Origin of the sequence: Dehalococcoides sp., assembly GCF_041654235.1 — a bacterium.
GTDB classification, from domain to species: domain Bacteria; phylum Chloroflexota; class Dehalococcoidia; order Dehalococcoidales; family Dehalococcoidaceae; genus Dehalococcoides; species Dehalococcoides mccartyi_B.
The window spans coordinates 1-42,162 of the sequence record NZ_JBAZDW010000006.1 but is presented as its reverse complement, the minus strand read 5'-3'; the positions used below and the strand labels follow the sequence as shown (position 1 = coordinate 42,162).

Sequence of the window (42,162 nt, the reverse complement as noted above, 5' to 3'; positions counted from 1 at the left end):
AAAAAGCAGGTGCAACCAATGCTTTGTCAGGGCCTATTGCCAGAGGGGATTGCGGGACGGTTTCAAAACATCTGGCAGCACTTGAAAATATTGCCCCTGAACTGATACCTGCCTATAAAGAATTAGGCAGGCAAACCGTCAAAATAGCACTTGAAAAAGAAAAACCCAATATCACCGGTATAGAAAAGTTATCTCGGATACTGGCAAATTAAGGAGACATATACAGTGAGAATTATGCTGAAAAGCAAAATCCACCGGGCTACCATCACGGATGCCTGCATAGACTATGAAGGCAGTATTACCATTGATAAAAACCTTATGCAGGCAGCCAACTTGCTGCCTTACGAACAGGTACATGTGGTAAATGTAAATAACGGGACACGGTTGGAAACCTATGTTATTGAGGGTTCAGCCGGCAGTGGCCAGATATGCCTAAACGGGGCGGCCGCCCGCATGGGCATGAAGGGTGACAAGATAATCATACTGGGCTATAGCCTGATAACCGAAGAAGATACTCTTATTCACCAGCCAAATCTGGTGTATGTAGATGCGCTTAACCGTATAACCAAAGTAAAAAACGGGGTTGCCAATCAGGGTTTAGAGGTATAAACATGCGTACCACTATCAGCCAACTTAAAGAAATGAAACAAAACAAACAGAAGATAGCCATTTTGACTGCTTATGACTATCCCACTGCCCAAATACTGGATAAAGCCGGTATCCCGGCCATACTGGTAGGAGACAGTCTGGGTATGGTAGTGCTGGGGTATGATTCTACCGTAAGCGTTACTATGGAAGATATGCTGCACCATCTGAAAGCCGTAGTCAGGGGCAGTCAAAAGGCCCTGATTATAGCAGATATGCCATTTATGACCTACCATCTGAGTCCGGAACAGGCGCTGTTAAATGCCGGTCGTTTTATTCAGGAGGGCGGTGCTCAGGCAGTCAAGCTGGAGGGTGGAGTAAATGTGGCTGACAAGGTTAAAAGAATAGTAGACTGCGGTATACCTGTTATGGGGCATATCGGGCTTACCCCCCAATCTGTAAACCAGTTAAGCGGATTTAAGGTGCAGGGGAAAACTCTGGCAACCGCCCTATCCCTTATAGAAGATGCCAAGGCTCTGGAAAAAGCCGGGGCTTTTGCAATAGTGCTGGAGACTATGCCGGCTGAACTGGCGGCTATTATTACAGCCGGTATTTCCATACCTACCATAGGTATAGGTGCCGGAGAAGAATGTGACGGTCAGGTACAGGTGATATCAGATATGCTGGGTATGTTTACTGATTTTGTACCCAAGCACACCAAACGGTATGCTGATTTAAATGGCAGTATTACAAAAGCTGTATCTGACTATGCCGCTGAAGTCACTAAAGGTGCGTTTCCCACTTTAAAGGAGAGCTTCACCCTTGATAAAAAGGTATTGGAGGAACTGAAAAAGTGCGTATTATAAGAACAGTAGACGAGATGAAAAAACTGCACCGTGAGATTTGCGGGCCGGTTGGTTTGGTGCCTACCATGGGCTATCTTCACGAGGGGCATTTATCGTTGGTTAGAGCTTCTAAAAAACAGGATATAAATACTGTTGCCAGTATCTTTGTTAATCCTACCCAGTTTGGTCCGCATGAGGATTTCAAGAAGTACCCCCGTGATGAAAAACGGGATATGGCCATGCTGGAAAATGCCGGAGTGGATTACGTCTTTGCGCCATCTGTTGAAGATATGTATCCGGCAGGGTTTGATTCTTGGGTAGAGCCCGGTATTTTACAGCAATGTTTGGAAGGTGCAGTCCGTCCGGGACATTTCCGCGGGGTGTGCACCGTAGTGGCCAAGCTTTTTACTATAATTCGCCCCGACAGGGCATATTTCGGCCAGAAAGATTATCAGCAGTATTTGATAATAAAGAGAATGGCTTCAGACCTTAATCTGGATGTATCGGTGGAAATGCTACCTATTATACGTGAAAATGACGGGTTAGCCTTAAGCAGCCGTAACACCTATCTCTCTCCGGCTGAACGGCAAGCTGCTCTGGTTCTTTACCGTTCCCTGCTTACGGCACGAAGTTTATTTGATGAAAAAGAACACCGGGCAGAGGTTATCCGCAAGAAAATGACTGATGTAATTCAGCATGAATCTATGGCAGAAATAGATTATGTTAGCTTGTCACACCAGGATACCCTCTGTGAATCGGATGAAGTATCTGCCAAGACTATTGCTTTAGTAGCCGCCAGATTTGGCAAAACCCGCCTGATAGATAATATGTTTTTGGCCTAACTTACAGTGGGTATTTTCTTGGGTGGTTCTTTAATGAATACCAGCAAACCTATCACTGCAAGTAACGCCAGTACTGCCCCGAAGTAAAAAGGTGCTGCCGAACCCACCCTGTCCCACAGAATACCCGCTATAAGGCTGGCGGGAAGCAGAGTCAGCCCGACTACACCCTGATACAAACCATAGGCAGTCCCCCGTTTATCAGACGGTATCATATCTGCCACAAAAGCCTTTGCCACCCCTTCCACAATCCCGTAGTAAAGCCCGTAACAACCAAACAGTATCCAGATGCCAATCTGGTTTTGGGTAACGGCAAAACCCAGATACACAAGTGCATAAAACAGCCAACCTATGGCTATCACTTTCCTCCGCCCTATTTTGTCTGAAAGCATCCCGGCGGGAAGTGAGACCAGTGTGTAAGTTATGTTAAATACGACCAGCATTAGGCTTATTGCCAATACTGAAACACCCATATCCTGGGCGCGCAGAATTACGAAATAATCGCTGGAATTGCCCAAGGTAAACAAAAACATGACTAACAGAAATAGTTTAAACCGGCTGTCCATGCCCAGAAACAGATTACGAAAATTGAAGCGAACCTTTTCACTTTTGAGTGAGGTGGTTTGCGGACGGCGTTTTTCCTTTACAAATACGGCTAGTACCAACACTGCCAGAAAAGCCGGAATTATCCCCCACCATACCAATGTTTTATACGTTTCCACTTCGAGTGTCAGGCTGCCGCTTTGGGTAAAATATATAACCGCTGCCGCAATGCCCAAACCCAGAGTTGCACCCAGACTATCCATGGCTTTATGTAAACCGAAACTGCGGCCTCTTTCATGAGGTTCTACCGAATTGGCAATCAAGGCGTCTCTTGGTGAAGACCTTACCCCCTTGCCCACCCTATCTGCGAAGCGGACACCGGTTACTATCCCCCAGCTGTTTGCCAAAAGCATAAATGGCTTGGCAAGGGCGGAAAACCCGTAACCGAATAATGCCAGACTTTTACATCGGTTAATCTTATCACTCAGGTAGCCGCTGAAAATTTTAAAAACAGCTTCAGTAGAATCTGAAAGCCCGCCCACAAAGCCGATTACAGTGGTAGTTGCTCCCAGTACATTGGCCAGAAAAAGAGGAACAAGGGTAAAAATAATCTCACTGGAGATATCTGTTAGGAAACTTACCAGCCCCAAAAAAAATACATTGGGTGCAAAACCCAAAATTCTCTTTTCAGAAGCCACAGGTTTTATTTCTTGCTCCATTATTCCAGCACCTCGTCTACCAGCTCTCTTATCTGTTTGCGGCACTTGTTAAGCATCTCAGAGCCTTTGAGGGTGGTCCGGTAATACTTTCTCTGCTTGCCCTGCTCTACTCTGGGGAAACTTTCCAGATAGCCCTCAGCCTGCAATCTATGTAGAAGCGGGTAAAGGGTACCGGCAGTGATGGTGTAACAGTGTCTGCCAAGTTCACGGGCTATTTCTGCTCCGAATATGGGCTCATTTTGGGCGTGGTATAATATGTGTATACGTATAAAACCCAGAAAAAATTCACGGTCAACCACTATATCGTCTCGCAATATCAGTATGCGATATAATATGCTTGTTATTCTGGTATTGCAAGATAAAGAGAGCCTTAAAACAGGCTAAAATTCTTGACACCTTTAGCGCTTAAGGCTACAATACTACATGTTTTCGCCGAGGTAGCTCAGCCGGTAGAGCAGCGGACTGAAAATCCGCGTGTCCCCAGTTCGATCCTGGGCCTCGGCACCATTTGATATCGGTATTGTAGTTGCTTAAAATAGCTTTAATCAGCAAACGTAGCCAGCAAAAGTAATCTTAAACCGGCCGAAGTGGCGGAATGGCAGACGCGGCAGTCTCAAACACTGCTGGGGGTAAACCTCGTGTCGGTTCGAGTCCGACCTTCGGCACCATGAGGACTTGAAAGATTTACTTTTAGGCTATGGCGAGTTGTGTAGTGGTAGCACAGAGGACTTTGAATCCTTATGCCCAGGTTCGAATCCTGGCTCGCCAGCCAAATAAAGCGTTCCCGAGTAGCTCAGTGGTAGAGCGGGCGGCTGTTAACCGCTTGGTCGTAGGTTCGAGTCCTACCTCGGGAGCCAGAGTTTATTCAACCGCCTTGCAAGGGCGGTTTTTTTATGTCGTTTTCCCCTATTGACGCATTAGCAAAAGCGGAATATCATTCGGCTGTATTTCAGGAGGCCTCATGTCTTCAAAAAAGGTTATCATTATTGGTGCCGGTCTGGCCGGGCTTTCTGCCGGTTGTTATTCCCGAATGAATGGTTATGCTACCCGTATTTATGAGCATCATTCCAAACCGGGTGGTGTTGCGGCTTGTTGGCGGCGGGGCGAATACCTGATTGACGGCGGTATTCACTTTATGATGGGTTCCCAAAATGGCACTGATTTATATAATATCTATCGCCAGCTTGGGGTGGCAGATCCTGCTAATTTTATTCCTATGAAATCATACGGCAGTTTTATTGATATTGAGGGAAGCAGACAGTTGGATATCCCTCTAAATATTTCAGAACTGGCTTTAGACCTAAAAATGCTTTCCCCTGCAGATGCCCCCCTGATAGAAGACTTGGCTATGGCAGTTACTGCTTTTTTAGGCAAAGACTTAGCTATTTACGGCCAAATGAATCCGCCTGAATTGACTTCCGGGTTAGATAAGCTTACGGATATGTGGAAAATGCGCAAGCTGTTTAAATATATGTCCGGCAAGTACGCAAAAAGTATGCAAGACTATACTGCCGGCATGCAAAACCGCTGGCTGGCTAAATGTTTGAATAACCTCTTTACTCCCCAATGCCCTGTCTGGTTTGTAATCATGTTGCTGGCCATTGCTGCTGACGGGCAAATGAGCTATCTGGCAAAAGGCTGCAAAGATTTTGTCCGCCAGATAGAAAAACGGTATAAAGACCTGAATGGAGAAGTAACCTACAGTTCTACCGTAGAAAAAATACTGGTCAGAGATGACTGTGCTTTTGGCGTCAAGCTGGCTGACGGGACTGAGGACTATGCAGATTACGTAATTTCTGCCGGTGATATTCATAATACAGTTTTTCACCTGCTGGACGGCAAATATATAGGCAAAAAGCTTCAAAATAAGTTTGATACCTGTGAACTCAGCCGCCCGTATTTTGTGGCTAGTTTTGGTGTAAAACGGACTTTTGAAAATGAAAGTGTTTTTAATACTCTCATTCTAAAACAGCCCCTGCAGGTTGGAAACCGAGAGATTCGGCAAATATTTGTGCGTATATTTAACTACAGCAACCATTTTGCACCTAAAGATAAAAGTGTGATTCAGGCGGAGTTTGAAACCGAATGGGAATACTGGGATAACCTTCGGCAAAAAGATCCTAATAAATACGCCGCTGAAAAAGAACGGCTGGTATCTGAAATACTGGCTAACCTGGAGATACTCTATCCCGGGATATCCCCACTGGTAGAGATTGCTGATGTAGCTACTCCCTGCACTCTTAACCGTTATACGCTAAACCATCAGGGTGCGCCTGAAGGCTGGGGGCTTACCAGCCAAAACTTCAAGGAAGAAACAAGGCGGAGTCTAGAGGGGTTATCAAACCTTTATCTGGCAGGGCATTGGGTATCCGGGGGTGTGCCGGGAGTAATTCTTTCCGGGCGTCAGGCTATACAGTTGGTATGTGCCAAAGAAAAGAAGCCCTTTTTTACCAGAACTACTTAGATATTAACCATATTAAAAATATTAAAAACAGTAACTATTACTGTGCCCGCCAGCAATGCACCGGCAGTTACCTGCCCCACGGTATGTTCTTTCAGGTAAACTCTGGCCCAAGCCATCATGGGTACTAACAGCATGAAACCCAGAGCACTGTAACCGTAAAGCATCAAAGCTATACTGGAGAATGCACTGGCAAATGCAGTGTGGACGCTTATTTTCCAGAAGAAGTTTACTATCATGAAAAGCACGCTGGAAACAAAGCCGGCAAACAAGGCGGCTATAAGTTTATCCGGTGCCCCAATAAATATAAGTACCATGAGTCCAGCACCTACCATCACCGAACCCAAAACATATAAAACATGACGCTGTTCACGGGGGTTTGAAAAAACCGATTGAAGTTTGCCCCTTTTAACCATACTTAAAATAACCAGAAATATAGGCAGCATGCACAAAGTTATAAATATCAATGACCATTTGACGGCTTCCCACAGGTTTTCAGTGGAGTCTTTGGCTAGCAGAAAAACAAAGAGGATACTTAGCGTAAGAGGATTAAATATATCAGATATGTAGTTTGCCAGTTTGGTTTTCAATTTACCTTCCCATGTATAAAACCTTTACTTTCATATTAGCATAAACGGTTATCCAGCACTAATAGACTTTAATATATTACCTGCCCTTGCAGGTGTTCGCATATTACAGGTATTATGAATGAATATCCGTGCCCAAAGAATCAGGCGGCATCATTCTGAATCAGGTGTTTGAGAGGGAATATTTAAAGCCCTGTCGGTAAACAGAAAGGGATGTAGCATGACTGGAAATGCTATCAGCTTGCGGGATATATCTTTCAATTATAAACACATCAAGGCCTTAGATGACTTAAGTCTGGAGATTCCCGGTGGTATAAGCTTCGGAATAATGGGTCCTAACGGGGCAGGCAAAACCACTCTTATCCGCATAATGGTGGGGCTTCTCCGCCAAAAAAGCGGTTACCTAGCCATACTTGGAAAAGAGTTTAGCCGCCAACTGGAATACCAGCTGGGATACATGCCACAGGCACACTCTCTGTATACCGAATTGTCAATCAGCCAGAATATAGATTTTTTTGCCCGTGTCTACGGTCTGCGGGATAAAACACTGCGAAAAGCCCGCATAGAAGAGGTAATCAGGCTGGTAGACCTCTGGGAAAGACGGAATGATGCCGTTATGAACCTTTCCGGTGGCATGAAACAGAGAGTAAGTTTGGCTTGTGCCATTGTCCATAATCCCCCGGTGATATTTTTAGATGAACCAACTGTGGGGCTTGACCCTGAACTGCGCTGCCGTTTTTGGGAATATTTTAAAAGCCTAAACCAAAAAGGAGTAACCATAATAATATCCAGCCATACGCTTGATGACGCTGCCCACTGTGACCGTCTGGCGTTTCTGCGTGAGGGCAAGGTAATTGCGGAAGGTACTCCGGCGGATTTAAAGGCGGCTACAGGTAAAGCTGATGCCAGTCTGGAAGATGCCTTTTTACATTCTATCCGAATAGGAGGTATCCCCTGCCATGAATAATATGCTGGCTATTGCCCAGAGGCTTATCCGCCAGTTACTCCATGACCGCAGGACTATGGCACTCATAATAGTAGTTCCGGTGGTGGTTATGGGGCTTATAGGTGTCAGTTTTCCGGATGCAACGGTGCTTGATTATATTGCTCCGGCCATGCTGGCGACTCTGGCTTTGTTTTTCAGTTTCCTGCTTACCGGCATTTCATTTCTGCGTGAAACATCTCAGGGTACTATGGAAAGACTTATGGCCGCGCCTGTTTCCCGTCTGGATATAGTAGCCGGGTATCTTCTGGGGTTTTTTGTGTTTGCCTTGCTGCAGACACTTATCATTGTTCTTTTTACTATATATGTGCTGGGTGTTAACTTTCAGAGTGAACTCTGGCAAATACTCCTCTTTCAGGTGCTTATTATTACCGGTGCAGTTACACTGGGTATTTTTACCAGCAGTTTTGCCAAAAATGAGTTCCAGATGGTTCAGTTCATTCCGCTCATTATTGTTCCCCAGATATTTCTGTGCGGGGTTATCTGGCCGGTTTCTCAAATGCCGGAGTGGCTTCAGTACCTGTCAAATATTCTGCCATTAACCTATGGTGTGGACGGCATGCGTGAAATAATGCTACAGGGTAAAAATCTGGCTGAAGTAGGATTCCAATGCGGAGTTTTGATGCTGTTTGCGGTTATTACCACTCTTTTGGCTTCACTTACCGTACCCAAACGCCGCTAAAGCAAAATAAACAGGCAAACAGTTGCCGTACAAATTGCATATCCATCATTTTACTGGTAACATTTACTATATACTAAGCATAGATTCAGGGGTATTTAAATGGATTCAGAAATTCTGCTTGAGGTAAAAGATCTCCATGTTGAGGTAGATGGTCGGGAGATACTCCACGGAGTTGACCTGGTACTGCCTGCCGGAGAAACCCATGTTATTTTTGGGCCTAACGGCAGCGGCAAAACCACCCTGCTGATGACACTGATGGGTTTTCCCCGTTACAAAATCACCAAAGGCCAGCTGATATTTAATGGCAAAGATATTACCCATGTTCCGCTTGATGAGCGTGCCCGTTTAGGTATAGGCATCAGTTTTCAGCGCCCACCGGTAGTGCGCGGGGTGAAACTACGGGAAATGGTTCGCAGTTCACTTCGTGCCAAAGATGACAAAGGCTTGATTAATGAACTTGCTAAAAAAGCAAACATGACAGATTTTCTGGAAAGAGATGTTAACCATGGTTTTTCCGGTGGTGAAATCAAGCGTTCTGAACTGCTACAGTTGCTGGCACAGGGGCCGGACATGGTTCTCCTTGATGAACCTGAATCCGGGGTTGATTTAGAGAATATCGCCCTTATAGGCAGTCTCATAAATGAACTGTTGGAGAAAAAACACCCTATTCGTGAACGCAAACGGGGTGGTTTGGTTATAACCCACACCGGGCATATTCTGGATTATGTAAACGCCCGCACCGGCTATGTGCTTTGCCATGGGCGTATAAATTGCACCGGTGACCCGCGGGATATGCTTGAAACCATTAAGCATAACGGCTATCAGGAGTGTGTAGAATGTCCCCGAAAGATCTAAGACCTAATCTGGCTGACACAGCCGGTGCTGCTATAAATAAAAAGCCCGCTGTTGGTGACGATATACTTTTAGAAAGATATACCGATAATACCGAGGCCCATAAATATGTAAATAAACCATCTGAGCTTGCATCTGAAGACAAGGCCCGTATGCTTGAATCCGGCGTGATACTGGATGACCTAAAAGAGCGGAGCGGAACATATATCCAAATGGATAACCACCCTGTTCATTTCTCTGCCCAGCAAGACGGCATAGAGATTATGTCAACTAGCGAGGCCGCCAAGAAATATGACTGGCTGAAGGATTACTGGTGGAAAGCTGTATCGGTAGATGCAGATAAATACACTGCCCATGTTGAGCTTAATCAGGCAGACGGCTATTTTATACGGGCACTTCCCGGTGTAAAAACCGAATTCCCTGTTCAGTCCTGTATGTATATGGCCAAAAACCAGTCTATACAGAATGTTCATAACATTATTATTGCCGAGGAAGGTTCCGAACTTCATATTATCACCGGCTGTACTTCTGCCCACCGTACCGAGACCGGTCTGCATCTAGGTGTGACCGAGTTTTATATAAAGAAGGGTGCGAAGGTAACCTTTACCATGATACACACTTGGTCACCGGATATAGCTGTCCGCCCGCGCACCGGTGCTATCGTGGAAGAAAACGGCGTTTTCTTAAGTAATTACGTTATTATGAAAACTGTTAAAAATCTGCAGTCCTATCCGGTGGCTTACCTGAATGGAGAAAATGCAGTTGCCCGTTTCAACAGTGTTATGGTTTGCCCCTCCGGCTCTAAAATGGATGTTGGATCACGGGTTTTCCTAAATGCCAAACATACCCGAACCGAACTTATTACCCGTGCCCTCACTACCGGCGGAGAGATTATCTCCCGTGGTTATATTGAAGGCAAAGTGCCGGATTGCAAGGGGCATCTGGAGTGCCGCGGGCTTATTCTGGGTGATAAGGGCATTATTTATGCTATACCTGAGCTTATGGGAAGGGTATCCGGAGTGGATTTATCCCATGAAGCGGCGGTGGGTAAAATAGCCGAAGAAGAAGTTGAATACCTGATGGCCAGAGGACTGAATAAAGATGAGGCCACTGCTGCCATTGTACGCGGCTTTTTGAATGTGGATATTGAGGGTCTGCCTCCCTTGCTCAAAGAAGAGATGGATAAAGCTATCAAATTGGGTGATCAGGAAGGCATGTAAGAATAATATTACATTGGTGACAGATTAAAGCCCTCTGGAAACAGAGGGCTTTTTGTTGGGTTTAATTATTAGTAAAGGTAATAAAAACCGGCTTTATTCAGCAAATTAACTTCAAATCCGAATAGTTCAGAAAAATTAGTCTCGGTCATTATTTCAATTTTGGCTCCGTCCCGGAAAATACTGCCGTCTTTCAGCATAACCACCCGGTTTATTTCCGGTATTATATCAGTGAGGTTATGGGTAACCAGTATTATCTGAGTCCCCAGGTTTGAAATTTTGCTGAGCAGCTGACGTAACTGGTGGGCGGATTTCATGTCCAGATTAGTGGTTGGTTCATCCAGCAACAAGCTTTGGGGGTTATTTACCAACGCTCTGGCAATAACTACCCTGCGGGCTTCACCGCTTGAAATTTCATCTGTCAGCCGTTCTGCCAAATGGTCTATTTCCAGCAGATTCATCATATCTTGGGCATAGGTTTTCATTTTCGGGCTAATCAAACCGGCATCACGCAGGTACGGAGAACCGAAATAACCGCTTAGCACTGCTTCCTGGCAAGTCTGGCTGATGTCCTGCCTCAGAACCTCGGCAGATACTATCCCCAGTTGGCTTCGCAATTCAAATACGTCCCAATTTCCCCGTCCGAGTATGCGAAGGCTTGAACCCAGAGGATCAAAGATGGGGTATAATTCGCGGGTTATAGTCTTGATAAGGCTGGATTTGCCTGCCCCGTTTGGGCCAAGTATGGCCAGACTTTGCCTCTGATTTATAACCAGATTTATATTTTTCAGGCACAGGCGTTCGCCGCGCATAAGGCTGATATTTTTAAACTCTATAAGAGGGGGTAAATCCCGGTTGGTCATAGTAATTTCCTTCTTGCAGTGCCCGTAACTATCGAAAAATAGAAAAGCGGTCAATACCAGTCATGACCGCTTGAGAAACGTGATTAAGTGAGCCGAGGAGGACTCGAACCTCCAACCAATTGATTAAGAGTCAATTGCTCTGCCAATTGAGCTATCGGCCCACGTTTAAAGCATCCATATTTTAACACTATAGGCAGTTTGTGACAAATACCTATGAATTATTTTTAAAAAGAACGTTCAGCATTATAGTACAAATACGCTGAAATGCCAAATGCCTAAACGCCATTCATGCCGGCGGCCGTTTTGGCTATATCCCAGGCATAATCGTAAATATGCATGCCTTTGCTCATGGCGATAATCTCCCCGTCTTCTACCCCTATTTCGGCTGCCACATATTCTTTTAGCAGTTGGATAGCCGCCAGATTAGACGGGAAGCCTGCCCATAAATCCCATGAGCGGAAATATATTATAAAGTGGAGTTTTCCGTAACGTACTCTGGTATCTATACTGCGGAGACAAGGGGGGTCCTCCAAGTCCAGTGTTTCGGGATTGCCTACTGTCATAAAAGCCTGATTGGTATTGAAGCCTGTTTCCCGGTACATTTTTATAACTTTGGCAATCTGGGCTTCAAGATACTGGCCATAGGTATACTGCTCACCCTCTGCCCGGTGAGCAGTCATCAGGTACGGCAGATAGTTATCTATATATTCCATAGTGGAGGGGGCGGGCACACCAGGTGGAACATCAGGTATAAGGGGGCGGTTACCGGGGTTTTTAATATGGACAGTTATCATATCCAGTTCTTTGCGTTTCTGCCCTGAATAACTGCCACGTTCAATAGTGTACTCGTAACCGTTTGTAAGTACCTGTCTCAGGCACAAAAACCAGGCTTCAGAGAGATCTCTGGCTTCCACCGAGGTAATTTTCATCAGTCTTCCCCTTATTTTTTCTTAAACAGGGCAAAAAAACGATCCTGATACTCATTAAAAAGCTCCCAGCGTTCCAGTTCGTCTTTAAGTTCACTCGGGTCAGCTTCGTCACGAAGCGTTTTGGAAAACAGTTCTTCAATATAAAAACGGGCATCACTGGGTACGCCATCCGTACCTACTCCCAGCCGTCCCCGGCTACCCAAATCTGAAAGGTTGCCTTGAAGCGAATGACGGGTAAGGTCATAAATAAATTTGAGCAGAGACACATCCCAAAGGGTGTCTTCGCCCTGAATAATGGTGGTCAGTTTGGCTTTATCTTTGTCCAGTTGCTGGCTTATGTTTTGAGCCACTGTATGCAGTTCCCCCGGTACTATATTCAGTCCTTTGGATTCATTTTTGTAGGCATACATCAGGCCGGGTGCCTGAGAGCCATACTGGTCAACCAGAAGGCTGAAATAGCGTTTGGCTTCGTCAGAGAAACCTTCCAGACGGGTAAGGTAATATGGGGTGACTATCCGCGGTTGCTGGACTATCACTTTACCTTCCCGTACCACAGTTTCCGCCTGCAAAGGCATATCACCTTCTTCAACGGGATAAGATGGTGTGGTTAGCAGGTAATAATCTATATTGGTAATACCGAAAGTGGCCAGCCGCTGCTTTGGAGGCCGGAGTATTCGGGTATTTGCTACGGCTTTAAAAATCAGAGAGTCATCCACCATAAAAACCCCTACTTTATCTGTGAAAGTTCCTGTTTCATTTGTGCCAGAGATTCAATATACCGTGCTTCAAATTCATTTTTCCGTTTTCGCCATTCTTCCTGAAAACGGGGGTGTTTTTCTATATCAGATGACAGACCAGGAGGCATTTCCATACCCTGCTGTATGGCTTTTTGCAGATATTGGGAATACTGCTGTTTAAGTTGGTCATAAGCGGAGCGGCGCTGTTTCTCACCCTGGTCAGTATAATGGGCTATGATTTGCACCATCTGGCTGATAACCGTTTCTGCCGCCGCCTGGTCTTCTTTAATGCTCTTTATGCCCTCCATTGCCTTGCTACCGATACGGGTAGCGGCTTCATTTTCCGGCAGGGCTATAAGGGATAATAGCAGGTTTTCTATGCCTTTTCCCACATATTCACGTGCTTTTCCTTGGTATTGCTCAAGTTCAGTTTTGAGATTGACGGTTTCCTTGAGGTAGGCAGTGGCTAGCTTTTCTCCGGCAGGCAGGTATTTCCAGCGGGCTTTCTCATCCTCCGTAACCTCCTCAATATCCTTTAGCTTTTCCATGGCGATTTCAAAAGCAGACTTAATGTCGCCCATATTCACCCCGATTTCATTTATTCGTCTCTATTATACTAAATGATGGCCAAAGCTGAAAGAAATTTACGCTCACAAATATCTAAAATGTTATAATAAGTTACTATGTTTTTGGGATATAAACTAATCCAGCATACGGCTGATGTGGGCATTGTAGCACAAGGGGCAAGTATGGGTGATGCCTTTGGGTTTGCGGCCAGCGGTCTTTTCAGCCTTATTACTGATACGTCTACCTTGAAACAGGATAAAATAATATCATTGGAATTTATATCAGATAGTTATGAAAATCTGCTGGTTAAGTGGCTAAATGAACTTATATATATATTTGATACTCAAATACTGGTGTTTGGGCGTTTTGAAGTGGCGGTGAATTCAGCTTTTAAACTTACGGCTATCTGTTTTGGCCAAAAAGTTAATGCAGATACTCCCTTGCATCATTATGTAAAGGCAGCTACCTACCACTTGCTCAAAGTAAAAAAGATTACCGGAGGGTACAAGCTTCAAGTGTTATTGGATATCTAGGAGGCAGTTATGACCAGCCCGTGGCATGGAATACTTAAAAAAATAGATGACTACCGTTGGGAAATCCCCCAGAGCTACAAAGTAGGTATGAGAGTGCCCGGTCTGGTATATGCCAGTGAACGTATGCTCAATCAAATATGGGAGGAGCATGCTATAGAGCAAATTGCCAATGTGGCTTTTTTGCCCGGTATTATGGGCAGGTCTATGGCTATGCCTGATATTCATTGGGGTTACGGTTTCCCCATCGGCGGAGTGGCCGCTACCAGAATAAGTGACGGGGTAATCTCACCCGGCGGCGTAGGTTTTGATATAAACTGCGGAACCCGCCTTTTAAGGACAAACCTCAGTGTTGAAGAAGTTCAACCCAAGATAGATGAGCTTTTGAATGAGCTTTTTTCCAAAATACCCTCCGGGGTGGGTAGCAGCGGTAATATAAAGCTAAGCGGAACAGATATAGATAATGTAATGACCCGTGGCGGGAGCTGGGCTTTGGAAAAGGGTATGGGCGAAGCCGAAGACATTAAACTGACTGAAGAATCCGGCAGTTTATCTGGTGCTAATCCCGACAAGGTTTCCAATAAGGCCAAGACCAGAGGTGCATCCCAACTGGGTACACTGGGTTCAGGCAACCATTTTTTGGAAGTACAGGTTGTAGATGAAATATTTGATCCTGAAGTAGCGGCGGTGTTCGGAGTTCAGGCGCTGGGTCAGGTACTTTTTCTTATCCATACCGGTTCACGGGGTTTGGGGCATCAAGTATGTACTGACTATGTGCAACTGTTAAATGAAGCAGTCAAAAAATATGGCATAAATTTGCCTGACCGCCAGCTGGCTTGTGCCCCGCTAAAATCAGACGATGGGCAGAACTATCTAGCCGCTATGGCCTGTGCCGCCAATTATGCTTGGGCTAACCGCCAGTGCATCACCCACTGGGCACGTGATGCCTTCATGAAGGTATTTGAAAAAGGCCGGCTTGATTTAGGTATGGACCAGATATACGATGTAGCCCATAATATTGCCAAGATAGAAGAGCATATGGTAGACGGCAAAGTGCAGAATGTATGTGTCCACCGTAAAGGTGCCACCCGTTCTTTCCCTGCCGGCCGCCCTGAGATACCGGCTGTTTACCGAAAAGTCGGACAGCCTGTTATAATACCCGGAGACATGGGCAGATACTCGTATGTAGCTGTAGGTACCGAGACTGCCATGCGTGAAACTTTCGGTTCTACCTGCCATGGCGCAGGCCGGATACTCAGCCGCGGTGCGGCTAAGAAAACTACTTCCGGTACACAACTGCTGGATACTCTCAGGTCTCAGGGTATAAGTATAAGGGTGGGTGACATAGGCAGTCTGGCAGAAGAAGCCTCAGAAGCCTACAAAGATGTGGCTGATGTAGTGGAAGTAACCCACAAAGCAGGTATTGCCCGGAATATATTTAAAACCAGACCATTAGGAGTAATCAAAGGTTAGATGACTGATATTATAAAATTACCCCCGCCCAGTGTGCGGGGCAAAATGACAGTTGAAGAAGCTATAAGCAAAAGACGTTCGGTCAGGTCATTTTCAAACCGCCAGATAAATAGAGAAACTTTGTCCCAACTGTTGTGGGCATCAGACGGCATTACAGATACAGTAGATAAATTACGTTCTGCACCCAGTGCCGGGGCAATTTATCCGCTTGACCTTTATATAATAGCCGGGAACAAAGGAGTGGAAGGTTTGGAAGCCGGGGTATACCGGTATAATCCTGAGCGGAACGGGCTTTATCTGCAGGTGAGCGGTGATTTCCGCAAACAACTGGCAGAAGGGTGTTTCAAACAGGATTTTGTGGCAGATGCGCCCTTCTCACTGGTTATTTGTTACCGTCCGGAAGATTTGATAAAAAGATATGGCAACAATGCCGAAAAATATGCCTATTTTGAAGTAGGCCATGTTGCACAAAATTTCAGTCTGGCGTGTGTGGCTTTGGGTTTGGGAAGTGTGGTGATAGGTGCTTTTACGGAAGAAACCATTTGTAAGTCTATGAATCTGAACGGACACCCTAAGCCTCTGTACATAATTGCGGCGGGTTTCCCCGCCGCTTAATAGATTATTGTTTTTTACAGTTTTTACACTTTTTGGTTATCAGCCAGTACTCAAAACTATCTGAAAGAGCCAGCCAGCTGGCTTCAATAATGTTGGGGCTGGCACCTACTGTGTGCCAGGTATTTTCACCGTCACTGGATTCAATAAGCACCCTTACCAGCGCATCTGTACCGCTGGTCTGCTCCAGTATGCGCACCTTGTAATCTGATAGATGGACTGCCGAGAGTTCAGGGTAAAACTGGCAAAGACCTTTACGCAAAGCGGCATCAAGTGCATTTATGGGGCCGTTGCCTTCGGCTACCGTGTGCATAATATCGCCGTCTACTCTTACTTTCACAATACCTTCGGCCATCATTTCGTCCTGATTGCGCATAGCTGAAGGGCGTCGCTGCTTTTCCACTACCACCATGAAGTCTATAAGCTCAAATGGGGCTATATAACCCGTTTGGGTGCGGTTTACCAGTAAATCAAAAGAAGCTTCTGCGTTTTCGTACTGAAAACCCAAGCTCTCCATTTTTTTAACCTGCTGAAGCAAGTCTTTAACTTCTTTGGAATCTGGAGCCAGATTTATTCCGATAGCTTTTGCCCTTTGTATAATGTTTGATCTACCTGCCAGTTCAGATACCAGCAGGCGTTGATGGTTACCCACCAGTTCCGGTTCTATATGCTGGTAACTGCCTGACCATTTGCTGAGACCGCTGACATGCAGGCCGGCTTTATGTGAAAAAGCACTTGAACCTACATACGGCAAGAACGGCTCGGAAACCAGATTGGCCAGTTCACTTATATAATGGGAAGTTTCAGTAAGCAATTTCAGCTGGTTATCAGATATACAGTCTATATCCATCTTCAGTTTCAAAATGGGTATGATGGAACACAAATTGGCATTCCCGCATCTTTCACCAAATCCGTTTATGGTGCCCTGAACCTGACTGGCACCAGCCTTGAGAGCGGCTATGCTGTTAGCTACGGCCATTTCGGTGTCATTGTGGGCGTGAATACCCACGCATATATTCAGGGCTTCTTTTACGGTTTTGACGGCTTGGGTTATTTCTTCTGGCAGAGTACCTCCATTGGTATCGCACAGTACCACACCTTCGGCACCGGCCTTTTCTGCCGCCTGTAAAACTTGTATTGAATACTCGGGGTTATCCTTATAGCCGTCAAAGAAATGCTCGGCATCCAGAAAGACCTTTATGCATTTGGAACGCAGGTACTCAATAGATTCGGTAATCATGGCCAGATTTTCTTCCAGAGTGGTTTCCAGTACCTGTGTTACCTGTCTGGCCGAACTTTTACCTACTAAAGTCACATATTCCGTACCTGAATCAATCAGTTGTTTCAGGGTGGTATCTGCATCTGCCTTTACTTTTGGGCGGCGGGTAGACCCGAAAGCCACCATTTTGGCATTTTTCAATTTAAGTGATTTTGCCTGAGTGAAAAATTCGCTATCCTTTGGGTTTGAACCCGGCCAGCCGCCTTCAATATAATGTATGCCCAGATCATCCAGTTTTTGGGCAATCTTAAGCTTGTCCGCCACCGTGAAGGAAATGCCCTCCCGCTGGGAACCGTCTCTTAAAGTAGTATCGTATAGTTTTACCTGCACAGGAGTTTAGCCTCCTATCATTTTAGCTATCTGGTTACCCATCTCGGCAGTACCGAGCTTGGTATTACCCTCTTTGAATATATCTATCGTAGCATAACCAGCTGCCAGAACCTTGTCAACCGCAGATTCAATTTCAACAGCTTCAGTCTCCAGTCCACAAGAGTAGCGTAGCATCATGGCTATGCTTAAAATGGTGGCAATGGGGTTGGCAATATTTTGTTTGGCAATAGTGGGGGCACTGCCGTGAATAGGTTCATAGAGACCAAAAATTTTAGTGCCCTTTGCCGGTATGCCTGCCAGAGAGGCAGAAGGCAGCATACCCATAGAACCTGCCAGCATGGAGGCCTCGTCTGTCAAAATATCACCGAACAAGTTTTCGGTGACAATAACGTCAAAATAGGTAGGTGCAAGTATAAGTTTCATGGCACAGGCATCTACCAGTACATGTTCTACCTTCACCTCAGGGTAATCTTTTGCCACTTCTATAACTATCTGGCGCCACAAGCGGGAAGACAGTAAGACATTGGCCTTGTCTACGCTAACCAATTTTTTCTTGCGGTTTTTAGCCAGCTCAAACCCTACCCGCACAATCCGTTCAATCTCTTTTTCAGAGTAAGTCATGCTGTCAGTAGCTTTGCGGATACCGGCAGGTGTCGTCCAGCGTTTTTTGGGTTTGGCAAAATATACGCCACCGGTTAGTTCCCGGATAAATATGAAATCAGTCCCTTTTACTATTTCGGCCTTTATGGGGGTGGAATTTACCAGTGAAGGGGCAACCTTGACCGGACGGATATTGGCAAAAAGGCCAAGTCCCTTTCTAAGTGCCAACAGGCCGTCTTCAGGGTGGACAGGCAGTTTAGGGTCATCAAAACGGGGGTCACCCACTGCCGCCAATAAAACGGCATCGGATTTTTTGCACATAGCCAGAGCTGCCGGACTAAGTGCTACTCCCTCTTTGTCTATACAGCAACCGCCGATAAGTCCGTACTGATATTTAAAAGTGTGCTTGTATTTTTTGGCGACGGCATTTAAAACTTTTAAGCCTTCGTCCATAACCTCCGGACCGATACCGTCACCAGGCAGAACTGTCAGTTTGAAATCCAACTAAACACCTCTTCCGCAAAGTTTTTCACGGGTATATTCTATAAGACCGCCGGCTTTTATCAGGCGGGACATAAATTCGGGATACGGTTTGGCAGAAAATTTTTCGCCGGTAGTCAGGTCTTTGATAATACCGGTTTCCAAATCTATTTCCAGTTCATCACCGCTGTTTATTTTTTCGGCAGCTTCGGCACTTTCAAGCAATGGCAAGCCGATATTTATAGCATTGCGGAAAAATATGCGGGCGAAACTGGCGGCTATTACTGCCGAAACACCGGAAGCTTTTATGGAAATAGGCGCATGCTCACGGGACGAGCCGCAACCGAAATTGGTAGTGGCTACGATAAAGTCACCCGGTTTAACTTTTTTTACAAAGTCCAGGTCTATATCTTCCATACAGTGTTCGGCCAGTGCCTTGGGCTCGGATACGTTTAAATAACGTGCCGGGATAATGGCATCTGTATCCACATTTTCACCGTATTTATGCACAAATCCTTTTAACATCTTTTCTCCTAGCTGAATAAAGCCTGTTTTAAACAACAGCTTCTTCACAATCCTTTAACAAGATTAACTATCTAAATTTCATCAGGGTGGGCAATGTATCCTTTAATGGCGGTGGCAGCGGCAACCGCCGGACCTGCCAGATATACTTCGCTCTTGGGACTGCCCATGCGCCCTACAAAATTGCGGTTGGTGGTTGCTAAGCATCGTTCACCGGCCGCCAAAATACCCATATGTCCACCCAGACAAGGGCCGCAGGTGGGTGTGGAAACCGCAACTCCGGCATTGATAAAGGTTTCAATATAGCCTGCCTTCAGGGCATCCAGATATACCTGCTGTGAGCCGGGAATAACAATAGTCCGCAGGTCAGGGTGAACCACATTTCCTTTTAGCAGTTTGGCAGACACGGCCAGGTCTTCCAGTCTCCCGTTGGTACAGGAACCGATGATAACCTGGTCAACCTTAATTTTACCAATCTGGCTGACAGGGCGGGCATTTGCCGGTGAATGCGGCAGTGATACCTGTGGCTCAATCTTGGAAATATCAAAATTGTATGTTTTAGCATATGACGCATCAGCATCATTGTCATAAACTGTGTACTGGCGTTTGGCTCTGGGGGTTACATATTCCAGAGTTTTTTCATCAACCCGGAACAGCCCGGCCTTGCCGCCTGCTTCAATAGCCATATTGGACATGGTAAAGCGGTTTTCCATAGAGAGCGCTTCAATAGCCTCACCACAGAAAAACATGGCAGAGTACAAAGCCCCGTCCACACCCGTCTGCCCTATGGTGTACAGGATAAGGTCTTTGCCGCCAATCCATTTCGGCAGTTTGCCCGAATAGTTAAATTTGATAGTTTGGGGAACTTTCATCCAGACTTCACCGGTAGCCATAGCGGCGGCTATATCGGTTGAGCCCATGCCGGTAGTGAAAGCGCCCAGTGCACCGTAAGTGCAGGTATGGGAGTCGGCACCTACCACAATATCACCCGGCAATACCAAACCCTGCTCATGCAGGATTACATGTTCAACGCCCATTTTCCCGCATTCAAAAAAGAGTATCCCTTGTTCACGGGCAAACTCACGCACCATTTTAACCTGTTCGGCGGATGCAATATCCTTGTTGGGTACAAAATGGTCAGGCACAAAGACTATCTTTTTGGAGTCAAATACCTTGCTGACTCCAACCTTTTTAAATTCTTTAATGGCTATAGGTGCGGTAATGTCATTAGCCAGTACCAGGTCTACTTTGGCATTTATAAAGTCACCCGGGCTGACCTGGGTTTTGCCGCAGTGGGCGGCCAGTATTTTTTCAACTAAGTTCATCATAACCTCTCCAAGAATATCTAACGGAATTTTACCCGGTCAATAAGTAATATCAGTAATATAACACCGGTACCGACAGCCGATAAAAAGTACATACCTGCACCAACAGCCAGACCTATACCGGCTACTGCCCAAATAGTAGCGGCAGTGGTTAAGCCCTCAACGTGTCCCTCTGACTGGCGGAGTATAGCACCCGCTCCCAGAAAGCCCACGCCGGTAACTATTCCGGCTGCTATCCGGCTGATATCCGTTTCCGAAAAACCGTAAATAGATACCAGTGTTATCAGGCAGGAACCTACACAAATAAGGGTATTAGTACGCAGCCCGGCGGCCTTGCCTGAACGTTCCCGTTCATAACCGACAATCCCGCCCAGTACCATGGCAAGCAGAATGCGAAAGAGCATTTCCACTTCTATCGGCATGGTAGGTTGCTCCTTTTAAGATGCGTTCTTAACCCTAAGCAAGCGGTTCAAGGCATTCATATAGGCCTTGGCACTGGCTACTATTATATCTGTATCGGACCCGCGTCCTGTATAGGTCACACCGTCACTTTCAATACGGATAAGCACTTCACCCAGTGCATCAATACCGGCCGTAACAGACTTAACCGAAAACTCAGTCAGTTTGTTAGGTACGTTTACTATCCGGTTTATGGCCTTGTAAACGGCATCTACCGGTCCGCTGCCCAAAGAGGCATCTTCAACAGCTCCCCCATTCGGGGTAGTCAGACGCACTGCGGCGGTGGGTATGCCTCTGTCTCCGGAGGTAACCTGTATGCGGTCAAGATGATAAAGTTCAACTGTAGTCCGCAGTTCTTCGGCAACCAGAGCTTCTATATCCCGGTCAGTTACGTCCTTCTTTTTGTCTGCCAAATCTTTAAATGCTTTGAAAGCACGATCAAAATCTTCTTCGTTCAGGTCAAAGCCCAGTTCAGTCAGATGCTGTTTGAAAGCATGGCGGCCTGAAAGCTTGCCCAATACCAAACTGGATGCCTGAATACCCACTTCCTTGGGATCCATAATTTCAAACGTTTTAGCCATTTTAATAACGCCGTCTTGGTGAATACCGGACTGGTGGCGGAAAGCATTTTCACCCACAACTGCCTTGTTGGGTTGAATGGCGAAACCGGTAAGAGCACTGACCAGACGGCTGGTGCGGTATATTTCCTGTGTGTTTATACCTGTTTCAAAATTGAAAAAGTCGCTTCGGGTACGCAGTGCCATCACTACTTCTTCAAGTGCGGCATTGCCGGCCCGTTCACCTATGCCATTCAAGGTGCATTCCACCTGACGGGCACCGTTTTTAACTGCCGCCAGCGAATTGGCTGTGCCCATACCCAAATCATCATGGCAATGCACGCTTATAACCGCTTTGCCTATATTGGGCACGTTCTGGCGGATACCTTTTATAAGTTCACCGAATTCACTGGGAATAGCATAACCAACGGTATCAGGTATATTCAGGGTGGTAGCCCCGGCATCTATAACTGCTTCAAGCAGTTTATACAGAAACTCCGGGTCAGAGCGGCTGGCGTCCATGGGCGAAAACTCTATATCATCAGTGTAGCCTTTGGCTTTGGCTACCATAGTGCGCGCCAGCTCCAGCACTTCGTCACGGCTCTTTTTTATCTGGTGAACCATGTGTATTTCAGATGAAGAAATAAACACATGGATCCGGGGATGGGCAGCCTCTTTCAAAGCTTCCCAGGCACGGTCAATATCTGCCGGTATGGCTCTGGCCAAACCACAGATAACAGGGGTGCGTACTTCTTGGGCTATTAGCTTTACGGCTTCAAAATCACCCGGCGAGGTGATGGGAAAGCCTGCTTCAATGATATCCACCCCCAGTTTTTCAAGCTGCCGGGCTATCTCCAGCTTTTCCTGTGCATTTAAAGAAGCACCGGCTGCTTGCTCTCCGTCTCTGAGGGTGGTATCAAAAATCTTTATTCTGTCCATGACAAAAATCCTTTCTGAAAGAAAATTACTCTATATTTAGCATTGTAACCGGATACCCCTCTTCGTCCAGAAAGAGGGGCTGCTAAGGATGAGAAGTTTCCCTTCAGCCAGGCTGTGATACAGTCCGCTTATATAATTTGGAATGTAATCTGTCATGGTAATTTTAAAATACCCTTTACTTTTTCTTTTTCAGCCAGCTCATCATAGAGCGCAGTTCGGCACCCACTTCTTCAATAAGGTGCTCAGACTCCATGCGGCGGAGTGAATTGTAAACGGGACGTCCGGCCTGATTTTCCAGTATCCATTCCTTGGCAAAGCTGCCATCCTGAATTTCACCCAGTATCTCGCCCATAGTTTCATAGGTATCCTCGTTGATAACTCTGGGACCGCGGGTGAAGTCACCGTATTTGGCGGTGTCGGAAATGGAATCACGCATATAGGCAATACCGCCCTGGTACATCAAATCTACAATCAGCTTTAACTCATGCAGACATTCGAAGTAAGCCACTTCGGGCTGATATCCGGCCTCAACCAGTGTTTCAAAACCTGCTTTGACCAGTGAGGTAGTGCCGCCGCATAAAACAGCCTGCTCACCAAATAGGTCGGTTTCGGTTTCTTCGGCAAAAGTAGTTTCCAGTATGCCGGCACGGTTGGAACCGATACCCTTGGCATAAGCCAGAGCCAGTTCCTTGGCCTTGCCGCTGGCATCCTGTTCAACAGCAATCAGCGAAGGAGCGCCTGCACCCTCGGTGAAAACCTGCCTGAGCATATAGCCGGGGCATTTGGGGGCTATCATGGTCACATCTACAAATGAGGGGGGTACTATCTGCCCGTAATGTATATTGAAGCCGTGGGCAAACATCAGCATTTTACCGGGCTTCAGCCCCTGTTCAACTGAATCTTTATAAATCTTGGCCTGTGAGGTATCAGGAGCCAGCATCATGATGAGGTCAGCTTTTTTGGCCATTTCGGCTACACACATTACTTCAAAACCGTCAGCAGTGGCTTTCTTCCAGCCGCGTCCGCCTTCAACACAAGCTACAATAACTTTCAGGCCTGAATCACGCAGGTTCTGGGCATGGGCATGACCCTGGGCACCATAACCGACAATACCAATAAGTTTCTTTTCAATAAGGCTCAGATCACAGTCCTTATCGTAATATATGACAGCCATTTTTCCTCCTAGAGCTTTTTACTCTTTTGTTTTTAATTCTTTAGATGATTGCAGTTCGGTAGCCGTAGCAAGCCCGCCGCGGGTCATGGCAATTCGTCCCGTACGGGTTATCTCCTTAATACCAAATGCACGTAACAGATTATATAGCGAATTTACTTTTTCTTCATCTCCGGTTACTTCCACTGTCAACGAATCGGAAGCTACGTCCACTATCTTTGCCCGGAAAATATCTACAATCTGCATTATTTCACTGCGGTTGGCAGGGGTGGATTTTACTTTTATAAGTGCCAGTTCACGGCAGATGATATCCTGTCCGGTAATGTCGGATACCTTTACCACATCTATCACTTTATCAAGCTGTTTGCGTACCTGCTCTACCATGGTATTAGCCCCGTCAACCACAATGGTCATGCGGGAAAAACCCGGTGTCTCACTCCGCCCAACTGCAATACTGTCAATATTGAAACCACGCCGTCTGAAAAGGCTGGCCATGCGGTTTAATACGCCGGGTCTGTCTTCAACTAAAGCTACTATGGTATGCTTCGTCGGGGACATGCACTCACCTCTTTCTTAGGTTCTTCCAGTACTTCGTGGAGAGCGGCGCCGGGAGGAACCATGGGATATACGTTTTCTTCGGGTTCAATCACAAAGTTCAAAAGGAATGGTCCTTCGGTGGACATAGCCTGTTCAATAGCCGGGCGGACGTCTTCCTTGCGTTTAACATTTAAAGCCGGAATGCCGTATGCTTCTGCTATTTTTATAAAGTCAGGGCATCCTAAAGGAGTGGCCACATAATTTTTGTTATAGAACAAGTCCTGCCACTGGCGAACCATGCCCAGATAGCCGTTATTGAAAACAGCTATTTTAACGGCCGCTTTCTCTTGTACCACTGTTCCCAATTCCTGCATATTCATCTGGAAACCGCCGTCACCGGCAATGCACCAGACAGTTTCGTCAGGGCAACCAACCTTGGCACCCAAAGCGGCAGGCAAGTCAAACCCCATAGTACCCAAACCGCCGGAAGTTACCAGTGAGTTGGGGCGGATATAGGTATAATGCTGGGCGGCCCACATCTGGTGCTGTCCCACACCGGTAACCACAATAGCGTTCCCGCGGGTAGCTTCACTTATCTGTTGAACTATATACTGAGGCAGAATAAGGTCAGTATGCCGTATGGAAAGCGGAGGGTGTTCCCTTCGCCAGTTTTCCAGTTGCCTCAGCCAGTCAGGGTGCTGAACACATTCCACTTGTTTGTTGAGTGATTTCAGTACATTTTTGACATCACCCACGATGGGCACATCAACCCGTACATTTTTGCCTATTTCGGCAGGGTCTATATCTATATGGATAACACTGGCATGAGGAGCAAAGGAGCTCAATTTGCCGGTAACCCGGTCATCAAAACGCATGCCTATGGCTATTATCAGGTCAGTGGCGGCTACAGCCATATTGGCATAAGCCATACCATGCATACCCAGCATGCCATAACTCAAGACATGGTCCTCGGGGAAACTGCTGACACCTAGCAGAGTGGTAATAACTGGTAACTGACAGTTTTCAGCCAGAGTCTTCAGTTCTTCGTTGGCGCCTGAAATATTTACTCCGTGACCGGCAATAATTACCGGCTTTTCAGCTGTTTCTATAAGTCTGGCAGCCTTTTGTATTTGCATCAGGTTGCCCTTTATGACGGGCTTGTAACCGGGCAAATCCGGTTCATCGGGGTATTCAAACTCCGCCTGTTCAATGAATACATCTTTGGGTATATCTATCAGCACCGGGCCGGGGCGTCCGGTTCGGGCTAAATAAAAGGCTTCCTTTATAGTATCTGCCAGAGAACTTGCCTTGGTTACCAGATAATTCTGCTTGGTAATGGGCAAAGTGATACCGGTGATATCAATCTCCTGAAAAGCATCTTTGCCGATAAGGTTACGTGTAACCTGACCGGTAATGGCTACCATAGGAATTGAATCCATATAGGCATTGGCAATGCCGGTAATCAGGTTGGTCGCACCCGGCCCAGACGTTGCCAGACAAACACCTACCTTGCCGGTAACTCTGGCAAAACCGTCAGCGGCATGGGCGGCACCCTGTTCATGCCGGGTCAATATATGCCTGAGGGCAGGGTACTGGGTAAAAGTATCGTACAAGGGCAAGAGTACTCCACCCGGATACCCGAAGATTATGCCTGCTCCTTCTTTGAGCAGACTTTCGCATACTATCTGGGCGCCAGTCAATTTCATTTTCTCATTGCCCCCTTAGACTTAGTCTTTAAAAACCGCCCCGGTACTGGCCGAGGTGACGTTCTCTGTATAAAATTTCAAGTAACCGCTTTTAATCTTCGGTTCAAAAACAGGCACATTTGCCAAACGCTTTTGGATTTCTTCATCTGAAAGCTCTACCGAAAGTTTATAGTTATGGATATCAATATTTATCATATCCCCGTCCTGCAAGGCTGCTATAGGCCCGCAAGCGGCTGCTTCAGGTGAAACATGTCCCATGGCGGCTCCGCGGGTTGCTCCGGAAAAACGCCCGTCAGTAATCAGGGCTACTTCTTTATCCAGCCCCATGCCGGCCAAAAGTGAGGTGGGGGTAAGCATTTCCCGCATACCAGGCCCGCCTTTAGGCCCTTCATAACGGATAACCAGTACATCACCCGGCTTTATTTTCCCGCCCATAATAGCTTTAGTCGCCAGCTCTTCAGAGTCAAATATGCGGGCAGGCCCGCGATGAACCATCATCTCAGGGGCAACCGCAGAACGTTTGACTACACTGCCATTAGGTGCAAGGTTACCGAATAAAACAGCCAATCCGCCTTTGGGTGAATACGGGTTGGAAGCAAAACGGATAACTTTATTATCTGCTTTGGGTGCGGCATCTGCCAGTTGTCCTATAGTTTTACCGGAGACAGTGCGTGCATCATTTTTCAGCCAAGGTTTCAGTTCCTTCAGGACACTGCCTATTCCGCCTGCCTGGTCAAGATTTTCAATATGGTACGGGCCGGACGGGCGAAGCTTGCACAAATTCGGGGTACAATCACTTATCCGGTTTATCTGTTCCAGTGAAAAATCAGCCCCGGCTTCATGAGCAACAGCCATCACGTGCAGTACCGAATTGGTACTGCCGCCCAGTGCCACATCCAGACTGAATGCATTGTGAATGGCATCAGGAGTTATTATATCTTTGGGGCAAATATTATCTTTTATCAGCTGCATTATCTGCTGTCCGGCACTTTTGGCAAGCTGAGTGCGGCGTGAATCTACCGCTGGTATGGTGCCGTTACCTGGCAAGGCCATACCCAGAGCTTCGGTAAGGCAATTCATAGTATTGGCGGTAAACATACCTGCACAACTGCCGCAACCGGGGCAAGCCACTTTTTCCAGTTCCAGCAGTTCTTCTTCTGTCATCTGGCCTTTGGCAACCTGACCAACTGCTTCAAAAACGCTATTTAAATCTACACAGCTAACTTGGTCATTCTTTCGTAAACGTCCGGCCAGCATAGGGCCGCCGCTGACAAATATAGAGGGGATATTCAAACGGCAGGCGGCCATGAGCATACCGGGCACAACCTTGTCACAGTTAGGTATGAAAACCAGACCGTCAAAGGCATGGGCCATAGCCATTATTTCAACTGTGTTGGCAATGATTTCACGGCTGGGCAGGCTGTATTTCATGCCGGCATGGTTCATGGCGATACCGTCACAAACTGCAATGGTATTAAACTCAAAACCTACTCCGCCGGCGGCATTTATGCCTTCTTTGACGGCTTCGGAAATCTGTCTGAGGTGAATATGACCGGGGACTACTTCGGTAAAGCTATTCACTATACCTATAAAGGGTTTTTGGAAACTTTCGGTATTCAGACCCAGAGCGCGCAGCAAAGACCGGTGAGGGGCACGTTCAATACCTAGTTTGACATCTTCGCTTTTCATATATGCGCTCCCGTTTGAAAGAATTAAAAACCGTCCTCTAAGGACGGGTTTACGACAGATTATTGGAAGTGTTTAACCATAACACAGTCCACGTTTGCTGTCAAGCTGAATAGCCAGTTTTTCCGGCTGTTTTCATTATATCTGATTCTTTTATTGCCCCCTGGCGAATAATCTTCAGTTCATCATTATTTACGGCTACGATAGTAGATTCCACTCCCCCGCTCACCTGACCCCCGTCAAGGATAAAGTCCACCCTGTCACCCAGCTGGATTTTGGCTTCACTAGCGTTTAGTGAGCTTTTGCAGCCGCTAAGGTTGGCACTGGTGCCGGTTACAGGTTCGGCCACCCGTTTCAGCATTTCAATAACCGCCGCCTGATTGGGTATCCGTATAGCCACGGTTTCATTTCCACCGGTCAGCTCAAGCGGAATATTATCTGTCTTGGGCAGTACCAGAGTAAGCCCTCCCGGCCAGTACTCTGCTGCCAGTTTCCGGGCCAGAGGCGGGAATATTTTAGCTACCTGGTGTATCTGCGAAATATCCCCTATCAAAGCGGGCAAACCTTTGGTGTTGGTTCTGCCTTTTATGTCAAATACGCGGTTAACTGCATGGGTATTGCTGGCTAATGCCCCCACTGCGTAAACTGTGTCCGTCGGGAATATTACTACTCCGCCATTTTTAAGTACTTGGACTGCCCTATTTATCTGGATTTCCATATCCGTATCAAACTGATTTTGTGTCATATATTTATTACCTTAAGTTTTTTATAAAGCGGTAGATATATCTAAATACTCTTGAGCTGTTTAGTCAAGTATTATTGGGCCTAAACCGGGCAAAAACAGGCCTGTTTGCTTTACAATTTTAGCCTATAATGTTAAGCTACCATCAAGAAAATGATGAGCGAAATGAATAATAAACAATCTGCCGAAAGCCTGAGAGTTTCCACTACCGGAGATATTGAAGTTTCAACCTATCTGGAAATCGCCAGAGAGAAGTCCGGTGCAAAATCGGAATGCATTGATTCAGGTGAAGAAACCCTGCGTGAATCAATTGTTATTTTTGATTTTGGTTCCCAGTACAGCTTACTCATCGCCCGCCGCATACGTGAAATGCATGTCTATTGCGAGCTGGTTTCCCACGATACTCCATGGGAGAAAATAGCCCATCTAAATCCCAGAGGTTTTATCCTCTCCGGAGGCCCTTCCAGCGTATACGAACCGGAAGCGCCTTTAGCTCCGGCCTATATATTTGAAAGCAAACTGCCGGTTTTGGGTATCTGCTATGGTATGCAGGCCATTACCCAGCAATTGGGCGGTGTAGTTGAGCACAGTGATAAACGTGAGTATGGCCATGCCCTGCTCCACTCTAACGTGATAAATACTGAACTTTTGGCAGATATGCCTGAACCTTCTCCCGTCTGGATGAGCCATGGTGACCGTATTGAGAAACTGCCGGCTGGCTTCAAGTCTCTGGCTTATACCGAAAACTGCCCGGTGGCAGTTATGGGTAATGAATCTGATATTTACGGTTTGCAGTTTCACCCCGAAGTTGTCCATTCTCCCCATGGCAAAATCATTCTTAAAAATTTCGTTTTCAATATATGTAAATGCCACGCTAACTGGACTATGGGCAACTATATTCAGGAAAGCATTCAAAACATACGTGAACAGGTCGGTGACGGGCAGGTTATCTGTGCCCTTTCCGGCGGTGTAGATTCGGCGGTAGTGGCTTCCCTTATCCATAAAGCTATAGGTGACCAACTGACTTGTATTTATGTAAATAATGGTCTCCTTCGGCGTGAAGAAGCTGACCGTACTCTGCACGTTTTTAAGAACCACATGGGTATGAAAATAATATATGTAGACGCAATTGACCGCTTTCTTGAAAGCCTTGGCGGTATTACTGACCCCGAACAGAAACGCAAGGTTATCGGTAGCGAATTTATAAAAGTATTTGAAGATGAAGCCTGTAAACTTGGGCAGATTGATTTCTTGGCACAAGGGACGTTGTACCCGGATGTTATAGAAAGTGTATCTTCCGTATCAAAGGCTTCCGCCAAGATAAAAAGCCACCATAATGTGGGCGGTCTGCCCGCCCATATGAAGCTAAAACTGATTGAGCCTTTGCGGTATCTCTTTAAAGATGAAGTCAGACTGCTGGGCAAGGAACTGGGTCTGCCGGATGAAATGATTTGGCGCCAGCCCTTCCCCGGACCGGGTTTGGCTATCCGTATTATCGGGGAAGTTACCCGAGAAAAGCTGGAAATCCTCCGCTCTGCGGACTGGATTGTTATGAGTGAAATAAAGAAAGCCAAAATGTATCACCAGGTATGGCAAAGTTTTGCCATACTGACCGATGTTAAATCTGTGGGTGTTATGGGTGATTTCCGCACCTATGGTTATCTGGTAGCCATCAGGGCTGTAACCAGTGAAGATGCCATGACTGCAGATTGGGCAAAACTGCCTTATGATTTGCTGTCCATTATATCCAACCGGATTGTTAACGAGGTAAAAGAAGTGAACAGGGTGGTTTACGATATAAGCTCTAAACCGCCCTCCACTATTGAATGGGAGTAAGGCATTATGACCGGCGGTTATATCATGGGAAGAGGCTATACACCCGAAACCTGCCTGGACGAAGTCAAAAAAGCACTGACGGGTTTGGGTGGGCGTGCTTCCGCTGAAGAGATAGTACTGACAGTCAGGAAAAAAGGCCACTGGAGTGATGAAACTATCTGGCAGTGCATGGAGTCAAATACCATAAATTTCCCGCCTGCCTGCCGGCATAATACGGATATAGACTCAAAGTTCCTTTTCTTAAGGGAAGACGGCAATTATGAATTCTATGCTACCCAGTGGCACGGACGCTACGAGCGGGGCAAAAGAATAGTTTAGTTTTGCTGAGGAGACAACTCTGAAAGTTCTGGTTATTGGAAATGGGGCAAGGGAGCATGCTATTGTCTGGAAGCTTTCCCAGAGCCCGAAAGTTACAAAAATATACGTTGCCCCCGGTAATGCCGGCACAAGCCTTATAGCTGAAAATGTAGCTATAAACTGTACAAATATCAAGAGTTTGCTGGTGTTTGCCAAAGACAAGGCTATAGACCTTACTTTTGTAGGCCCTGAAGCACCTCTGGCAGGAGGAGTAGTAGATGTGTTTACCTCTGCAGGTTTACGCATATTCGGTCCCTGCCGTGAAGCATCCCAGCTGGAATCCAGCAAGGTTTTTACCAAAGAGCTGCTTCTTTCAAACAAAATCCCCACCGCTTACAGCCGCAGTTTTTCAAGTTATGAAAAAGCCTGTTCATATTTAAGTAGGCTGGAAATGCCGGTTGTGGTCAAAGCCGACGGTCTGGCAGGTGGCAAAGGGGTTACGGTTGCCCAAACCTATGACCAGGCTATGGCAGCTTTATCAGATATGATGGAAGCCAAAATATTTGGTGAAGCCGGTGAAAATGTGGTTATAGAAGAATGCATGGTTGGGCGGGAAATGAGCTTTTTTGCTTTTACAGATGGCAAAACTGTTGCTCCGTTAAGTGCCGCTTGTGATTATAAAAGGATATATGACTGTGATAAAGGTGCCAATACCGGCGGTATGGGTAGCTATACGCCTCCCGCTTTTTTCACACCTGAACTGAAAGAAGAAATAATGTCCCGCATTCTGCTGCCAGTCATAAAGGCTCTGGCAGACCGCGGTATTATCTATAAAGGCGTTTTATATGCCGGACTGATGATAACAGCCGAAGGGCCAAAAGTGATGGAGTTTAATGCCCGTTTTGGAGATCCTGAAACCCAGGTACTACTGCCCTTGCTTAAAACAGACTTGCTTGAGATAGTGGAAGCCACTATTGAAGGCCGTCTTGATAAACTGGATATAGAAATGGAAGACTCCTGTGCAGTCGGGGTGGTATTGGCTTCCGGAGGTTACCCGGCTGAATACCGCAAGAAATTACCTATAAACGGCCTTTCAGATATGCCATCAGATATACTGGTCTTTCATGCCGGCACAGTGGCTTCTGAAGAAGGTGAAGTACTTACTAACGGCGGGCGGGTGTTGTGTCTGGTAAGTAAAGGTGAAAGTATAGAAGCCGCCAGAGATAATGTATATAAAAATATCAACCGCATATCTTTTGAAGATTGCCAGTATCGCAGGGACATAGCCTTGTTTAACGGGAGGGAACTATGCCATTAGTTAGTATTGTTATGGGGTCCAAGTCTGACGCCGAGTTTATGAAGCCCACTGAAGAAATACTGGAGAAAATGGCTATTTCTTTTGAAACTCTGGTTATGTCTGCCCATCGTACTCCGGAAAAAGTGCAGGAGTTTTGTTTGAATGCACCTGACCGGGGGATTGAACTGATTATAGCTGCTGCCGGGGGCGCAGCGCATCTGCCGGGGGTAATTGCCAGCTGGGTAACACTGCCGGTTATTGGTGTCCCTATTGCTTCCAGTGAACTCAAAGGAGTTGACGCCCTGTACTCTATAGTCCAGATGCCGGCCGGTATACCGGTAGCTACAGTAGCTATTGGTGCTGCGGGTGCTAAAAATGCGGCTTATCTGGCGGCCGAAATTCTGGGTTTAAAATATCAAAATATCCGTCAGGCTTACGTAAGCTACCGTCAGGAACTAAAAGGTGAAAACAAATGATAGAGCGATATAGCCGCCCTCAAATGAAAAAAGTCTGGTCAGACGAGAGTAAGTTTGCTTATTGGCTGGATATTGAGATTGCAGTTTGTGAAGCTTGGGCTAAACTAGGTGTAATCTCACGGGAGGATATCACCAAAATCAAACTGGCACGTTTGAATTTCAAACGCATGGAAGAGCTTCTTAAAGAAACCCACCATGACATGACGGCTTTCTTGGGTTCTGTAGCTGAAAGTTTGGGTGAGGAGTCCCGCTTTATCCATATGGGCATGACTTCTTCAGATGTTATGGACACGGCTCTCAGCCTCCAGCTGGTAGAAGCCTCAAAAATACTTAACAGCGGCATTAAAGAGCTGATAAATGCTCTGGCAGCCAAAGCTATGGAGCATAAATATACCGTTCAGGTAGGCCGCACTCATGGCGTACATGCCGAACCCATCTCCTTCGGGCTGAAACTAGCCCTGTGGATGGAAGAAATGAAACGCAACCGTCAGCGTCTTACCGAAGCTACCAAAGCCATTACAGTTGGTAAAATGTCAGGGGCGGTAGGCACTTATGCTACTCTGTCACCCGAAATTGAAGAGATAGCCTGCAAAAAACTGGGGCTTTCACCTGCCCCCATATCAAATCAGGTAATCCAGCGTGACCGCCATGCCCAGTACATGACTACTCTGGCCATTATTGCCGGTTCACTGGAGAAATTTGCAACCGAAATACGGGCACTCCAAAAGACTGAATGCCACGAGGCCGAAGAACCCTTTGAAAAAGGTCAAACCGGTTCATCAGCTATGCCTCATAAGAAAAATCCTGAGCTTTGCGAACGTATTTGCGGTATTGCCCGCATAATACGCGGTTATTCCGTTACTGCCATGGAAAATCAGCCGCTCTGGCATGAGCGTGATATCAGCCATTCTTCTACCGAACGGGTGATAATGCCTGACGGGTGTTTGCTGCTGGATTATGCTTTGCACATCTTTACCAATGTTATAAAGGGCTTGAATGTTTTCCCCGAACAGATGGAAAAGAATTTGAATCTGACCGGCGGTTTAGTTTATTCGCAGAGGGTTATGCTTGCACTGATAAACAAGGGCCTTTCCCGCCAGCAGGCTTACAAAATGGTACAGCGGAATGCCATGCGTACCTGGCAGGGTGAAGATAATTTCATGAATCTGCTCAAAGCTGATACCGAGGTTATGGAACATATGTCTTGTGGTGAAATTGATGAATTATTTGATTACAAGTTTTACCTGCGTTATATAGATGATATATTCAGACGGGTAGGACTGACTAATTCCCAGTGGAAGAAAGATGGGGAGGCTTCCTCTGATGAGGGGTTGGCTCCCAGAGCTATATAAATGACTGACATCAAAGTACTAATGGAAACAGCCCTGCCCCTGCCTTCTTTCATAAAAGGCAAAGTGCGTGATACCTATTTGCTGGGTGATAAACTGCTTATCGTGGCTAGTGACCGCATTTCAGCCTTTGATGTAATATTGCCTTCAGGCATATCCGGCAAAGGGCGTGTTCTGAACCGTATTTCATCATTCTGGTTTGAAAAAACGGCCCATATCATACCTAACCATGTAATAGAGCTGGTTGAAAATACCAGTTGTCTGGATAAATACCTGCCATCAGCAGAACGTTTCAAATACCCTGAATATCTGATTGGCAGAAGTATGGTAGTTAAAAAGGTAAATCGGGTTTCTGTTGAATGTGTAGTGCGTGGTTATATTGCCGGGTCAGCTTGGAGTGAATACAAAAAACTGGGTACAGTGAATGGCGTCTCCATGCCAAAAGGTCTTCAGCAAAGTCAGGAGCTACCCAAACCTATCTTTACCCCTACCACTAAGGGTGATGGCGAACATGACCGCCCTATGTCTATTGCTGAACTGGAAGGTATGGTTGGCAAGGATCTGGCGGATAAACTGGCTAGAAAGAGCTTGGAGCTCTATAAATTCGGCCGTGAATATGCCCGTAATAGGGGCATTATTATTGCCGACACCAAGTTTGAGTTTGGTCTGGATGGGACTGAACTTATCCTTATTGACGAAGCTCTTACCCCGGATTCCAGCCGCTTTTGGGATGAAAAAACCTATAAAGTGGGCGAAGCGCAGGACAGCTATGACAAACAGCCTGTGCGGGATTATCTGGAGACTATCAGCTGGAACAAAGAGCCTCCCGGTCCGGTACTGCCGGATGAGGTTATCAAATCAACTACCCTCCGCTATGAATATGCTTATGAAAGAATAACCGGCCTGAAGTTGGGTTAATTCTGCTATATATATGATATAAAAAATAAAAGGGGCTTTCCGCCCCTTTTTTAATTCTGTAAATTATTTAAATCAGTTTTCCAGCATGCCTTTGGTGCTGGGGGCAACACCCTCGCGTCTGGGGTCAATACTGGTAGCTTTGTCCAGTGCCCTCGCCAGCGCCTTAAAAAGGGCTTCGGCTTTATGGTGGTCATTAGAGCCATAAAGAATACGGGCATGCAAATTAAGCCGCCCTTCAATAGCAAAGGTCTCCAGAAAGTGCCTGACCAAGTCTGTAGGGAAGCCGGTAAGGTCGTTTTTGGCAAAAGACAAATCCATTACCGCATATCCCCTTCCGCTTAAGTCCAAGGCTACTGAAGCCAAAGAATCATCCATGGGTACAGTAGCATCAGCCATGCGGACAATCCCTTTGCGTTCCCCTAAAGCTTCATTAAAGGCTTTGCCAAGGGTAAGTGCCACATCTTCAACCAGATGATGGATATCATCTCCGTTGGCAGAAATATTTATGTCAAATAACCCATGCTTAGCCAGTTGGGAAAGCATATGGTCAAACAGCCTGACCCCGGTACACATGTCTGCCTGACCGGTGCCGTCTAAATTAAGGCTCAGGCTAATGGTAGTTTCGGTAGTCTGCCTTTTTATAGATGCTGTTCTTTTGGTCATATTATTCCCCCATTTCACCCAGAGCTTTTAACAGTCCGTCTGTATCTTCGGGTTTGCCCACTGAAAAACGCAGGCAGTTCTCCATCATCGGGGCATCAAAGCACCTTACCAGAATACCCTTTGACTCCAGTTCATGCTGAACTTCTTTGGCTTTGCCTTTAAGAAGTTTGCACAAAATAAAATTGGCCACAGAAGGATATGGTTTCAGCCAGCCAAATTTACTTAGTTCAGTATATAACCGCTGCCGTTCATTAACAATCTTTTTTACAGTTTCCAGCATATACTCACGCTGGAGCATGGTCTGGCGGACGGCCGCATCAGCTGCAATATTTACCGAATAAGGGTCTTTGATACGTGACAGATAGTCGGCAATTATCGGTGGGAATAGTCCATAACCTACCCGGAGACCTGCCAGTCCTGCCCATTTTGAAAAGGTGCGGAGTATCATAAGGTTAGGGTATTTTGACATATCCGAAACCATAGTCTGTCCGGTAAATTCGTAATAGGCTTCATCAACTACGGTGGGTACACCCAAATCCAGTATCTGACGGATTTCCTCTTTGCTTATGGCCGTGCCTGTGGGGTTATTGGGGGCGGCTATAAATATCAGCTTGGTTTGCGGGGTAATGGCATTGTTTATCGCGGCAATATTTATGTTATAGCTGGCATCACGCGGTACATTGACTATCTTGCCTCGGTTCAGCTCAGTATAAAATTTATACATGGCAAAGGTAGGCGGACAATTAATAACCTCGTCTCCGGGGTTTATAAACAGCCGAAGCAACAAATCTATCAGCTGGTCAGAACCTGCCCCGCAGACAATTTGCTCAACAGCTACACCTGTATATTCAGAGAGCAATCGGCGGATTTCAGACTGGGTGGCATCAGGGTAAATATGATACTGATTGAACTCAGCCATAGCCTGCCGCACAGTTGGGGCAGCCCCGTACAGGTTTTCATTGGCATCCAGCTTGATTATCAGTTTGCTGGTTTTGACCAGTTCGGGTGCTTTGCAGGCAGAATATCCGGCAAAGTCCTCCAGGTCTGTGCGTATATATTTCTTCAGATTATAGGTCATATTATTTCTCGCTTATTCCAGCCGCTTCAAAACAGCTTCGGCATGGCATTCCAGCCCTTCAGCCTTGGCAATAGTAGCGGCAGCTTGCCCTAGCTTTGCAATATCCTGTTTATCCACTTTGACAATATCTATATATTTTACAAAATCAAGTATATTAAGGGGAGAACTGAAACGGGCTGTGCCGGAAGTGGGCAATGCATGGCTTGGTCCGGCTACGTAATCCCCCATAACTACACTGGCCTTTTCTCCGTAGAATATGCAACCGGCATGATTTATTTGGGGAAGGTATTTCTCCGAATCTTTTACCAGCAGGCACAGATGTTCGGCGGCATACATGTTGGCCAGTTTGATAGCCTCGTTTATATTATCCACCACCGCAATCAGTCCATTATCCCGTAGAGATTGCTTGATAATATCCCTGCGGGAACAGGTATCGGCTTTTGATTCCACAATATCATTTACCCTGTTAGCCAAATCTTCAGACGTGGTTATAAGTATTGATGAAGCCAGTGCATCATGTTCTGCCTGTGCCAAAATATCCGAGCCACAATATTCGGCGTTAGCATACTGGTCAGCTACTATCAACACTTCGCTGGGCCCCTGAAGTCCGTCAATATCTACTACCCCGAATACGGCTTTTTTAGCCAATGTAACAAATATATTACCCGGCCCGCATATCTTGTCTACTTTGGGTATGGACTTTGTACCAAAAGCCAAGGCTGCCACTGCTTGAGCGCCTCCGCAAGCGAATATGCGGTCTACACCGGCTATCTGAGCTGCCGCCAAGGTTGGTGCAGGTATTTTGCCGTTTGCTCCCGGAGGAGTAACCAGTATAATTTCTTTAACCCCGGCTTCTCTGGCCGGAATAGCGGTCATAAGCACGGTTGAGGGGTAAAAAGCTTTGCCGCCGGGCACATATAAACCTACCCGTTCCAGCGGGCGGATAAGCTGTTTGCCTTGCATGATTTCAGCCGCTTTCCAGACGGCTTCTTTCTGAAAACGGTGATAAGCCCGTATTTGAGAGGCTGCCAATTGAAGGGCTTCAAATAGTTCAGCAGGAATTTCACTGGCGGCTTGCTGGATTTCCGGCTGTCCAACCTCCAGCTTTGACAGATTGGCGCGGTCAAACTTCAGGGTGTACCCTAAAACAGCTTCATCGCCCTGCTTGCGTACATCTGCAATTATGCCGTTTACAGCCTTTTCAGGGTCTACCCCCAGCCGTCTGGCAAGTTCGGTTCTTTCAGTTTCATCCAGAAAGAACCCGGCCTTATCCCGGCGGGAAAGCCTTTTTTCTGCTTGGGCAAACCCGCGGATTATTTTCATTTTACTTTAGGCCTCCAATGCCTTCTTAAACATATTTATCACTTTGTTTATCCGCTCACTCTTGGCTGCGGAAACTACACTCTGGTAGTTTGCTATAACACAGGCGGTAGATTCAAACAAGGTATCTATTATTTTCAGGTTATGGCGGGCAATAGTGCCGCCGGTCTCGGTATTTTCCACCAGCATATCGGCATCTTCAGGCAGAAAGGCCTCAGTTGCTCCCCACGTAGGAACAATGCGGTAATGCCCCAAATGGTTGCTTCTGGCATAAAAGTCAGAGATATTGGTATATTCGGAGGCTATCCGCATTTCACGGTTGCCGCAGTAGTTTTTCAGTTCCTCCAAATTGGCAACCGGTACATCATTGTGTACTACCGCTACCAGTTTCACCCAGCCGTATTTCAGGTCCAGCAGTTCTTTGACCGGGCTGGTCGGGAATTGGTAGAGATGGTCGGTCAGCCAGTCATGCCCGGTAATAGCCAGATCAAAATTGCCGTTGGCTACCTGTATAGGCATATCCTGCGGACGGATTACTTTTACCGCAATGCCGTTTATGCCGAAAGCAGGCCGGTGATTGCCGCTGGCGGAAGGGTAATCTTCAATAGATATCCCGGCGGCATCCAGTATCTTACGGACATGGGGTTGCTGGTGTCCGTCAGGCAGTGCCAAACGGACAGTGTCATCCGGCATATCCAGAAATGACGGCTGGCAGGCATTTAACGGCTCAATTTTAATATCTTCAGCCTTGGGTTCAATATACTGGCTGATATTTGCCATTACAGATGAAATAGCCCCGCTCAGGTCCTTTTCTTCAAGGCTTTGGCTGTTAGCTATAAGATAGGCTTTAAAATCCAGCACTTTGGCGATGGAACGCAGATTTTTCTTGGCCAAATCCGCCTCAGATTTGCGGGGCAGTATGACCACTTCAGCTGTATCCGGCGGATAAGCTTCTGCCGAACCCCAAAGAGGGAAAATACTAAAATTTTTAAGCCGCAACTGCATGGCAAACGCCTCGGCAATATTGGGGTATTCACTGGCAATGCGTATGCGGGTAGTGCAGGCAGACAGTGCTGCCAGACTGTCATACCGGCTGTTAATAGCCGTAGCGGCATATAACGCGCCATGCCCGTAGCCCAGATTTTTCAGCTTGATTATATTGCTGGAGGGATAGCGTGAAGTCAGCTCGGTAAGCCAGTCTGCTCCGCATACACCCAAATCATAGTTGCCTATGGCCAGCTGAATGGGTATGTCTTTCTCGTGAAATATCTTGGCGGACATTTCAGGATTTGAGACAGATTTAAAGCAATAGATTTTGGCTTTATCCATGTATCCGTCAAGCCCCCACTGGCTTTTCTCCAGCAGGGTTTTGGTATCACCAAGCAATCTGCCCTTTGGCAGAGCCACTCTAAGCATCTTCTTCACCGTTTAACAAGTAAATAACCTCAGACTGTTCTTTAAGCTCTAAAGTTTTGTCTTCAATCAGGTCTGTTACCTCGTAGCAATCTTCAGCTTTGACGGTTACTGCCCAGCCATAGGCTGCCGTATCCACACCGGGGTAAAAAAGCTCGGCGCTTATACCGCACTCGCGGATAAGGTTAGCTATTTCATAGGCATTCTTAAGGTTATCACCCTGGTATTTAATAAGTATCTTTTCTTCAACCATATCGTACATATCTTCAGCATCTATCATGGGGATAAGACGGTTCAGATACAAAGCAAACCCGGCCGCCGGCTTATCAGGTCCGCCCAGCAGAGGTATCAGTTTATCATAGCGGCCGCCGCCGCCTACATGTTCGCCGTTTACAAACAGGTGGAAAATTACACCGGTATAGTATTCAAAACCCTTGCCGGAGGCAAGGTCAATCTGATAGCTGACACCCAATTTATCCAGCACGTCCACCCCGGCAATGAAATCATTAAGGGGTTCTTCCAGCTCGCCGCCTGCGGTACCGGCCATGGCCATCACATTTTTCAGGAAAGAGGCTGAAGTGCCTTTATTTTCCATAAGCAGTTTCAGGGTGCGGAAAAGTTCTGGCTTTTCGGTTTCAAGCCTGCTCATCAGGGCAATATCTCCGTCCAGCAGCTGGTCAAATATTTTATGCTGTTCATCAGCATTCGGCTCAAGCTGGGCCAGCACCGCTTTTATAAGCTGGGCATGTGAAAGCCTTAGCTCCACGTCTTCAAAACCCAGTCTGGCAAGGGTTTCCAGCGCCAGCGTAATCAGCTCGGCATTGGCTTCAGGGCTGGTAACCCCTATCAGTTCAGCTCCCAGTTGCCAGTTTTCGCGGGATTTTTTGCCCGTTTCATCAAAACGGAAAATACTGGAGGTGTAACAAAGACGGGCAACCTCCATTTCCTGCAGGCTGTCAATATACAGTCTGGCAGCAGGTATAGTGCCATCCGGGCGTAAAACCACTCTTTCACCGCTCCAGCCGTCCCAATCCAAAAAGGAATACACCCTTTTTAACATCTGGGGGGTAAGTGTGCCGCTGGAAGTAAACAGACTCAGATATTCAAGCATGGGGGTACGCACTTCTTCGTATCCCCAGGTGATGCAACTGTCATGGAAAATGCTCTCTATATACCTGAACCGAAGCATATCTTCGGGCAATAAATCGCTGCAACCTTTACAACGCGCAATCATAGTCTTCTACTCCATTTTATGTTAGTGTGTAGATTTTACAATACCCGGCGTGACCAATCAAATAATAGTCAAACCATTGAAATATTATACCTTAAAGCAATATACTTTAGGCGTCTGGTGTGGCAGGTGAAGGAGAAAAAATGAGCTGGTATTGGATAGCCTCTTTAATCGTCATAGTTGTTCTGATAATTATTTTTGTGGTGAATCAAGTAGTCAGTGCCCACCTGAAACAGGCTGCTACAGGTAAAGAAGAACTATATGGCAAGAAAGCTTTGGTAAAAACCCCGCTTAACCCCGAAGGCAAGGTGCTGTATGATGGGGAAATATGGTCAGCGCATATTGAAAACGGTTCTGCCGAAGTGGGGCAGGAAGTAGTTATAGTCCGGCTGGAAGGACTTAAGTTGTATGTCAAGATGGAAAGGAGTGAATAAATGGAGGAAACCTTAAACACCTTAATTACTGTTGGTGTGGTTCTGGTTGTACTGTTGCTTATACTCAGTATGGCCATCAAGGTAGTTACCGAGTATGAAAGGGGTGTCATATTCCGTCTGGGCCGTCTTATCGGCGGCAAAGGGCCGGGTTTATTCTTCCTTATACCCTTTGTAGACCGCATGGTAAAGGTTGACCTTCGGGTAGTTACTATGGATGTACCCGGACAGGAAGTTATCACCCGTGACAACGTAACCGTACGGGTTAACGCCGTAGTCTATTTCAGAGTGGTAGACCCTGAAGCCTCAGTGGTCAAGGTAGTAGACCATTTCCGGGCAACTTCGCAGATTTCACAGACTACTCTTAGAAATGTACTAGGCCAGTCCGAACTTGACGAATTGCTCTCTCAGCGCGAAAAACTGAACCAGATACTTCAGCAGATTATAGACGAAGCAACTGCCCCCTGGGGTATCAAGGTCAGTATTGTGGAAATAAAAGAAGTGGAACTGCCCGAAGCTATGAAACGTTCCATGGCTGCGCAGGCGGAAGCTGAACGCGTACGCCGTGCCAAGATTATTCATGCCGAAGGTGAAATGCAGGCTTCCCAGAAACTGGCTCAGGCCGGCAAAGTTATTGCCCAAGAACCGGTCAGCCTGCAGTTGCGTTATCTGCAAACTATGACCGAAATCGCTTCCGAACATTCCAATACCATTATATTCCCCGTACCCATAGACCTTATCAGTATGTTTATGGACAAGGGGAAGGGCATGACAAACCCGAAAACTGAAAAAGATACCAAAGAATAGTCTTAACCCTCGAAGAAATCAGAAGGCCTGCCTTTTGGGCAGGCCTTTTTGAATACAGACATATAAATATCACTCAGCATGCCGCAGGCTTACGTCACCGGCCACTATATGTACCAGATTGCCGTCCGCCAGCCGAATTTTAAGGCTTCCGTCTGAGGCTACCGTTTCCACAATACCGCTATAAATATCTTTGCCGCTGGTTACATCTACTTCTTTACCCAGCGTAATCAGCCGTTTTTTCCACATCTCAAAAACACATTTCCCGTGTTCATTCAGGTCAAGGTATAGCCTTTCAAACTCGTGCAAAAAGCTTAGTATCAGTTTCTCACGGCTGACAGGTTTACCTGTATGGTTTATCAGGCTAGTGGCAATATCTTTCAGTTCAGGATAATCCTGCATATCTGCGTTTACATTTATACCCAGCCCCACCACGCTGAAATTCACCTGCCCGTCCCGGATATCATTTTCCACCAGCATGCCGCAAACTTTCTTGCCGTTTATCAGGATATCATTCGGCCATTTCAGCTCGGTCATTATGCCGGTGGTATCTTGTATAGCGAAGCTGATTGCCAGTGAAGCGGCCATTATCAGGCGTGAAAGCTCAGTCTGACTGGGACGCAGTATAAACGACATATATATATTACCCTGAGGCGATACCCATAGTCTTTT

At 46.5% G+C, this 42,162-nt stretch carries 44 protein-coding genes and 5 tRNA genes; 24 read left to right on the top strand and 25 right to left on the bottom strand.

Going from position 1 to position 42,162, the window contains the following annotated elements; all coding sequences use genetic code 11:
• The 4 genes from WC259_RS01640 to panC all read left to right on the top strand — a co-directional run.
• Positions 1–212, top strand: a 212-nt coding sequence (locus WC259_RS01640; RefSeq protein WP_372642900.1) for a DUF2520 domain-containing protein, incomplete at its 5' end; no start/stop codon positions are given.
• A gap of 22 nt (positions 213–234) precedes the next feature.
• Entirely contained in the window at positions 235–609 is a 375-nt protein-coding gene (panD, locus tag WC259_RS01635) for an aspartate 1-decarboxylase (RefSeq protein ID WP_011309285.1), read from the top strand.
• A gap of 2 nt (positions 610–611) precedes the next feature.
• A complete protein-coding gene (panB, locus tag WC259_RS01630) occupies positions 612–1,451 on the top strand; it encodes a 3-methyl-2-oxobutanoate hydroxymethyltransferase (RefSeq protein ID WP_061977245.1) in 840 nt (279 codons plus the stop codon).
• A complete protein-coding gene (panC, locus tag WC259_RS01625) occupies positions 1,439–2,272 on the top strand; it encodes a pantoate--beta-alanine ligase (protein ID WP_015407709.1) in 834 nt (277 codons plus the stop codon). The genes panB and panC overlap by 13 nt, the downstream gene beginning before the upstream one ends.
• Here the strand turns inward: panC and WC259_RS01620 are convergent.
• Positions 2,269–3,531 (bottom strand): MFS transporter, encoded by a 1,263-nt coding sequence (locus tag WC259_RS01620; RefSeq protein ID WP_372642897.1) that lies wholly within the window; start codon positions 3,529–3,531, stop codon positions 2,269–2,271. The two genes, panC and WC259_RS01620, sit on opposite strands and share 4 nt — an antisense overlap.
• Positions 3,531–3,830, bottom strand: a complete 300-nt coding sequence (locus tag WC259_RS01615; RefSeq protein ID WP_015407061.1) for a PadR family transcriptional regulator — start codon at positions 3,828–3,830, stop codon at positions 3,531–3,533. Before WC259_RS01615 ends, WC259_RS01620 begins: the two co-directional genes overlap by 1 nt.
• A gap of 132 nt (positions 3,831–3,962) precedes the next feature.
• Here WC259_RS01615 and WC259_RS01610 point away from each other — a divergent pair.
• The 5 genes from WC259_RS01610 (at position 3,963) to WC259_RS01590 (ending at position 5,995) form a co-directional block, all read left to right on the top strand.
• Positions 3,963–4,038, top strand: a tRNA-Phe gene (locus tag WC259_RS01610).
• Between the two features lie 74 nt (positions 4,039–4,112).
• Positions 4,113–4,199, top strand: a tRNA-Leu gene (locus tag WC259_RS01605).
• Between the two features lie 30 nt (positions 4,200–4,229).
• A tRNA-Gln gene (locus WC259_RS01600) sits at positions 4,230–4,303 on the top strand.
• Positions 4,304–4,313: 10 nt separating this feature from the next.
• A tRNA-Asn gene (locus WC259_RS01595) sits at positions 4,314–4,388 on the top strand.
• Positions 4,389–4,492: 104 nt separating this feature from the next.
• Positions 4,493–5,995, top strand: a complete 1,503-nt coding sequence (locus WC259_RS01590) for a phytoene desaturase family protein (protein ID WP_372642894.1) — start codon at positions 4,493–4,495, stop codon at positions 5,993–5,995.
• On the opposite strand, the gene WC259_RS01585 is transcribed toward WC259_RS01590, so the two are convergent.
• Positions 5,992–6,582 (bottom strand): phosphatidic acid phosphatase, encoded by a 591-nt coding sequence (locus WC259_RS01585; RefSeq protein WP_011309291.1) that lies wholly within the window; start codon positions 6,580–6,582, stop codon positions 5,992–5,994. The genes WC259_RS01590 and WC259_RS01585 overlap by 4 nt on opposite strands.
• A gap of 217 nt (positions 6,583–6,799) precedes the next feature.
• On the opposite strand from WC259_RS01585, the gene WC259_RS01580 reads away from it, so the two are divergent.
• The 4 genes from WC259_RS01580 to WC259_RS01565 all read left to right on the top strand — a co-directional run bounded on the left by WC259_RS01580 (position 6,800) and on the right by WC259_RS01565 (position 10,336).
• Positions 6,800–7,546: an ABC transporter ATP-binding protein gene (locus tag WC259_RS01580; RefSeq protein ID WP_011929058.1), complete on the top strand. Its 747-nt coding sequence runs from the start codon at positions 6,800–6,802 to the stop codon at positions 7,544–7,546.
• Positions 7,539–8,264: an ABC transporter permease gene (locus tag WC259_RS01575; RefSeq protein WP_015407063.1), complete on the top strand. Its 726-nt coding sequence runs from the start codon at positions 7,539–7,541 to the stop codon at positions 8,262–8,264. Before WC259_RS01580 ends, WC259_RS01575 begins: the two co-directional genes overlap by 8 nt.
• A gap of 99 nt (positions 8,265–8,363) precedes the next feature.
• The gene (locus WC259_RS01570) at positions 8,364–9,119 is read left to right on the top strand and encodes an ABC transporter ATP-binding protein (protein WP_011309294.1); all 756 of its coding nucleotides are present in this window, start codon (positions 8,364–8,366) and stop codon (positions 9,117–9,119) included.
• Positions 9,101–10,336 (top strand): SufD family Fe-S cluster assembly protein, encoded by a 1,236-nt coding sequence (locus WC259_RS01565; protein ID WP_372642890.1) that lies wholly within the window; start codon positions 9,101–9,103, stop codon positions 10,334–10,336. Before WC259_RS01570 ends, WC259_RS01565 begins: the two co-directional genes overlap by 19 nt.
• A 68-nt stretch (positions 10,337–10,404) precedes the next feature.
• On the opposite strand, the gene WC259_RS01560 is transcribed toward WC259_RS01565, so the two are convergent.
• The 5 genes from WC259_RS01560 to WC259_RS01540 form a co-directional block, all read right to left on the bottom strand.
• Entirely contained in the window at positions 10,405–11,196 is a 792-nt protein-coding gene (locus WC259_RS01560) for an ABC transporter ATP-binding protein (RefSeq protein WP_011309296.1), read from the bottom strand.
• 88 nt (positions 11,197–11,284) lie between these two features.
• Positions 11,285–11,357 (bottom strand) — tRNA-Lys (locus tag WC259_RS01555).
• A 114-nt stretch (positions 11,358–11,471) separates the two neighbouring features.
• A complete protein-coding gene (locus WC259_RS01550) occupies positions 11,472–12,125 on the bottom strand; it encodes a thymidylate synthase (protein ID WP_015407066.1) in 654 nt (217 codons plus the stop codon).
• 11 nt (positions 12,126–12,136) lie between these two features.
• The gene (locus tag WC259_RS01545) at positions 12,137–12,844 is read right to left on the bottom strand and encodes a hypothetical protein (RefSeq protein WP_011309298.1); all 708 of its coding nucleotides are present in this window, start codon (positions 12,842–12,844) and stop codon (positions 12,137–12,139) included.
• Positions 12,845–12,852: 8 nt separating this feature from the next.
• Positions 12,853–13,443 (bottom strand): hypothetical protein, encoded by a 591-nt coding sequence (locus WC259_RS01540; RefSeq protein ID WP_015407712.1) that lies wholly within the window; start codon positions 13,441–13,443, stop codon positions 12,853–12,855.
• Positions 13,444–13,545: 102 nt separating this feature from the next.
• Between WC259_RS01540 and WC259_RS01535 the strand changes: the two genes are divergently transcribed.
• From WC259_RS01535 to WC259_RS01525, 3 genes are read left to right on the top strand one after another with little or no spacing between them, the layout of a single operon-like run.
• Entirely contained in the window at positions 13,546–13,962 is a 417-nt protein-coding gene (locus WC259_RS01535) for an archease (protein WP_011309300.1), read from the top strand.
• Positions 13,963–13,971: 9 nt separating this feature from the next.
• Entirely contained in the window at positions 13,972–15,432 is a 1,461-nt protein-coding gene (locus WC259_RS01530) for an RtcB family protein (protein WP_011309301.1), read from the top strand.
• Entirely contained in the window at positions 15,433–16,047 is a 615-nt protein-coding gene (locus WC259_RS01525) for a SagB/ThcOx family dehydrogenase (RefSeq protein ID WP_011309302.1), read from the top strand.
• Positions 16,048–16,051: 4 nt separating this feature from the next.
• On the opposite strand, the gene cimA is transcribed toward WC259_RS01525, so the two are convergent.
• The 11 genes from cimA to WC259_RS01470 all read right to left on the bottom strand — a co-directional run bounded on the left by cimA (position 16,052) and on the right by WC259_RS01470 (position 28,380).
• Positions 16,052–17,653: a citramalate synthase gene (gene cimA, locus WC259_RS01520; protein WP_015407068.1), complete on the bottom strand. Its 1,602-nt coding sequence runs from the start codon at positions 17,651–17,653 to the stop codon at positions 16,052–16,054.
• Positions 17,654–17,659: 6 nt separating this feature from the next.
• Positions 17,660–18,757 carry a 3-isopropylmalate dehydrogenase gene (gene leuB / locus WC259_RS01515; RefSeq protein WP_015407069.1) on the bottom strand — a complete coding sequence of 366 codons (1,098 nt, stop codon included), beginning with the start codon at positions 18,755–18,757 and terminating at the stop codon, positions 17,660–17,662.
• The gene (gene leuD / locus WC259_RS01510; protein ID WP_015407715.1) at positions 18,758–19,258 is read right to left on the bottom strand and encodes a 3-isopropylmalate dehydratase small subunit; all 501 of its coding nucleotides are present in this window, start codon (positions 19,256–19,258) and stop codon (positions 18,758–18,760) included. It abuts the gene before it with no gap.
• Positions 19,259–19,329: 71 nt separating this feature from the next.
• Positions 19,330–20,583, bottom strand: a complete 1,254-nt coding sequence (gene leuC, locus WC259_RS01505) for a 3-isopropylmalate dehydratase large subunit (RefSeq protein WP_041344541.1) — start codon at positions 20,581–20,583, stop codon at positions 19,330–19,332.
• A 17-nt stretch (positions 20,584–20,600) separates the two neighbouring features.
• Positions 20,601–21,002 carry an MgtC/SapB family protein gene (locus WC259_RS01500; RefSeq protein WP_011309307.1) on the bottom strand — a complete coding sequence of 134 codons (402 nt, stop codon included), beginning with the start codon at positions 21,000–21,002 and terminating at the stop codon, positions 20,601–20,603.
• Between the two features lie 15 nt (positions 21,003–21,017).
• Positions 21,018–22,535, bottom strand: coding sequence for a 2-isopropylmalate synthase (locus WC259_RS01495; protein ID WP_011309308.1), 1,518 nt, complete (start codon positions 22,533–22,535; stop codon positions 21,018–21,020).
• A gap of 175 nt (positions 22,536–22,710) precedes the next feature.
• Complete coding sequence (gene ilvC / locus WC259_RS01490; RefSeq protein ID WP_119194194.1) at positions 22,711–23,709, bottom strand: ketol-acid reductoisomerase; 999 nt, start codon at positions 23,707–23,709, stop codon at positions 22,711–22,713.
• A gap of 18 nt (positions 23,710–23,727) precedes the next feature.
• The gene (gene ilvN / locus WC259_RS01485) at positions 23,728–24,264 is read right to left on the bottom strand and encodes an acetolactate synthase small subunit (RefSeq protein WP_011309310.1); all 537 of its coding nucleotides are present in this window, start codon (positions 24,262–24,264) and stop codon (positions 23,728–23,730) included.
• On the bottom strand, positions 24,240–25,949 hold the full coding sequence (gene ilvB, locus WC259_RS01480) for a biosynthetic-type acetolactate synthase large subunit (protein ID WP_011309311.1): 1,710 nt from the start codon (positions 25,947–25,949) through the stop codon (positions 24,240–24,242). Before ilvB ends, ilvN begins: the two co-directional genes overlap by 25 nt.
• 21 nt (positions 25,950–25,970) lie before the next feature.
• Positions 25,971–27,638 (bottom strand): dihydroxy-acid dehydratase, encoded by a 1,668-nt coding sequence (gene ilvD / locus WC259_RS01475; protein ID WP_015407072.1) that lies wholly within the window; start codon positions 27,636–27,638, stop codon positions 25,971–25,973.
• Between the two features lie 100 nt (positions 27,639–27,738).
• A complete protein-coding gene (locus WC259_RS01470; RefSeq protein ID WP_078986878.1) occupies positions 27,739–28,380 on the bottom strand; it encodes an L-threonylcarbamoyladenylate synthase in 642 nt (213 codons plus the stop codon).
• Between the two features lie 231 nt (positions 28,381–28,611).
• On the opposite strand from WC259_RS01470, the gene guaA reads away from it, so the two are divergent.
• From guaA to WC259_RS01440, 6 genes are read left to right on the top strand one after another with little or no spacing between them, the layout of a single operon-like run.
• Complete coding sequence (guaA, locus tag WC259_RS01465; protein ID WP_011309314.1) at positions 28,612–30,213, top strand: glutamine-hydrolyzing GMP synthase; 1,602 nt, start codon at positions 28,612–28,614, stop codon at positions 30,211–30,213.
• A 6-nt stretch (positions 30,214–30,219) separates the two neighbouring features.
• Positions 30,220–30,531, top strand: a complete 312-nt coding sequence (locus WC259_RS01460; RefSeq protein ID WP_011309315.1) for a hypothetical protein — start codon at positions 30,220–30,222, stop codon at positions 30,529–30,531.
• A gap of 19 nt (positions 30,532–30,550) precedes the next feature.
• On the top strand, positions 30,551–31,828 hold the full coding sequence (gene purD, locus WC259_RS01455) for a phosphoribosylamine--glycine ligase (RefSeq protein WP_011309316.1): 1,278 nt from the start codon (positions 30,551–30,553) through the stop codon (positions 31,826–31,828).
• Complete coding sequence (gene purE / locus WC259_RS01450) at positions 31,819–32,283, top strand: 5-(carboxyamino)imidazole ribonucleotide mutase (protein ID WP_011309317.1); 465 nt, start codon at positions 31,819–31,821, stop codon at positions 32,281–32,283. Before purD ends, purE begins: the two co-directional genes overlap by 10 nt.
• On the top strand, positions 32,280–33,635 hold the full coding sequence (gene purB / locus WC259_RS01445) for an adenylosuccinate lyase (protein ID WP_011929075.1): 1,356 nt from the start codon (positions 32,280–32,282) through the stop codon (positions 33,633–33,635). The genes purE and purB overlap by 4 nt, the downstream gene beginning before the upstream one ends.
• Entirely contained in the window at positions 33,636–34,550 is a 915-nt protein-coding gene (locus WC259_RS01440) for a phosphoribosylaminoimidazolesuccinocarboxamide synthase (protein WP_015407074.1), read from the top strand.
• 72 nt (positions 34,551–34,622) lie between these two features.
• Here WC259_RS01440 and hisB read toward each other — a convergent pair whose 3' ends face one another.
• The 5 genes from hisB to WC259_RS01415 are packed head-to-tail and all read right to left on the bottom strand — an operon-like array spanning position 34,623 to position 40,258.
• Positions 34,623–35,213 carry an imidazoleglycerol-phosphate dehydratase HisB gene (gene hisB / locus WC259_RS01435; protein ID WP_011309320.1) on the bottom strand — a complete coding sequence of 197 codons (591 nt, stop codon included), beginning with the start codon at positions 35,211–35,213 and terminating at the stop codon, positions 34,623–34,625.
• Between the two features lies 1 nt (position 35,214).
• Positions 35,215–36,291 carry a histidinol-phosphate transaminase gene (hisC, locus tag WC259_RS01430; RefSeq protein WP_015407075.1) on the bottom strand — a complete coding sequence of 359 codons (1,077 nt, stop codon included), beginning with the start codon at positions 36,289–36,291 and terminating at the stop codon, positions 35,215–35,217.
• A 12-nt stretch (positions 36,292–36,303) separates the two neighbouring features.
• Positions 36,304–37,614, bottom strand: coding sequence for a histidinol dehydrogenase (gene hisD / locus WC259_RS01425; RefSeq protein ID WP_015407076.1), 1,311 nt, complete (start codon positions 37,612–37,614; stop codon positions 36,304–36,306).
• A 6-nt stretch (positions 37,615–37,620) separates the two neighbouring features.
• Complete coding sequence (gene hisG / locus WC259_RS01420; RefSeq protein ID WP_372642876.1) at positions 37,621–39,027, bottom strand: ATP phosphoribosyltransferase; 1,407 nt, start codon at positions 39,025–39,027, stop codon at positions 37,621–37,623.
• On the bottom strand, positions 39,020–40,258 hold the full coding sequence (locus WC259_RS01415) for an ATP phosphoribosyltransferase regulatory subunit (RefSeq protein WP_015407078.1): 1,239 nt from the start codon (positions 40,256–40,258) through the stop codon (positions 39,020–39,022). The genes hisG and WC259_RS01415 overlap by 8 nt, the downstream gene beginning before the upstream one ends.
• A 140-nt stretch (positions 40,259–40,398) precedes the next feature.
• On the opposite strand from WC259_RS01415, the gene WC259_RS01410 reads away from it, so the two are divergent.
• Together WC259_RS01410 and WC259_RS01405 are read left to right on the top strand one after the other, a co-directional pair.
• Complete coding sequence (locus WC259_RS01410; RefSeq protein WP_011309325.1) at positions 40,399–40,689, top strand: NfeD family protein; 291 nt, start codon at positions 40,399–40,401, stop codon at positions 40,687–40,689.
• The gene (locus WC259_RS01405) at positions 40,690–41,493 is read left to right on the top strand and encodes a slipin family protein (RefSeq protein WP_011309326.1); all 804 of its coding nucleotides are present in this window, start codon (positions 40,690–40,692) and stop codon (positions 41,491–41,493) included.
• Positions 41,494–41,562: 69 nt separating this feature from the next.
• On the opposite strand, the gene WC259_RS01400 is transcribed toward WC259_RS01405, so the two are convergent.
• The coding region (locus tag WC259_RS01400; protein WP_372642873.1) for a biotin--[acetyl-CoA-carboxylase] ligase at positions 41,563–42,162 on the bottom strand (600 nt) is incomplete at its 5' end.

Coding starts and splice junctions, on each gene's coding strand:
- panD (WP_011309285.1), top strand. CDS start 235: ATGCTGAAAAGCAAAATCCACCGGGCTACCATCACGGATGCCTGCATA.
- panB (WP_061977245.1), top strand. CDS start 612: ATGCGTACCACTATCAGCCAACTTAAAGAAATGAAACAAAACAAACAG.
- WC259_RS01620 (WP_372642897.1), bottom strand. CDS start 3,531: ATGGAGCAAGAAATAAAACCTGTGGCTTCTGAAAAGAGAATTTTGGGT.
- WC259_RS01590 (WP_372642894.1), top strand. CDS start 4,493: ATGTCTTCAAAAAAGGTTATCATTATTGGTGCCGGTCTGGCCGGGCTT.
- WC259_RS01580 (WP_011929058.1), top strand. CDS start 6,800: ATGACTGGAAATGCTATCAGCTTGCGGGATATATCTTTCAATTATAAA.
- WC259_RS01575 (WP_015407063.1), top strand. CDS start 7,539: ATGAATAATATGCTGGCTATTGCCCAGAGGCTTATCCGCCAGTTACTC.
- WC259_RS01570 (WP_011309294.1), top strand. CDS start 8,364: ATGGATTCAGAAATTCTGCTTGAGGTAAAAGATCTCCATGTTGAGGTA.
- WC259_RS01565 (WP_372642890.1), top strand. CDS start 9,101: ATGTCCCCGAAAGATCTAAGACCTAATCTGGCTGACACAGCCGGTGCT.
- WC259_RS01560 (WP_011309296.1), bottom strand. CDS start 11,196: ATGACCAACCGGGATTTACCCCCTCTTATAGAGTTTAAAAATATCAGC.
- WC259_RS01550 (WP_015407066.1), bottom strand. CDS start 12,125: ATGAAAATTACCTCGGTGGAAGCCAGAGATCTCTCTGAAGCCTGGTTT.
- WC259_RS01545 (WP_011309298.1), bottom strand. CDS start 12,844: ATGGTGGATGACTCTCTGATTTTTAAAGCCGTAGCAAATACCCGAATA.
- WC259_RS01540 (WP_015407712.1), bottom strand. CDS start 13,443: ATGGGCGACATTAAGTCTGCTTTTGAAATCGCCATGGAAAAGCTAAAG.
- WC259_RS01535 (WP_011309300.1), top strand. CDS start 13,546: ATGTTTTTGGGATATAAACTAATCCAGCATACGGCTGATGTGGGCATT.
- WC259_RS01530 (WP_011309301.1), top strand. CDS start 13,972: ATGACCAGCCCGTGGCATGGAATACTTAAAAAAATAGATGACTACCGT.
- WC259_RS01525 (WP_011309302.1), top strand. CDS start 15,433: ATGACTGATATTATAAAATTACCCCCGCCCAGTGTGCGGGGCAAAATG.
- leuD (WP_015407715.1), bottom strand. CDS start 19,258: ATGTTAAAAGGATTTGTGCATAAATACGGTGAAAATGTGGATACAGAT.
- leuC (WP_041344541.1), bottom strand. CDS start 20,583: ATGATGAACTTAGTTGAAAAAATACTGGCCGCCCACTGCGGCAAAACC.
- WC259_RS01500 (WP_011309307.1), bottom strand. CDS start 21,002: ATGCCGATAGAAGTGGAAATGCTCTTTCGCATTCTGCTTGCCATGGTA.
- WC259_RS01495 (WP_011309308.1), bottom strand. CDS start 22,535: ATGGACAGAATAAAGATTTTTGATACCACCCTCAGAGACGGAGAGCAA.
- ilvC (WP_119194194.1), bottom strand. CDS start 23,709: ATGGCTGTCATATATTACGATAAGGACTGTGATCTGAGCCTTATTGAA.
- ilvN (WP_011309310.1), bottom strand. CDS start 24,264: ATGTCCCCGACGAAGCATACCATAGTAGCTTTAGTTGAAGACAGACCC.
- ilvB (WP_011309311.1), bottom strand. CDS start 25,949: ATGAAATTGACTGGCGCCCAGATAGTATGCGAAAGTCTGCTCAAAGAA.
- ilvD (WP_015407072.1), bottom strand. CDS start 27,638: ATGAAAAGCGAAGATGTCAAACTAGGTATTGAACGTGCCCCTCACCGG.
- WC259_RS01470 (WP_078986878.1), bottom strand. CDS start 28,380: ATGACACAAAATCAGTTTGATACGGATATGGAAATCCAGATAAATAGG.
- WC259_RS01460 (WP_011309315.1), top strand. CDS start 30,220: ATGACCGGCGGTTATATCATGGGAAGAGGCTATACACCCGAAACCTGC.
- purE (WP_011309317.1), top strand. CDS start 31,819: ATGCCATTAGTTAGTATTGTTATGGGGTCCAAGTCTGACGCCGAGTTT.
- purB (WP_011929075.1), top strand. CDS start 32,280: ATGATAGAGCGATATAGCCGCCCTCAAATGAAAAAAGTCTGGTCAGAC.
- WC259_RS01440 (WP_015407074.1), top strand. CDS start 33,636: ATGACTGACATCAAAGTACTAATGGAAACAGCCCTGCCCCTGCCTTCT.
- hisB (WP_011309320.1), bottom strand. CDS start 35,213: ATGACCAAAAGAACAGCATCTATAAAAAGGCAGACTACCGAAACTACC.
- hisC (WP_015407075.1), bottom strand. CDS start 36,291: ATGACCTATAATCTGAAGAAATATATACGCACAGACCTGGAGGACTTT.
- hisD (WP_015407076.1), bottom strand. CDS start 37,614: ATGAAAATAATCCGCGGGTTTGCCCAAGCAGAAAAAAGGCTTTCCCGC.
- hisG (WP_372642876.1), bottom strand. CDS start 39,027: ATGCTTAGAGTGGCTCTGCCAAAGGGCAGATTGCTTGGTGATACCAAA.
- WC259_RS01415 (WP_015407078.1), bottom strand. CDS start 40,258: ATGATTGCGCGTTGTAAAGGTTGCAGCGATTTATTGCCCGAAGATATG.
- WC259_RS01410 (WP_011309325.1), top strand. CDS start 40,399: ATGAGCTGGTATTGGATAGCCTCTTTAATCGTCATAGTTGTTCTGATA.
- WC259_RS01405 (WP_011309326.1), top strand. CDS start 40,690: ATGGAGGAAACCTTAAACACCTTAATTACTGTTGGTGTGGTTCTGGTT.